The 57671-nt window shown below is 29.5% G+C and carries 51 protein-coding genes, 1 rRNA gene and 2 pseudogenes (1 of these 54 running past the window's edge); 32 read left to right on the top strand and 22 right to left on the bottom strand.

The features are described 5' to 3' along the window. The 4 genes from HMPREF2852_RS08115 to HMPREF2852_RS08130 form a co-directional block, all read right to left on the bottom strand. A 16S ribosomal RNA gene (locus HMPREF2852_RS08115) occupies positions 1-248 on the bottom strand; the annotation flags it as partial. A 400-nt stretch (positions 249-648) separates the two neighbouring features. After that, complete coding sequence (gene pepF, locus HMPREF2852_RS08120; protein ID WP_070607514.1) at positions 649-2433, bottom strand: oligoendopeptidase F; 1785 nt, start codon at positions 2431-2433, stop codon at positions 649-651. A 28-nt stretch (positions 2434-2461) separates the two neighbouring features. Continuing rightward, the gene (locus HMPREF2852_RS08125; RefSeq protein ID WP_070607517.1) at positions 2462-3127 is read right to left on the bottom strand and encodes a rhomboid family intramembrane serine protease; all 666 of its coding nucleotides are present in this window, start codon (positions 3125-3127) and stop codon (positions 2462-2464) included. After that, positions 3109-4260 (bottom strand): glycerate kinase family protein, encoded by a 1152-nt coding sequence (locus tag HMPREF2852_RS08130; protein WP_070607521.1) that lies wholly within the window; start codon positions 4258-4260, stop codon positions 3109-3111. The genes HMPREF2852_RS08125 and HMPREF2852_RS08130 overlap by 19 nt, the downstream gene beginning before the upstream one ends. Positions 4261-4593: 333 nt before the next feature. On the opposite strand from HMPREF2852_RS08130, the gene ahpC reads away from it, so the two are divergent. Together ahpC and ahpF are read left to right on the top strand one after the other, a co-directional pair. Beyond that, positions 4594-5163, top strand: a complete 570-nt coding sequence (ahpC, locus tag HMPREF2852_RS08135) for an alkyl hydroperoxide reductase subunit C (protein WP_019116961.1) — start codon at positions 4594-4596, stop codon at positions 5161-5163. Further along, positions 5163-6689, top strand: a complete 1527-nt coding sequence (ahpF, locus tag HMPREF2852_RS08140; protein WP_070607525.1) for an alkyl hydroperoxide reductase subunit F — start codon at positions 5163-5165, stop codon at positions 6687-6689. The genes ahpC and ahpF overlap by 1 nt, the downstream gene beginning before the upstream one ends. Before the next feature lie 192 nt (positions 6690-6881). On the opposite strand, the gene HMPREF2852_RS08145 is transcribed toward ahpF, so the two are convergent. After that, entirely contained in the window at positions 6882-7382 is a 501-nt protein-coding gene (locus HMPREF2852_RS08145; RefSeq protein WP_070607527.1) for a helix-turn-helix domain-containing protein, read from the bottom strand. A gap of 136 nt (positions 7383-7518) precedes the next feature. Between HMPREF2852_RS08145 and HMPREF2852_RS10190 the strand changes: the two genes are divergently transcribed. After that, positions 7519-8007 carry a TM2 domain-containing protein gene (locus HMPREF2852_RS10190; RefSeq protein WP_070607530.1) on the top strand — a complete coding sequence of 163 codons (489 nt, stop codon included), beginning with the start codon at positions 7519-7521 and terminating at the stop codon, positions 8005-8007. Between the two features lie 103 nt (positions 8008-8110). Here HMPREF2852_RS10190 and HMPREF2852_RS08155 read toward each other — a convergent pair whose 3' ends face one another. The 17 genes and pseudogenes from HMPREF2852_RS08155 to dnaA all read right to left on the bottom strand — a co-directional run bounded on the left by HMPREF2852_RS08155 (position 8111) and on the right by dnaA (position 27528). Beyond that, positions 8111-8500 carry a hypothetical protein gene (locus HMPREF2852_RS08155; protein WP_070607533.1) on the bottom strand — a complete coding sequence of 130 codons (390 nt, stop codon included), beginning with the start codon at positions 8498-8500 and terminating at the stop codon, positions 8111-8113. A 45-nt stretch (positions 8501-8545) separates the two neighbouring features. Continuing rightward, positions 8546-8791 (bottom strand): glutaredoxin family protein, encoded by a 246-nt coding sequence (locus tag HMPREF2852_RS08160; protein ID WP_070607535.1) that lies wholly within the window; start codon positions 8789-8791, stop codon positions 8546-8548. A 68-nt stretch (positions 8792-8859) separates the two neighbouring features. Then, on the bottom strand, positions 8860-9048 hold the full coding sequence (locus HMPREF2852_RS08165; protein WP_070607539.1) for a hypothetical protein: 189 nt from the start codon (positions 9046-9048) through the stop codon (positions 8860-8862). After that, the gene (locus HMPREF2852_RS08170) at positions 9045-10661 is read right to left on the bottom strand and encodes an oligopeptide/dipeptide ABC transporter ATP-binding protein (RefSeq protein WP_070607542.1); all 1617 of its coding nucleotides are present in this window, start codon (positions 10659-10661) and stop codon (positions 9045-9047) included. The genes HMPREF2852_RS08165 and HMPREF2852_RS08170 overlap by 4 nt, the downstream gene beginning before the upstream one ends. Then, a pseudogene (locus tag HMPREF2852_RS08175) lies at positions 10648-11651 on the bottom strand (ABC transporter ATP-binding protein). The gene HMPREF2852_RS08170 and the pseudogene HMPREF2852_RS08175 overlap by 14 nt, the downstream one beginning before the upstream one ends. A gap of 8 nt (positions 11652-11659) precedes the next feature. Next, positions 11660-13561 carry an ABC transporter permease subunit gene (locus HMPREF2852_RS08180; protein ID WP_019118865.1) on the bottom strand — a complete coding sequence of 634 codons (1902 nt, stop codon included), beginning with the start codon at positions 13559-13561 and terminating at the stop codon, positions 11660-11662. A gap of 1 nt (position 13562) precedes the next feature. Further along, positions 13563-14525: an ABC transporter permease gene (locus tag HMPREF2852_RS08185; protein ID WP_019118864.1), complete on the bottom strand. Its 963-nt coding sequence runs from the start codon at positions 14523-14525 to the stop codon at positions 13563-13565. A 713-nt stretch (positions 14526-15238) separates the two neighbouring features. Next, positions 15239-17365 (bottom strand): ABC transporter substrate-binding protein, encoded by a 2127-nt coding sequence (locus HMPREF2852_RS08190; RefSeq protein WP_019118863.1) that lies wholly within the window; start codon positions 17363-17365, stop codon positions 15239-15241. Between the two features lie 365 nt (positions 17366-17730). Further along, positions 17731-18501, bottom strand: coding sequence for a SigB/SigF/SigG family RNA polymerase sigma factor (locus tag HMPREF2852_RS08195; RefSeq protein WP_004839617.1), 771 nt, complete (start codon positions 18499-18501; stop codon positions 17731-17733). Positions 18502-18503: 2 nt separating this feature from the next. Then, the gene (locus tag HMPREF2852_RS08200) at positions 18504-18836 is read right to left on the bottom strand and encodes an ATP-binding protein (RefSeq protein WP_019118861.1); all 333 of its coding nucleotides are present in this window, start codon (positions 18834-18836) and stop codon (positions 18504-18506) included. Continuing rightward, on the bottom strand, positions 18836-19144 hold the full coding sequence (locus HMPREF2852_RS08205; protein ID WP_070607545.1) for an STAS domain-containing protein: 309 nt from the start codon (positions 19142-19144) through the stop codon (positions 18836-18838). The genes HMPREF2852_RS08200 and HMPREF2852_RS08205 overlap by 1 nt, the downstream gene beginning before the upstream one ends. Positions 19145-19146: 2 nt before the next feature. Next, entirely contained in the window at positions 19147-21588 is a 2442-nt protein-coding gene (gene gyrA, locus HMPREF2852_RS08210; protein WP_070607548.1) for a DNA gyrase subunit A, read from the bottom strand. A gap of 8 nt (positions 21589-21596) precedes the next feature. After that, entirely contained in the window at positions 21597-23501 is a 1905-nt protein-coding gene (gene gyrB, locus HMPREF2852_RS08215; protein ID WP_070607551.1) for a DNA topoisomerase (ATP-hydrolyzing) subunit B, read from the bottom strand. A 14-nt stretch (positions 23502-23515) separates the two neighbouring features. Next, positions 23516-24589 carry a DNA replication/repair protein RecF gene (gene recF / locus HMPREF2852_RS08220; protein WP_070607553.1) on the bottom strand — a complete coding sequence of 358 codons (1074 nt, stop codon included), beginning with the start codon at positions 24587-24589 and terminating at the stop codon, positions 23516-23518. Beyond that, positions 24589-24798 carry an RNA-binding S4 domain-containing protein gene (locus HMPREF2852_RS08225; protein WP_070607557.1) on the bottom strand — a complete coding sequence of 70 codons (210 nt, stop codon included), beginning with the start codon at positions 24796-24798 and terminating at the stop codon, positions 24589-24591. The genes recF and HMPREF2852_RS08225 overlap by 1 nt, the downstream gene beginning before the upstream one ends. Positions 24799-24806: 8 nt before the next feature. Beyond that, positions 24807-25919 (bottom strand): DNA polymerase III subunit beta, encoded by a 1113-nt coding sequence (gene dnaN / locus HMPREF2852_RS08230; protein ID WP_070607560.1) that lies wholly within the window; start codon positions 25917-25919, stop codon positions 24807-24809. Between the two features lie 232 nt (positions 25920-26151). Beyond that, entirely contained in the window at positions 26152-27528 is a 1377-nt protein-coding gene (gene dnaA, locus HMPREF2852_RS08235) for a chromosomal replication initiator protein DnaA (RefSeq protein ID WP_070607563.1), read from the bottom strand. Between the two features lie 802 nt (positions 27529-28330). Here dnaA and rpmH point away from each other — a divergent pair. From rpmH to HMPREF2852_RS08380, 29 genes and pseudogenes are all read left to right on the top strand, one after another. Then, positions 28331-28465, top strand: a complete 135-nt coding sequence (gene rpmH / locus HMPREF2852_RS08240) for a 50S ribosomal protein L34 (RefSeq protein WP_004815746.1) — start codon at positions 28331-28333, stop codon at positions 28463-28465. Positions 28466-28522: 57 nt separating this feature from the next. After that, positions 28523-28873, top strand: a complete 351-nt coding sequence (gene rnpA, locus HMPREF2852_RS08245; RefSeq protein WP_004839608.1) for a ribonuclease P protein component — start codon at positions 28523-28525, stop codon at positions 28871-28873. Then, a complete protein-coding gene (gene yidD / locus HMPREF2852_RS08250) occupies positions 28863-29075 on the top strand; it encodes a membrane protein insertion efficiency factor YidD (RefSeq protein WP_004839607.1) in 213 nt (70 codons plus the stop codon). The genes rnpA and yidD overlap by 11 nt, the downstream gene beginning before the upstream one ends. 41 nt (positions 29076-29116) lie before the next feature. Further along, positions 29117-29875 (top strand): YidC/Oxa1 family membrane protein insertase, encoded by a 759-nt coding sequence (locus HMPREF2852_RS08255; protein WP_004839606.1) that lies wholly within the window; start codon positions 29117-29119, stop codon positions 29873-29875. Next, the gene (jag, locus tag HMPREF2852_RS08260) at positions 29841-30710 is read left to right on the top strand and encodes an RNA-binding cell elongation regulator Jag/EloR (protein WP_070607566.1); all 870 of its coding nucleotides are present in this window, start codon (positions 29841-29843) and stop codon (positions 30708-30710) included. The genes HMPREF2852_RS08255 and jag overlap by 35 nt, the downstream gene beginning before the upstream one ends. A 118-nt stretch (positions 30711-30828) precedes the next feature. Next, complete coding sequence (gene mnmE / locus HMPREF2852_RS08265; protein WP_070607569.1) at positions 30829-32193, top strand: tRNA uridine-5-carboxymethylaminomethyl(34) synthesis GTPase MnmE; 1365 nt, start codon at positions 30829-30831, stop codon at positions 32191-32193. After that, on the top strand, positions 32183-34099 hold the full coding sequence (gene mnmG / locus HMPREF2852_RS08270) for a tRNA uridine-5-carboxymethylaminomethyl(34) synthesis enzyme MnmG (protein ID WP_070607572.1): 1917 nt from the start codon (positions 32183-32185) through the stop codon (positions 34097-34099). Before mnmE ends, mnmG begins: the two co-directional genes overlap by 11 nt. Then, a complete protein-coding gene (gene rsmG / locus HMPREF2852_RS08275) occupies positions 34092-34721 on the top strand; it encodes a 16S rRNA (guanine(527)-N(7))-methyltransferase RsmG (protein WP_070607575.1) in 630 nt (209 codons plus the stop codon). The genes mnmG and rsmG overlap by 8 nt, the downstream gene beginning before the upstream one ends. A gap of 87 nt (positions 34722-34808) precedes the next feature. After that, positions 34809-36023 (top strand): CinA family nicotinamide mononucleotide deamidase-related protein, encoded by a 1215-nt coding sequence (locus HMPREF2852_RS08280; RefSeq protein ID WP_070607580.1) that lies wholly within the window; start codon positions 34809-34811, stop codon positions 36021-36023. After that, on the top strand, positions 36001-36999 hold the full coding sequence (locus HMPREF2852_RS08285) for a ParA family protein (protein ID WP_070607583.1): 999 nt from the start codon (positions 36001-36003) through the stop codon (positions 36997-36999). The genes HMPREF2852_RS08280 and HMPREF2852_RS08285 overlap by 23 nt, the downstream gene beginning before the upstream one ends. Positions 37000-37001: 2 nt before the next feature. Further along, positions 37002-37841, top strand: a complete 840-nt coding sequence (locus HMPREF2852_RS08290; RefSeq protein WP_070607586.1) for a ParB/RepB/Spo0J family partition protein — start codon at positions 37002-37004, stop codon at positions 37839-37841. Continuing rightward, a complete protein-coding gene (locus tag HMPREF2852_RS08295; RefSeq protein ID WP_070607589.1) occupies positions 37828-38433 on the top strand; it encodes a cyclodeaminase/cyclohydrolase family protein in 606 nt (201 codons plus the stop codon). The genes HMPREF2852_RS08290 and HMPREF2852_RS08295 overlap by 14 nt, the downstream gene beginning before the upstream one ends. After that, positions 38421-38891: a DUF4446 family protein gene (locus tag HMPREF2852_RS08300; protein ID WP_019118847.1), complete on the top strand. Its 471-nt coding sequence runs from the start codon at positions 38421-38423 to the stop codon at positions 38889-38891. The genes HMPREF2852_RS08295 and HMPREF2852_RS08300 overlap by 13 nt, the downstream gene beginning before the upstream one ends. 65 nt (positions 38892-38956) lie before the next feature. After that, complete coding sequence (gene pta, locus HMPREF2852_RS08305; RefSeq protein WP_019118846.1) at positions 38957-39943, top strand: phosphate acetyltransferase; 987 nt, start codon at positions 38957-38959, stop codon at positions 39941-39943. Positions 39944-40050: 107 nt separating this feature from the next. After that, entirely contained in the window at positions 40051-41442 is a 1392-nt protein-coding gene (locus HMPREF2852_RS08310) for a DUF1538 domain-containing protein (protein ID WP_070607592.1), read from the top strand. Then, the gene (locus tag HMPREF2852_RS08315) at positions 41442-42038 is read left to right on the top strand and encodes a P-II family nitrogen regulator (RefSeq protein WP_070607595.1); all 597 of its coding nucleotides are present in this window, start codon (positions 41442-41444) and stop codon (positions 42036-42038) included. Before HMPREF2852_RS08310 ends, HMPREF2852_RS08315 begins: the two co-directional genes overlap by 1 nt. Before the next feature lie 24 nt (positions 42039-42062). Then, a complete protein-coding gene (locus HMPREF2852_RS08320; RefSeq protein ID WP_004839593.1) occupies positions 42063-42383 on the top strand; it encodes a thioredoxin family protein in 321 nt (106 codons plus the stop codon). Then, complete coding sequence (locus tag HMPREF2852_RS08325; RefSeq protein WP_070607598.1) at positions 42383-43234, top strand: NAD(P)/FAD-dependent oxidoreductase; 852 nt, start codon at positions 42383-42385, stop codon at positions 43232-43234. Before HMPREF2852_RS08320 ends, HMPREF2852_RS08325 begins: the two co-directional genes overlap by 1 nt. A gap of 312 nt (positions 43235-43546) precedes the next feature. After that, a complete protein-coding gene (locus tag HMPREF2852_RS08330; protein WP_004839591.1) occupies positions 43547-44017 on the top strand; it encodes a MarR family winged helix-turn-helix transcriptional regulator in 471 nt (156 codons plus the stop codon). After that, positions 44018-46104 (top strand): annotated as a pseudogene (gene ftsH / locus HMPREF2852_RS08335) (ATP-dependent zinc metalloprotease FtsH). 102 nt (positions 46105-46206) lie between these two features. Beyond that, a complete protein-coding gene (locus HMPREF2852_RS08340) occupies positions 46207-47046 on the top strand; it encodes a MurR/RpiR family transcriptional regulator (protein ID WP_070607602.1) in 840 nt (279 codons plus the stop codon). 92 nt (positions 47047-47138) lie between these two features. Continuing rightward, positions 47139-48137, top strand: a complete 999-nt coding sequence (locus HMPREF2852_RS08345) for a MupG family TIM beta-alpha barrel fold protein (protein WP_070607606.1) — start codon at positions 47139-47141, stop codon at positions 48135-48137. After that, positions 48103-48990: an N-acetylmuramic acid 6-phosphate etherase gene (murQ, locus tag HMPREF2852_RS08350; RefSeq protein ID WP_261668278.1), complete on the top strand. Its 888-nt coding sequence runs from the start codon at positions 48103-48105 to the stop codon at positions 48988-48990. The genes HMPREF2852_RS08345 and murQ overlap by 35 nt, the downstream gene beginning before the upstream one ends. Continuing rightward, a complete protein-coding gene (locus HMPREF2852_RS08355; RefSeq protein ID WP_070607612.1) occupies positions 48987-50426 on the top strand; it encodes a PTS transporter subunit EIIC in 1440 nt (479 codons plus the stop codon). Before murQ ends, HMPREF2852_RS08355 begins: the two co-directional genes overlap by 4 nt. A gap of 363 nt (positions 50427-50789) precedes the next feature. Further along, a complete protein-coding gene (gene sppA / locus HMPREF2852_RS08360) occupies positions 50790-51758 on the top strand; it encodes a signal peptide peptidase SppA (protein ID WP_261668279.1) in 969 nt (322 codons plus the stop codon). Positions 51759-51766: 8 nt separating this feature from the next. Then, complete coding sequence (locus HMPREF2852_RS08365; RefSeq protein WP_070607618.1) at positions 51767-52261, top strand: RDD family protein; 495 nt, start codon at positions 51767-51769, stop codon at positions 52259-52261. A gap of 248 nt (positions 52262-52509) precedes the next feature. After that, a complete protein-coding gene (locus HMPREF2852_RS08370) occupies positions 52510-55038 on the top strand; it encodes a ribonucleoside-diphosphate reductase subunit alpha (RefSeq protein WP_070607621.1) in 2529 nt (842 codons plus the stop codon). Positions 55039-55480: 442 nt separating this feature from the next. Beyond that, the gene (locus tag HMPREF2852_RS08375) at positions 55481-56539 is read left to right on the top strand and encodes a ribonucleotide-diphosphate reductase subunit beta (protein WP_019118830.1); all 1059 of its coding nucleotides are present in this window, start codon (positions 55481-55483) and stop codon (positions 56537-56539) included. Positions 56540-57434: 895 nt separating this feature from the next. After that, positions 57435-57671 carry part of the coding region annotated (locus HMPREF2852_RS08380; RefSeq protein ID WP_148130566.1) for an FMN-binding protein on the top strand (this coding region is incomplete at its 3' end). The annotated region continues 2522 nt past the right edge of the window, so 237 of the 2759 annotated nt are shown.

A 57671-nucleotide genomic window follows, 5' to 3' on the forward strand; every position in this document is an offset into this window, starting at 1 on the left:
AAGTCCATCTTACACCGATAAATCTTTGGTTAGTCTACCATGCGATTGACTAACTTTATAGGGTATTATTCTTCGTTTCCAAAGGCTATCCCCTTGTGTAAGGCAGGTTACTCACGTGTTACTCACCCGTTCGCCACTAATCCACTTAATTTCATTCCGAAGAAATCAGCTAAGTTTCATCGTTCGACTTGCATGTGTTATGCACGCCGCCAGCGTTTATCCTGAGCCAGGATCAAACTCTCAATTATTGTTTGATCTTGACTTTTGTCATTTTTCGTTTTGGTTACTCAAAGTAATTCACTTTACTTTTATTGTAGTTTTCTATATATTTTTTGAGGTTCAATGCCGTTACTTTGTAACGACTATTATATAATACCACGTTCATTTTATCTTGTCAAGTATTTTTTTAATTTTTTTATTAAAATCTTACTTTTTAGATTGTTTGTTTGAAGTGATATTAAATTTATAATACACTATTTAAATTACTTTGTCAATTTTTATTTTTCTTTTTGACTTTGCTCTTTAACAGTGCCTTTATATAATACTAGGATTTTTTATCTTTGTCAAATTTTTTTATTTTTATTTTTTTGCATTTTAAAAGAGCCTTATTTCAAAGTATTTTTACTCTTTTATAAGGCTCTTTTTATTTTATTTTTCTAATGATTTTTTTAATTCTTCTAATTTTTCTTTGCAAGCATCCATTGCTTTTTGGAGTGAATCTTTTTTGGTCATATCTACTCCTGCATCTTTTAATACTTCTATTGGATATTTGCTTTTTCCTGCTTTTAAGAAGTTAAGATATTTTTCTAAATCTTTTTTATCTCCGTGAAGTATTTTTTCTGATAGGCTTACTGCTGATGAGAAGCCTGTTGCGTATTGGAAGACGTAGTAGGACATATAAAAGTGTGGGATTCTTGCCCATTCTGTTGATATATATTTATCTACTTCTATATCTTTGCCAAAATAGTCTACGTTTAGGTCGTGGTAGATTTGGTTTAATTTTTCTGCTGTTACTGGCATTGAATTTTCTACTAATTTGTTTGCCTCTAGCTCAAATTCTGCAAACATTGTTTGTCTAAAGACTGTTGATTTGAATGAATTTACGTAATGGTTTAGTAAATATGCTTTTTCTTTTTCATCTTTGGCATGGTCTATCATATAGTTTAATAATAGAAGTTCGTTGGTTGTTGATGCTATTTCTGCCAAAAATATTGAGTAGTCTCCGTAAATATATGGTTGGGTTTTTCTTGTGTAGTATGAATGCATTGAATGTCCCAACTCGTGAGCTGTTGTGAAAAGTGAGTCAAGGGAGTCGTTGTAGTTTAATAAAATGTATGGTTCTGTATCGTAGGAGCCTGATGAATATCCTCCTGATCTTTTTCCTTCATTTTCCATCACATCAAACCACCTATCGTCAAAGCCTTCTCTTGCTTTTTTGATGTAGTCTTCTCCAAGTGGAGCTAGGGCTTTTAGGATTAATTCTTTCGCTTCATCAAAAGTGTAAGTTTTGTTATAATCTTCTACTAATGGCAAATAAATATCGTGAAATCCTAAATCATCAAGGCCTAAAACTTTTTTTCTCAAACTTGTGTAATCTCTGTGGATTTCTATATTGTCATGGATTACTTCTACTAAGTTATCGTAAACTTTTTCGTCAATGTTGTTTGCAAAAAGGCTCATAGCTCTTGCTGAATCGAATTTTTTTAATTTTGCTATGGTGTTATTTGCTGTCATTTCGCCATCTAGTAGGGAGGCTGCTGTGTTTTCAAATCGCTTGTAAACTGTATAATATTTTTCGTAAACTTCTTTTCTAAACTCACGATTTGAATCTAGTTCTAGGTTTGTGAAATTTGCATCTGTGATTTGGATTTCTTCATCGCCCTTTTTTACTTTTGGAAATTTTAGGTCAGCGTTTGAAAAAATCATATAAGTGTTTTGTGGATTTTGAGATAATTTCGCAAATGATGCTATAATTTTTTCTTCATTTTCGCCCAAGGTGTGGTCTTTATTTCTAAATAAATCTTCAAAATAATGAGCGTAAATTTTTAGCTCTTCTTTTTCTTCTATATATCTTTGTACTTTTTTATAATCTTCTGACAAAATTTCTGGTGTTATAAAAGAAAGTTCTTGAGCAAGATTTGCAAATAAATTATCTGCTATTTTTGACATTTCTTGGTATTTTGCAACTCTTGTATCTTCGTCAGATTTTAATGAGGCATATACGCCAAGTTTTGAAAATTTTCTTTCTAATTTTTCGTTTGTTTTTAAAAAATCGTAAAGACTGTCGGCTGATTGTAAAATCTTTCCTTTGTATGCCTTAGTTTTTTCGATTAGATTTTTTACTTCTTCTACTTCTTTGTAGAAGTCTTCGTCTGTTTTGTAAATTTTTTCTGTGTCCCATTTTAGAGACTTGTCTATATCTTTTCTATCCATTTTTTCTCCTTTTATTTTGTTTAATTTTTTATATAGCTTGTAACATTGATTTATTTCCTATAAATACAAAGCCTATTGCAATTAGCACAAAGGCTAGAAGGGAAATAATTCTTGTGCTTGTTGGCAAAGTCATATTCATTATTGGGAAAAATCCTGCAAGAATAAATCCGCCCAAAAGCCCTCCAATATGTCCTGTAATTCCAATTCCTGGAACCATAAATGAATATATTATATTTATAGCAACAATCCCTATAAAGCTTGAGCCAAATTGTCTTAGAAATTCGTTGTCCCTGTAATTGAACATAATTCCTAAGGCAAGTCCAAATAAGCCGTACAAAGAAGTTGATGCGCCTGCTGATACGCTTGTTACTTCTCCAAAAGCATAAGTAAATAAATTACCCATTATTCCACAAAGTAAATAAATTATCAGAAATTTTGTAGAGCCATAAAGACTTTCAAATACATCTCCAACATTATTTAAAAAATACATATTCATCAAAAGATGTATTATCCCAATATGTATGAAAATCGGGCAAAAAAGCCTCCACCATTCGCCATAATAAACATAGATTTTGCTCATAGCATTAAATTTCAATAGATTTTCAATATTTTCACTTCCACCTGTAACACTCATCAATATAAAAATTAGGATGTTTATTCCCATTAAAATTCTTGTCATTTTTCCCTTAGCCATAACTCCTCTTTCTCAAATTTATTTTCCATCTGTGAAAGATTATCAGAAATAAAAGTCCTAGCAACAGACCTAATTTCTTTCTCATAATCTCCCCTTTCAAGATTAGATTTTATTTTAAATTTATAAATATCATCTATATAAGGATTATCCCTCATATTTGGATAATCTTCATCTTGCAAGAAAATAATTTTTATATTTTCATTATATCTTTTAGCAAATTTAGAAAGATTAATAGAATTTTCCCCATTAAATTCATCAACATTTTCCGTAATAATTAAAAGATCTTTGTCCCTAACCAATTTTTGAAAATCAAGCAAAGACAAAACAAGTTCCATAGAATTAGAAATTTTTGCCCTAAAAAATATATAAAGAGCCCAAGAAACTCCGCCACCAGCACCAAGATAAGGAAAATCTATTTCGCTTACTCCCAAAGCCTCACTAACTTTTTTAGAAAAATGCTTGCAGGCTTTTTCAAGTTCTAAAATTTCATCAGGACTTGCTCCCTTTCTAATAGGTCTTTTTTCCAAAAAAGAATTTCTTTGAAAAAGAGTAAGAGGTTGGCTTGTAGCAATCTCCAAATCAACATCCATTATTCTCCTATCAAGACCTGACATATCAATAGAATCAACCTTAATCATATTTTTAGCAACAGGATTTAAAGAATTAAGATTTTTATCAAAAAACCTAACCCCCAAAGCATAAAGCATACCCATGCCCATATCATTAGTTGCAGTATCTCCAATGCCAATAAAAAATTTCTCACAGCCATTATTTAAACCATCAACAATCATCTCCCCAAGGCCAATTGAAGAAGATTCCATAACATCAAGCTTATCCTTATACAAAAGCCTAAGCCCACAAGCCTGAGCCATCTCCATCACACACAAATTTTCCTTTATAATATATCTAGAAGTTACAGCCTCACTCAAAGGATTATGAACATTAACAAAAGAAAAATCCCCGCCAATAACTTCCTTCATAATTTCAACAGTCCCCATTCCCCCATCCAAAAATGGAAGAATATTAACCTCATTATTCACATTTTCACTTTCCAATTCTTCCTTGAAATAATTTCCAATCTCAATAGAATTTTCAAAATCTTTAATAGAATCCAAAGCTAATAATATATTCATAATTCACCTCAATTAAATTATACCCAAACTATGTGGACAAATTATTAATTATCTTTACCAATTGTAAATTCAATGATATAATTAAATAGAAAGTTTAGAAAATAAACTTTTACTGTTTAACTCATGGAAATCTTTTAAAAAAAGATTTCGCCCATCAAAGAGCCACTTAAATACTTATAAGTGGCTTTTTAAAATTGCCTTTCCATAAATTTTGGAAGGGCATTTTTTATTTTGAAATTTATGATATTGATTTTAGTTTTATAATGAGTATAATTATCATATACTTTGTTTCTTATTTAAAATAAAGTAATTTATTTAAAAATGGAGGATATTATGTCATTAATAGGAAAAAAATTACCTGAATTTAATTTGGATGCTTATGATCCAAAAACAAATGAATTTATCAAAATTAGCGATAAGGACCTTGAAGGTGAATGGAAAGTTTTAATGTTTTATCCAGCAGACTTTACTTTTGTATGTCCTACAGAGCTTGAAGATTTACAAGAAAAATATGGGCAATTAAAAGAAATGGGAGCAGAAGTTTATTCTGTAAGTGTTGATACACATTTTGTACACAAGGCTTGGCATGATGAAAGTGAAGCTATAGGAAAAATCCAATACAAAATGATTGGCGATTCTAACAAAGAACTCACAAAAGCTTTAGATATTTTAACAGAAGATGGGAAAGCTGACAGAGCAACTTTTGTTATAGACCCTGATAATGTTATTCAAGCATTAGAAATAAATGCAGGAGGAATCGGAAGAAAAGCAGAAAATAATATATATAAAGTTAAAGCTGGTCAATATGTAAGAAAACATCCAGACCAAGTATGTCCTGCTAAATGGAATTCTGAAAATGATGATACACTAACACCAGGACTTGACCTTGTTGGAAAAATCTGATGTTAGACAGTAAATTAAAAGATCAGCTAAAGGCTTATCTTAAAATGCTAAAGTCCAATGTAACAATTGGACTTTCGCTAAATGAAGATGAAAATTCAAAAAAACTAAAATCTTTTGTTGAAGATGTTGAGTCTTTATCTGACAAGATAAAAATAAAAGAAGAAAAATTAGATTTTACACCTGCTTTTAGTTTAAACGGAGAATTTGAACACGGAAAAATTGTTTTTGCAGGAATTCCTTTGGGACACGAGTTCGAATCATTTGTTCTTGCACTTTTGCAAGTTGGTGGAATCGAACCAAAAATATCCACTGAAGAAAAAGAAAGAATAAAATCTATAAAGGAAAAAAGAAATTTTGAAACAATAGTTTCACTTTCCTGCCACAACTGCCCAGAGGTTGTACAAGCTTTCAATATTATGGCAGTTTTAAACAAAAATATCTCACACACAATGATTGAAGGTTCAATAAACCAAGATATATGTGAACAAAGAGATGTTATGGCAGTACCAGCAATTTTTGAAAATGGAGAGTTTCTTGACGGGGGCAAAAAAACTATGGCAAGTCTTTTAGACCTTGTTGCAAAAAAAGTCCAAAAAGATTTATCCAATTTCAAAGATTACGATATCTTGATAGTCGGAGCAGGACCAAGTAGTGCTACAGCTGCAATTTATGGAGCAAGAAAAGGCCTAAAAGTTGCAATAGTTGCAGACGAATTTGGTGGACAAGTAAACGAAACTCTCGATATAGAAAATATAACAGGAATCCTAAAAACAGAAGGACCTAAATATATGCTATCAGTCAAAAACCAAGTAGAAAATCTTGGCGTAGACATAATAGATGGAGTAAAAGCTGTCGATTTCGAAAAAAAAGATGATGAATTTAATATAATCCTAGAAGATGGAGCAAAAATAAATAGTAAGAGTCTAATTTTTGCAACAGGAACAAGATGGAGACTTCTTGGAATAGATGGAGAAGAAAAATTCAAAAACAAGGGCGTAGCTTTTTGTACCCACTGCGACGGTCCCCTATTTAAAGGAAAAGACGTGGCAGTTGTAGGAGGAGGAAATTCAGGAATAGAAGCAGCAATAGACCTTGCATCAATAGCAAAAACCGTTACAGTTCTCGAATTTTTACCAGAATTAAAGGCAGATAAAATATTACAAACAAAATTAGAATCCTTTCAAAACGTAAAAGTTATAACATCTGCCCAAACAACAAAACTCCTAGGAGATAAAAAACTAACAGGTCTTGAATATATAGATAGAAATACAAAAGAAGAAAAAACAATAGATCTCGCTGGAGTTTTTATCCAAATCGGTCAAATTCCAAACACAGAATGGCTAGAAGGAAAGATAAAACTCACAGATAGGGGCGAAATCGAAGTAGAAAAAGACGGTTCAACAAATATAGAAGGAATATTTGCAGCAGGTGATGCAATAAATTCCGTTTATAAACAAATAATAATAGCAGCAGGCTCAGGAGCTACAGCAGCCCTATCAGCCTTTAACTATTTAATAAGAAAATAAAAAATATTGGAATGTTGCAAAATAAATAAATCATCCCAATTGTTAGAGGAAATTCTATGAAGATTTTGCCTCAATATAAGAGTGCTATTAAAAATCTTCTAGGAGACCCCTCTAAATATTGAATAATGATTATTCATATTTTTCAACAGCCCCATTATTTTTTCTTAAAATTACATAAACATCATAAAATTATCAGCTTTCATTTTTAAAAATATAATAAAAAACAATAAAGGGAGAAATTATAAAAATTATCGGCAAAACCAATTTCGAAAATGTGAAATAATCTATTTTTTCTAGTTTTTTTCCCATATCTTTTATGGCTTGGGGGAAGGCTATTACTGACAAGGCTAGAAAAATTGTTAATATTAAAAATGGCATTTCTTTTGGGTTTTTGTTTAAGGCTCCTTCTACTATTCCAAAATAATAAATTAGGTAAAAGGCAAAGCCAATTATAGCGTAGAGAAATGACCAAAAAATTTTTCTTATTTTTGATTCTTCTTCTTTTTCATTTTTAAAATATCCTATGTCTACTCCAAAAATTTCTGACAATTTTACCAAATTTTCCATTGATGGCTCGCTTATTTCTTTTTCCCATTTGGATACGGCTTGTCTTGATATATTTAGTTCCTTTGCCAAATATTCTTGGGTAAGGTTCAATTCTTTTCTTTTGTTTTTGATTTTTTGTCCAATCATAAGTCCTCCTTAATATTATTTTAAGTAATGTTTTTCAAAAAAGCTAGCAACTATAGGGCAACTTTGGGGAAATTTTATAATTTTTTTATTTTTTTATACAAATTATGATATAATTATAAAAAATAAGGAGAAATTTATGGGAGAAATTATAAAAATTGAAATTGATGATATAGTTGTAGGTCTTGATGATGGATCTGTTGTAAGGGTTAAACTTTCTGATGTGAATTTTATTCCTCAAATTGGGGACAAGGTCAAAGTTTTTAAGGCAGATGATGGATATTTGGTAAGTAAAATCAAAGAAAAAAATTTTGTTGAAAATCATAGCTTAAATGAAGATTTTGATGAAGATGATTTTAAGGTAAATAGGATTGAAGAAAAAAGTAATGTGACTAATAATTATTATATAAACTCTTACAATAGAAAAGCTGTAAATAAAGTTGCTTATGTGCTTTTGGCGTTTTTTTTGGGAGGAATCGGAGCTCACAAATTTTATTCTGGAAAAATCGGCACAGGAATTGCTTATTTAATTTTTTCATGGACTTTTATCCCATCAATAATAGCCTTTGTGGAATTTATAATAGCTCTTACTAAAACTTCTGATGAATATGGGAATATATATGTTTAAAAGACTTTTGCAAAATTATGATTATTCATAGTTTTGCAAAAGTCCTTTTTTATTTGGATTTTTGTTTTTTTATAAAAATATGTAGATTTCTTAATCTCCATTCTTATTTTTTATTTTCTTCCAATTTTTTTAAGGCAAAAAATATTGCAACACACAAGTTTTCATCTTCATAAATTTCTAGGTTGTTTTTTGTAAAGTCAAAATTTGCCAAAAATTCATCTTCTTTTATCAACGATAAATTTTCTCCATTTTCTATTAATTTCATTTGCCTATTTATAATTTTCGCCTCATTTATTTTTTGGTCGTTCATTTTTTCAATTTTTAAATTTCCTATTACAGCTTGTTTTTTTCCTCTTAGGCTAAATAAGTTTTTTATTTTAAATCTTGCGACCAATTTTCCACTAGGACGCAATACATTGTACTTTCCTTCTAATTTATAGGTCATTCTTTCCTTTTCAAAAATTTTTTCGTCTTTATATTGTAATTTTTTCATTTTTCCCTCACAAAAAAGCCAGCAGGATTTCCCACTGGCTTAATTTTAATAGTTTTCTTTTAGATATTCTATTATATCATCAGATTCGTACATTTTTTTATCGCCAAAAACCATAAATGGAATTTGATCTTTGCCACCAAGCTCTATTAACTCTTTTGTGTTTTCTTCTCCACTTCTTCCATCTTTTACGTTGTAAGATGTGAAATCTACAATTTTATTTTCATGAATAAAGTTTAAAACTTTTAAACAATATGGACATTCTGGTTTAAAATATAAATCAAATTTACTCATAATACTTCCTTTCGTATTCTTTTATCATTTCTCTTTTAATTTTTTACCCTTAAATTTATTTTGTAATCTTAAAAGAAAAATATTAAGGATGTAAAGAGTAGAAGTATTAATAAAACTGGTGGTAGAAAAACTTTCATAGCTGCCAAAAACATAGCGAGTCTATCGTCTTTTTCTAGATTATCTTTTTCTAAAAGCTCTTCTTTTTCATAGATTTCTTCTTTTGTTTTATTTTTGAAGGGATCTACTGGTCTTTTCATAGATTAGCTTCCTCGGCTAATTCATGTTCTTTTTTAAGTCTTTCTTCTTCATTTTTTTCGAAGGCTTTCATTTTTGTTTCTTCTGATACATCCATCAAATGGCAAGCTACAAAGTGGCCTTTTTCTACTTCTTTAAGCTCTGGCTCAAATTGTTTACAAATATCCATGCAATATTTACATCTTGTATGGAAACGACAACCCTTTGGTGGTCTTACTGCTGATGGAATATCTCCTTCGATTGTTTGAAGTTCTTGTCCCTTATCAACATCAGTTCTAGGGATTGCTTGCAAGAGTGCTTTTGTGTAAGGGTGTTGTGGATTTGCAAAAATTCTATCAGAATCTGAAAGCTCAACCATAACTCCCAAATACATTACTCCTATCCTATCAGAAATATATTTTACAACTGAAAGATCGTGGGTTATAAATAAATATGTTAAATTTAAGTCAGTTTTTAAATCTTGCAATAGATTTATAATTTGTGATTGGATTGAAACGTCAAGGGCTGATACTGCCTCATCGCAAACTATAAATTTTGGATTTAGGGCAAGGGCTCTGGCAATTCCAATTCTTTGTCTTTGTCCACCGGAAAATTGGTGAGGATACCTGTGAATGAAATATGGAGCAAGTCCACATTGGTTCATTATATCTTGGATATATTCGTTATAGCCTGCTTCACTTCTTGATTTAAAAAGTCCATGGCCCAAGACACCTTCTCCAATAATATTTCCAACTGTCATTTTTGTATCCAAAGAACCATAAGGATCTTGGAAAATTATTTGAAGATCTTTTCTAAGCTCTCTCATTTCTTCATTTGTAAGTCTTGAAAGGTCTATTCCATCATCTACAAAACTTTCGAATTTTTCAAAAAGCTCTTTTGATTTTAATTCTTCTTTTTTAGCAGATATTTTTTGCTCTTTTTCCAAAACTTCCTTATCAAGTTTTTCTTTTTTATTCAAAAGTTCCTTGTATTTCGGATCGTTTAGAATAGCATCTTTTAATTCTTTTTTATCTCTAATCCTTACTTCGTCTTTTTCTTCGATTTTTTTAATGTCTAGTAAAACTTTTGATCTTTCCTTGATTTTTTTGTAATAATCATCAAGAATAGAAGAAATTTCTGACAAATTGTCGCTTGCAAGAAGTCCTCCTGCTATTCTCATCATATTTTCATAATCTTCTTGGAGAAGTCTTCTTTGATGCATAGCAGCTTCGTTTAATTCAGCTTTTTTTTCTTCATCTTCAGTTTTTTCTAGCTCGTCATAAATTGAATGAAGTTTTTCAACTTCCTTATCATAAGAAGGGAATTTTTTTGGAATTTCTTTAATATCTTTTCCCATATAAGCTGGGGCAAGTCTATCAAGAGTTGTTCCATAATAAAGAGTAGTTCCTTCAGTTTGTTCATAAATTTGAAGGATTGTCCTACCAAAAGTAGATTTTCCACAACCACTTTCTCCAACCAAACCAAAAGTTTCGCCTTCAAATATATCTATAGAAATATTTTCATTTGCATGGACATATTCGTTTGCTCCCCTAGAAAAGATAGATTTTTTCTTGATTGGGAAATATTTTTTGAGATTTCTTATTTTAAATAAGATCTTTTTATTATTTTTCTCCATCTTCTCTCTCCTTTCTATTTGGAAAGTGGCATCTAATCTTTTGATTTTCATTTACTGCCACAAGCTCTGGCATTTCTTTTCTACATTTTTCAGTAGCAAATTTACACCTATCTGCAAATTTACATCCATCAGGAAGGTTTAGTGGATGTGGAACAGAACCTGGAATTATATCGAGTCTTTCATTTCTATCACTTGTAATTGCTGGAATAGAATTTAAAAGAGCAACTGTATATGGGTGGTTGTAATCTGTTATATCGTGTTTAAAAATATAATCAACTGGAGATTGTTCTACTATTTGTCCACAATACATTACAGCAACCTCATCTGCCATTTGATTTATTACTCCCAAATCGTGAGTTATAAATAAAATTGAAGTATTTTGTTTTTCCTTTAATTCGTTCATCAATTTTAGAATTTGAGCTTGGATTGTAACGTCAAGGGCTGTTGTTGGCTCATCTGCAATTAATAATTTTGGCTCACAAGCAAGGGCCATAGCAATCATAACCCTTTGGTTCATACCACCAGAAAGCTCAAATGGATATTGTTTGGCAACAACGTGAGGATTTGGAATCTTTACTTGAGCAAGTAATTCCTCCACTCTTTTTGCTGCTTCTTTTTTATTCATTTTTTGTGAAGGATCAAAACTTCTGAAATTTGTTTTTCTACTGTAAAAACTGGGTTAAGTGAACTCATAGGTTCTTGGAAAATCATAGAAATATCATTTCCTCTTACCTTTTCCATTTGATTTCTATTAAAATCAGAAATCTTTTTACCATCAAAAATAATTTCTCCGCTGTAGATTTTTTGGTTTGGCTCAAAAAGTTGCAAAATACTCATAGCAGTTTGACTTTTTCCAGAACCACTTTCTCCAACCAAACCCAAAGTTTTTCCTTCTTCAATTGTACATGATACTCCATTTACTGCTTTTATAAGACCACGTCTTGTTTCAAAGTAGGTATGAAGTTTTTTTATTTCAAGTAAATTTTTCATTTTTACACCTATCTCTCATTTGATCTTGGGTCTATTGCATCTCTTAGGGCATCTCCAATCAAGTTTACTGAAAATGCTGCCAAAAATACTGCAAGAGCTGGAATTACCCATCTCCACCAATAAATATTAATTACATCTGATGATTGGGCGCTTGTCATCATATTACCCCAAGATGGCATTGGCTCTTGAACACCAAATCCTAAAAATGATAGACCTGCTTCAGTAAGTAGGTTTCCTGCAAATCCAAGAGTTGCATTTACAATTATTATTGATAGGATATTTGGCAAAATATGTCTTACAAGAATCGATGAATTTGTAACACCAAGAGCTTTAGCTGCGATTACATAATCTCTTTCTCTTTCAGCAAGAATTTGTCCACGAACAAGTCTTGCAATTCCTGTCCATCCAATAACACCAAGTAAAACCATTATCATCATAAGTCTTGTATTTTGACTTGTATTTACTGGAAGTAGAGCTGAAAGTGTAATAATTAATGGATAAAATGGGAATGATTGAACAATTTCTGTAATTCTCATCAAAACATTGTCAACACGTCCGCCAGCATAACCTGAAACCATACCAATAATTACACCAAGAACTACTTGGATAAGAACTGATACAAAAGAAATTATTATGGTCATTTTTCCACCGTGAATTAATCTTGTAAAAATGTCACGACCTTGGTCATCTGATCCAAATTTAAATCCTTTAAGTCCCCATGTATCAATTTTAGAATCCTTGCTTACAGCATAATTGTTGAAATAACCAGAAAATACTTTTTCATATTTTCCACTAGGAGCATCTGCTTCGCTATAATTATTATTTCCCCAAGAATATAATTTTCCATCTTCAGCAAGGACAGTAAAATGATTTGTTCCTGCAACTATATCTTTAATTTTTCCCTTAATTTTTGGAACATTATTTCCAGATAAATTAGCTCTTGAAGGTCCCCAAACATAAAGTTTTCCATTTTGATCAAGGGCTGCCGCAGAATTTGAAGTTAAGGCAACCTTAGAAATTTTTACCTTATTATTTTTAATTTCATCTGGTGCTCCAACATCTACCTCAGCTCCTCTTACACCAAGAAGTTTTGTAGAGCCATCTTTTAATACAGCCAAAATATTTGAACCGCTTGTATCAAAATCAACAACTTTTCCTTGAACTTCTTTTGGAATAAGATCAAGTCTTGAGTTCATAGTAGAACCCCAAACATATATATTATTTTTTTCAGTTAAAACTACAGAATATTGAACTCCACCACCAAGTTTTTTGATTCCTTCTTCTTTTATTTGGCTTTCTTGCATTGGTGGAAGTTTTGTTTGTTGGAAGGAATCATTACCCCAACCATAAACTTCATTATCTTCAGTTGCAACAAGAATGTGTCTATCTCCAGCAGCAACATCTTTTATTTTTTTACCATCAAGTTTTTCCTTTATATCATCAGGCATTTTCATAACATTATCTTCGTTATTTTTGCCCCAATAATAGAAATTTTTCTTTTTAGTAAGACCTACACCAAAAGTATTTCCTACAGAAATTCTTTCTACACCTTCTTTCTCCATTTCAGAAGGATATTTCATATATCCAGAACCTGCAGAAACATTTATAAGGTTACCCTCAGATTGGTAAGGATTAAAAGGAATCAATGCAGATCCAACAAAAACTGCTAGAATAATTCCAAGCATCAAAAGAAGACCAATAACTCCCAAAGGATTTCTAAAATAATTTTTTACAGCCATTTTCCCAGGAGAAGTAATGGCATCTTCCTTCAAAGACTCATTTTCATTTTTAGGATTAACATCTCCAAGATTTACATCAGCTTCTTCATTATTTGCCCTAGTTCCAAAAGTAAACAAAGAAAGAACTAATCTACCAAAAGATTTAAATGATTTATTTAATTCATCTTTCATATTAAGCCTCCAATTTTACTCTAGGATCTACAAGAGCATAAGCAATATCCATAATCAAGTTTCCAAGAAGAGTTAAAATTGCATAAAACATAGTTAAAGCAAGAATAACATTATAATCTTGAGCTAAAACAGATTTAATAAGAATATTTCCAATTCCCCTGTATGCAAAAATAGTTTCAGTTATAGCAGAACCCGAAAACATTGATAAAACAGCCCAAGTCATAGCAGTTACAACTGGAATTAGGGCGTTTCTAAAAGCGTGAGAATAAATTACAGTTTTTTCCTTTAAACCCTTAGCCCTTGCAGTTCTAATATAATCCTCATTTAAAGAATCAAGCATAGAATTTCTTACATATCTAGAAATAGATGCCATAGAACCAAAAGTCAAAGTCAAAGTAGGTAGGATTAAATACTTAACCCATTCGCCAAAAGTATTATTTCTAGGCATACCATTAGCAGGGAACCATCCTAGCCTAAAAGCAAATAAGAATATCAAAAATAATCCTATAAAAAATGTAGGCAAAGAAATTCCAACAAGAGTAAACACCTGGAAGAACTTATCAAAAAATCCTCCCTTATGAACAGCCGATCTTATTCCAATAAGCACCGAAAGCACAAAAGAAACTAGAGTCGAACCTATATTTAATAAAATTGTATTTTTAAGTGGCTCAGAAAGATATTCCTTAACAGGTCTTTTAGCTTGAGTAGATTCACCAAAATCTCCCTTCAAACTTCTTCCCATCCACATAAAATATTGCTCTGGCAACGATTTATCATAACCATAACGTTTCTCAAGATTTTTATACATTTGTTCTTGTTGAGCCTTGGTCATTCTTCCATCCTTTGGCATCATAGCTAAAACAGGATCGCCAGGCATTGATTTAGAAAGTACAAAAACCAAAATAGATATAATTATGGCTACAGGAATCAAATTAATGATTCTTTTTACTATGTATTTTAACATATTCATCCCTTCCTTATGTTTTTAAGCTTACCATCTAATATTTTACTCACATTGATTAATTAAAAATCCTTATAATTTTCAACAAAGATTTTGACTAAGAAAATATTACTTATAGAAATTTATAAATAAATATAAAAAAATTAGATAGAGTAAACTTATAATATCATAACCATTATATTAATATAAAAACCCATATTTGTCAATGAAAAATTTGTCATAAACTTATAAAGATTGACATTTATTTTTAAAAATTCATTATTCATGAGCAAAAACTTATCTCAATGCATATTAATTGAAAAATTATTCTACAATACGTTAATACTCTAATGATTTTAATTTATAAAGATGAATTTAGGAATTAATAAAAATAAAAAATATAAATTAATAAAAAATGATATTAAAAAGAAAAATAAATTTGATTAGAAAGCAAAAAAATATTGTGGATTTTCTAGAAATAGATTTCTATTAGCTAAATTTATGAAATGTAAAAAAATCATAGCAAATAAAAAACCCCTTATAAAACAAGTTAATAATTTAAATTAATTACAGTTTTTTTACTATTTATATTTCTAAATTTCAAAAAATTTTGTAATCATATTCCTTTTCTAATTTTTATACTAAGCAAATAAAAAAGAAATTTTATACTCATCAATTAAATCAATTAAAAAGAAGCCAAATTTATGGCTTCTTTTTGTCTTTTATTTAATTAAATCTTATTTAAGACTCATTTGGTTGATTTGGCAAGATACTGCCCATTCTGGTGTTAAACCATCAAATCCTTGAACTCTTGTTGATGCTGATGAGTGGATATTGTTAGAATAAAGTGGAATTTCTGGAAGGTAATCATTGTACCACTCTTGGAATTCTTCCCATTTATCTAGATAAGCTTTTTCATCACCAGGTTTTACTTGTCTTAATTCTTCTGTGATTTTATCAACTTTTGGATCATTTGTCTTTGTTTTGTTGTCATTTCCTTTACTATTGTATTGGTAGTAAGGATCAAATGGTGATCCAAATCCAAGTCCCATGTTGAATGCTGTGTATTCTGCTTTATCTCCTTCTTTTGGATTTTCTCTGTAGTTTAGAAGAGTATTAAAGTCACCTGCTTGAACATTGTATTCAAGTCCTGCTTGTTTAGCATTGTCTGGTAATTGGTTTGAAAGTAGTGTTGTTATTTCTGATTCTTTTGCACCAAATTGATTGATTTGTAATTTCTTTCCATTTTCATCGTATCTGTAGTAATCAAATTTGTCAGCATTATTTTTGTATTCTTCAGCTGCTTTTTTAACATCCCAAGCAGTTTTTCCGTCTTTTTCAAATTTGTATGGAGATTGGTCTAATCTCTTATTAGCTTCATCAACATTTAATGTATATTTTGTAAGTTTAGCCTCTACGTCAGCTCCTCTTTCTTTATACATCCATTGACTTGAACCATACATTCCATTTGTTACTACTGCATATCCACCTGCAAAGTTTTGTACGAAATCATCTCTGTTCATTAAAAATGCTACTGCTTGTCTTACTTCTTTGTATTGAGTTGGTCCCCTATCATCTAAGAATGATAAACATCCATAACCATTTCTGTCGTAAGCTACATATTGCAATTTCTTTTCTTCAGCAGCTTTTCTAATTTGAGAAATTCTTGAACCATTCATTTCATCTTCGAATACATCTATGTCCCCATTTTTAACAAGGTCTACAGATATTTCTGGGTTTATTGCTTGAATGATTACATTTGGAATTGTAGCTTTGTGTCCTTCAAAATCTCCAGCATATTGGTCGTTAAGTTCCATTTTAACCATATTATTTTCAAATGAAACAAATTTATAAGGTCCACAAGTAACTTTTGGTGCTTTTCTGTAGTCATTTGCATCAAAAAGCATAGCTTGTTCAACAAGCATTTCTGTAGGATCTATATCATTTCCGCTTTCAGCAGATTTTTTCTTATCTTCAAGAGTTTTTAATTTCTCTTCGTGTTCTTTTTTGTATTCTGGATCTTCTTCGCCAGCTTCTTTTACTTCTTCATCATAAGAAGATTTTTCTGTTTCAATTTGCTTATCAAGTGATTCAACAAAGGCTTTTTTATCATCGTCTGATAATTTATAACCATCTTTAAGAGCAAATTTAGATCCATCAATTGTTAAGTTTGGAGCTATATAATGAATTGGTCTTGGGTTCATTACCTTTAAAGATTCTTCTTCAAAGTATGGTAAGAATGATGAATCAAGTGTAATTTCAAAAGTATGATCATCAATTTTCTTAACACCTTCAAATTCTTTAGTTTTTCCTTCTCTAAAGTCATTGTAACCCTTTAATGAATCTCCACCTATTTCAGTAGATCCTGTTATTAGAGCATAATCTTGTGGTGAGTGTAAAAGAGCTTTAAATAAATAATCATCAGCTGTTACAGGCTTACCATCAGACCATTTTAAATCTTTTTTAATTTTAAAAGTAAAAGTTTTTGATCCATCTTCATTTTCTTTTTCTTGAGGATCTCCATCAAGAACTGTTTTATTAACTACATATTTTCCGCCCTTATCTTTAACGTAAGTATCATAACCAACAGAACCTTGGATTCCCATAAATTCTCTTGCTCTTACGTCATTTTGGCTGTTATTAAAACCTTGGATGAATTCTCCACCAAGTGAATCAACACCTACTACAAGTGTATCATCATTAGTTTGCTTTTTAAATTCTTCATCCTTAGCTTGTTCGTTACTTGCATTGTTGTCTCCAGCATTTGAGCCGTTGTTGTCTTTGTTTCCGCTACCGCCACAAGCAGTAAGTGTTAAAACTAAGCCAAGCGCAAAAGCTTGTGAGAAAACTTTTTTTACATTCATCCTTCTCTCCTCTTTTCTTTTTTATTTTTGATTTATATGAATACATTATAGTTTATATTTATGTTTTTGTCAAACTCCATTTATTGCTGATAATTCCAATAAATTTAAATAAAAAATTTTTTTTTTAAATTTTATATTTTTATATTTATACAAAATTTTAAGTTTTTTTTGTAGAAAAATCAGAGATTTTTTTTGATTTATTAAGCTAAACTATTGAAATAATAAGTTTTGCTTCATTTGCATATTAATAGACTAAATTGTAATTTATAAAATTTAAAAAATTATATTTTCAAAAAATATTTGAGAAATTTTCTTAAATTTTTAAAAATTTTCAAAAAAATAACTAGCAGATAAACTGCTAGTTATTATTGCATTTTTTGCATTTCTATTGTGAATTTTTGTAGAATTTTTTTCTCTATTCTTGATACTGTCATTTGAGAAATAGAAAGTTTATTTGCTATATCTACTTGAGTTCTTCCTTCGTAGTATCTTAATTCTAAAATTTGTTTTTCTAAGTCGTTTAGTCTTTCGGTTGACTTATCTATCAAATCTTTTAATTCTACTGAATCAAAATTTTTGTCGTCTTCTCCTATCATATCGGATAAATCTACAGAATTTTCTCCTTTTTGGACTTGATATTTCATATCCAAACTTTGTGGAGAATAAACCTTGCTTGCCTCTATTGTTTCAAGAATTGTTTCTTCGTCTTCTCCAAGGTAAGCTGCAATATCTTTTATGGTTGGAGTTCTTTGGAGTTCTTGTGGAAGAATTTTTTTGGCTACATTTATTTTTTTGTAGAGATTTTGAATTCTTCTTGGAACTCTTATTACCCAGCCTTTATCCCTAAAATATCTTTTAAGCTCGCCCATTATTGTTGGGGTTGCAAAGGATGAAAATTCATATCCTTTTGATGGATCGTACCTATCAATGGCATAGATTAGACCAAGAGATGCTACTTGATAAAGGTCATCTTTTTCGATTCCTTTTCCTACGTATTTGTTGGAAAGGATGTCGACTATATACATATGATCTTCTATAAGCTCATTTCTCAGATCCTTGTCCCTTGTTTTATAAAATTGTTCAAATTTTTCTTTGATCTCTTTTTTTCTTTCAAGAGATTCTTTTGTATCTGCCATAATTATTTCTCTTTTGTAAGTATTATCTTATCTTCAACAACTTCTACCTTGTCTGCTAATTGTTCAAGGATAATTTGTTTTATTTTTAGATTTTCCTCTTCAATTTCCCTATCTTTTCCTATAACTTCTACTTTCATTAAATTTTCTTTTGTATAGAAATTTATTTTTATATTTCTATCGCTCATTTTATAATTTATTGCTTCTGATACAACAACTCTTATATCTTCGACTTCTTCTATGTCAAAGCCAATGTCGCTTGCAAGGCTTGCTGCTAAAAGTCTCATTGATTTTAAATAAATGGTTTTTGGTGGAATTGTTAAACTTATGGTATCCATTATTCCTCCATCTCAAATAAATCACTTATGTCTGTTATTTTAAATAATTTTTTGATATTTTCTTTTGGATTAATTATTTTTACACTTTTATCTTTTTCTTTTTGGTCTTTGTATATATTTATAAACATACCAAGGCCTGTTGAATCTATATAATCCAATTTTTCAAGGTCTATTATAAAATCTGTATCAGTATTTTTTAAAGACTCATCGCAAAATTTAGAAAAATCTTCTTTTGAATAAACGTCTAAATCCCCAATAAGTTTTACTAGTAAGTGATCATTTTTTTCTTCAATATTTGCCTTAAACATTTCTAGTCCTCGCTGTTTTCTTCATAATATTTGGTTACAGAAACAATATAGTCCTCAGTATTTTCTAAATTCTTTAATTTTACTCCTAGGGTATTTCTACCTGTTGTTGATATGTCTCTTGCTGATATCCTAATCATATCTCCTTTTAAGGAAACCATCATTATGTCATCATCCAAATTAGCAGGAAGAGTTGCTACCAAATCTCCAGTTTTTTCTGTAATTTTGTGGCATCTTACACCTTTTCCTCCCCTATTTTGATTGTTAAAATTATTGAAGGATGTTTTTTTACCAAAACCATTTGCAGTTACAACTACCAAATAAACTTCATCCTCAACTATATTCATTGACACAACCTTATCATCATCTCCAAGTCTAATTGCCCTTACTCCTTGAGCGTTTCTTCCCATAGATCTGATGTCTGATGAGGCAAATTTTATTGCCATTCCTTTTTGAGTTGTTACAATTATATCACAAGGATGATCTATTTGCCTAATTGAAACAAGTCTATCATCATCTTCAAGTGAAATTGCTATGATTCCATTTCTTTGAATATTTGTAAATAATTGGGCATCAGTTTTTTTGATTTTTCCCTTTTCAGTTTGGAAAACTAATTGGCTGTTGTCACTAAGCTCTGACAATTCCATTATGTCAGTTATTTTTTCATTTGTTGCAAGAGAAATTATATTTATTATAGCTTGACCTCTTGATTGCCTGCTTGCTTCTGGAATTTCGTAGCATTTTAGTGAATAAACTCTTCCAAGATTTGTAAAACAAAGTAGGGATTCGTGAGTGTTTGTTGTAAGAATTTTTTGGATAAAGTCATTTTCCTTTGTATTTCCAGCGGAAATTCCCTTTCCTCCCCTATTTTGTACCTTATAAGTATTTATTGGAAGTCTTTTTATATAACCATCATGAGTTAAAGAAATTAATACGTCTTCTTTTTCAATTAATTCTTCAATATCAAATTCTCCCTCATCTGGAACAATTTTTGTTCTTCTGTCATCAGCAAATTTTTCTTTTATTTCTAAAATTTCTTCTTCAATAACGCCAATTAATTTTTCTTCATCATTTAAAATTGATGTGAAATATTCGATTTTTTCAGCTAATTCCTTATCTTCTGCTTGCAATTTTTCAATTTCAAGACCTGATAGTCTTTTTAATTGCATATCAAGAATTGCTTGAGATTGTAAATCTGTTAAGCCAAATCTTTCATTAAATATTTTTTTGATTTGGTCGTTATCATAAGATGATCTGATTATTTTTATAATTTCATCGATATTATCAATGGCAATAATCAAACCTTCAACTATGTGTTTTCTCTTTTGAGCCTTGTCAAGGTCGAATCTTGTTCTTCTTCTTACTACATTTTTTTGATGTTCAATGTAGTATTTTATAAGTTCTTTTAAGTCAAGAATTTTTGGAACTCCATCAACAAGGGCAAGATTTATAATTCCGAAAGTTGTTTCAAGTTGAGTTTGTTTGTAAAGATTATTTAGGACTATATTTGCATTTGCATCCCTTTTTACTTCAATTACAATTCTCATTCCCTTTCTATCGGATTCATCTCTAATATCTGAAATTCCTTCAAGTTTTTTATCTTTAACATATTCAGCAATTTTTTTGATTAAATTTGCCTTGTTTACTTGGTAAGGAATTTCTGTAACAATTATTCTTTCCCTATTTTTTTTGAAAGGTTCAATTTTTGCAACAGCACGAAGTTTTAATTTTCCACGTCCTGTTTTGTAGGCTTTTTTGATTCCAGATTTTCCAAGAATTTGTGCTCCAGTTGGAAAATCCGGTCCTTTTATAATTTCTGCCAATTCTTTTATAGAAATTTCTGGATTTTTCATATAAGCAATACAAGCATCAATTGAATCTCCCAAATTATGAGGAGCCATATTGGTTGCCATTCCTACTGCTATACCATTTGATCCATTTACCAAAAGATTTGGAAATCTTGATGGAAGAACTGTTGGTTCTTTTTCTTCTTCATCAAAGTTTGGCATAAAATCAACTGTATCTTTGTTTATATCTCTAAGCATTTCCTTGGCAATTTTGCTCATTTTAACTTCTGTATAACGCATTGCTGCCGCGTCATCGCCATCAATTGAACCAAAGTTTCCTTGACCGCTTGCCAAAGGATACCTAGTTGAAAAATCTTGAGCAAGTCTTACAAGGGCATCGTAGATTGCAGAGTCTCCATGAGGGTGGAATTTACCCATAACCTCTCCGACAACTCTGGCTGATTTTCTGGTTGGCTTATTTGGATCAAGTCCAAGTCCTTCCATTCCGTATAAAATTCTTCTATGAACTGGTTTTAATCCATCACGTACATCTGGTAGGGCTCTTGAAACAATTACTGACATGGAATATTCCAAGTAAGCACTTCTCATTTGCTTTTCGAGATCTACCTCTATGATATTTTTATAGCTTTCTTCTGTCATTTATCCTCCTAGACATCTAAGTTTTCAACATATTGGGCGTTTTCTTCTATAAATTCTCTTCTAGGTTCTACCTTTTCACCCATTAGCATTGAAAATGTTGCGTCTGTTGACATTTGTGAATCTTCTTTTTCATAAACTTGAAGTAAGACTCTGTTTTCTGGATCCATAGTTGTTTCCCACAATTGCTCTGCGTTCATCTCTCCAAGACCCTTGTATCTAGAAATTTTGTAATTATCTACTTTCCATTCTTTTACAATTTCATCTAACTCTTTATCTGTATAGCAATATCTTTCTTTTTTTCCACTTGAAATTTTATAAAGTGGTGGTTGGGCAATATAAATATGTCCTCCATCAACAAGTGGTTTCATGTATCTGTAGAAAAATGTCAAAAGTAAGGTTCTAATGTGAGCCCCATCTACATCGGCATCTGTCATAATTATAATTTTTCCATAACGAAGTTTACTTATATCAAATTCCGAACCAATTCCTGTACCAAAAGCTGTAATCATTGATTTTATCTCTTCATAATTTAAAATCCTATCAAGATTTGCCTTTTCTACATTCATTATTTTTCCTCTTAGAGGAAGAATTGCTTGAATTCTATTGTCACGACCGCCTTTTGCAGATCCACCGGCTGAATTACCCTCGACTATAAAGATTTCATTTTCTCCTATATCTTGTGATTGGCAATCAGCAAGTTTTCCTGGAAGAGTTGTTGAATCAAGAATTGATCTTTTTCTTGTTAAATCTCTTGCCTTTCTTGCAGCCTCTCTTGCCCTTCTAGATGCTAGGGCTTTTTGAATTATTGATTTAGCGATTTTTGGATTTTCTTCTAAGAAATTTCCCATGTGCTCTGAGAAAAAGGCATCAACTGCTCCTCTTACTTCGCTATTTCCAAGTTTTCCCTTTGTTTGTCCTTCAAATTGAGGATTTGAAATTTTTACTGAAATAATTGCAGTAATTCCTTCTCTTGCATCATCTCCTTGAAGATTATCTTCATTTTCTTTTAATAAATTATATTTTCTAGCATAATCATTTACACTTCTTGTCAAAGCTGACCTAAATCCTGAAAGATGAGTTCCACCTTCTAGGGTGTAAATATTATTTGCAAATGTTAGGATATTTTCGCTATATCCATCTGTATATTGAAAAGAAATTTCTATTTCTGTAGATTCTTGACGTCCTTCAAAATATGGAACTTCTTTAAAAATTGGAGTTTTATTTCTATTTAAATATTCTACAAATTCTTTGATTCCACCGTCATATTTAAATTCAATTTCTGACTCATCTCTTTTATCTTCAAAAATAAGTCTTACTCCCTTATTTAAAAAGGCCATTTCCCTAAATCTATTTTCTAGGGTTTTTTTATCATAAACAGTTACATCAAAAATTTCTGGATCTGCTTTAAAAGTTATTTTTGTTCCACTTTCTTTTGTATCCCCAATTATTTCAAGATCACTTGTTGGTTTTCCTCTTTCAAAAGTCATTCTATGAATATGACCTTCTCTTTTTACTTCTGCAATCAAATATTCACTTAGAGCATTTACAACTGAAACTCCTACTCCGTGAAGTCCTCCTGAAACCTTGTAAGCCTTATCGTCAAATTTTCCTCCAGCGTGCAAAACTGTAAGAACTGTTTCTAAGGTTGATTTTCCAGTTTGTGGATGCTTTTCAATAGGAATTCCTGAACCATCATCTTCTACTGTTACAATATTATTTTCATCTATACTAATTTTTATGTAGTCACAACGACCTGCAAGAGCCTCATCAACAGAATTGTCTACAACTTCGTAAACTAAGTGATGAAGTCCCCTTTCGCTTGTTGAACCTATATACATTCCAGGTCTTAGTCTTACTGGCTCAAGTCCTTTTAAGACCCTAATGTTCGATGCATTATATTCTGAATTTTCCATAAGATTCCTTTCTATTATTTAATTCGACCATCTTTTATTTTTCTAATTTTACTCCTACTAACCCCATCCAAACTTTTGGTGTTTGTTGCTGTAATTATTGTTTGAAATTCTCCTAAATTTTCCAATAAAAAATTTGATCTTTTTTCATCAAGTTCTGAAAAAACATCGTCAAATAAGATTATCGCCTTATCTTGGCTAGTATTTTCTATTAAATTTACATTGGCAAGTTTAATATTTAAAATAGCAGATCTTTGTTGACCTTGAGATCCAAATTTTTTTGTATCTTTGCCATTTATTATTATATCAATTTCATCTCTTTGACTGCCTGATGTAGTCCTATAATATTTTAAATCATCAGAAATATTTTCCATAAATATTCCACCATATTCTTCCATTGAATTTGCTTTGATGTTTGGCTTATAAATTATGGTTAAATTTTCCTTATTTTCTGTAAGATTCAAATGATTTTTATTGGCATAGGTATTTATTAGGGAAATATATTTTTCCCTAAACCTATAAATTTTATAATTTAGCCTAATTATTTGCTGGTCAAATGCCATAAGCTCAGTTTTAAAATATTTTGACCTTTGATTTTTTAATAATTTATTTCTTTGGCTTAAAATTTTATCAAAATCTTTTTTAACTGCCTTGTAGCTAAAATTAACACTAATTATTATATCATCAATCAAGTCTCTTCTAAAATTTGGCCCATCTTTTATTATATTTAAATCTTCTGGTGTAAATAAAACCAACTTGAAAAGAGATTTTAAATCCTTATTTTTGTCATATTTTATTTCATTTACAAAAATATCTTTTTTATTTTCATTTACATCTATATGAACATTTTTAAAAGATTGATTTTTTCTAATAATTCCATCAAGGGACATTTCTTTTTCATTAAACATTATAAGGTCCTTGTCCCTAAATGATTTAAAACTTTTTGCATTTGCCAAATAATATATACTTTCAAGTAAATTTGTTTTTCCTTGGGCATTATCTCCCAAAAATATATTTATATTTTCATTAAATTCTATATTTTGAGAAAGATAATTTCTAAATTTATTGAGTTTTAAATTTTGAATCCACATTATACAAGACTTATTAAAAATTGATTGTCAAATTCTATTTTATCGCCCTTATAAAGTTTTTTGCCAGCTTGGAAAAATTCTTCGCCATTTACCAAAATTCCATATTCTTTTATAAGATGTTTGGCTTCTCCTCCGCTTTGGGCTATGTCCGTTGCCTTTAAAAGATCTTTTGCTAAAATCTCTTCGCATTCAAATTCTATCTTTTCCATAAAAACTCCTATTCTGCAAGTCTAACTGGAAGTGCAAGATAAGTAAATTCTTCATCATCATATTTTGATTCGTTTGGATAAATTAGGCATGGATTTAAAGATGATTTTAAATGCATTCTTATAGTTTGGGTATCACAAGCCTTAACTCCTTCTATCAAATATCTTGCATTAAAAGCAATTTTTACATCATCGCCTTCTTTTTTAATTTGTAAAACTTCTTTCAAATCTCCAATTTCAGAATTTGATTCGATTAGGCACTTATCATCTTCTATATTTATTTTTATAAGATTTGCTCTTTGGGTATTGTTTAATAATTGAGCTCTTTCCAAAGAATTAATAAGTTCTTGCCTATCAACAACAAGGCTAGTTGTGGAAATATCTGAAATTATATTTGTGTAATCAATATAATTTTTATCAATTACCTTGCAATACATTGTAGTATCTCCAGATTCAAAAATTATATCCTTGTCGTCCTTATAAATTTTTGTAATTTTTTCATCATCAATTATCCTTGTCCATTCAGAAATAGATTTTCTTGGAATAATAAGCCTAGCCTTATCCATTGATGATGGATATGATAATTTTAATTTTTTAAGGGCAACCCTATAACCATCAAGGGCTACAAAATTTAAATATCCATCTTTTAATTCAAATAAAATTCCTGTAAGGGCAAGTTTTGTTTCGTCCAAGCTTGTTGCAAATTCTGTTTGTGAAATTGATCTTTTCAATTTATCATTTTGAATTTCTAAATAATCAACGCTTGGTATAGAGAAATTTTTCTTTTCATAATAATCAAAAGCTAGGATATTAAAGTTTGAACCATTGCATTTGATTTTTATTTTTGAATCTTCTAGCTCAATTTTTATTAGCTCATCTGGAAGTTTTCTTACGATATTTGCAATTATATTTGCATTTATTGCCATTTCGCCTTCTTGTATTACTTTACAATTAGCTTTTGTTACAATAGATATTTCTCCATCTGATGATGTTAGTGTTAAAGTATCATTTTTTGCTTCAAAGTATATTAATTCATGTATTTGTATATTGGTTTTTCTCGAAACAGCTTTCATAGCTATGGAAATTTTATTTGATAAATCTTTTTGTTGAATTTCTATTTTCATGTTTGCTCCTAACATATTATATAAACTTAGTAGTATTAGTATTAGGCAGTGTATATATGTGGATAAGTCTTACAAAGCTTTATTTATAAATTAAAAACTCAAATAATAAGTTTTGGATAAGTTTTTATAAGTCATCCACTTTTCCACACAATCCACAGGCTAAAATAATTTTTTTAGAAAGTTAAGCTTATAAACAAGCTTATCCTCAAACTTATACACAATTTGTGGATAACTAAGCTTTTATTTCTTTAATAATTTCTTCTATTTCTTGCCTAAAATCTTGGTCTTCTTCCATTAAATCTTTAATTTTATCATGACCATGCATAACCGTTGTATGATCTCTATTAAATTCATTGGCAAGACTTACCAAAGAAATTGATAAAAGATCCCTGCAAAGATACATAGCAATTTGTCTTGGCATAACTATTTCTTTTTTCCTAGATTTTCCTCTAAGATCAGCAAGTTTTACATGGTATCTTTCAGCAACTTTTTTTTGAATATCTTCTGCATTTATTTTTTTTCTATCATTATGAACTCTTGAACTTACACCAAGTCTTGCATCCTCAAGGCTTACAAATGATCTATTATTTGATTTTGCACAAGCAATTGAAGTTGCCAAGGCTCCTTCAAGATCCCTAATATTTGTTTCAATATTTTCTGCAATATATTCTAAAATTTTGTAATCAACGACAGCTCCAAGCTCATCTTGTTTTTTTTGTAAAATTGCAACCCTTGTTTCAAAATCAGGTTTTGAAATATCAACTATAATTCCCCAACCAAATCTTGATACAAGCCTATCTTCCAAGTGTTTGATTTCTTTAGGTGGTCTATCTGATGAAATTATAATTTGTTTTCCTTGATTATATAAATCTTCGAAAGTATGAAAAAATTCCTCTTGTGTACCAGTTTTATTGGCAATAAATTGAATATCATCAATCAAAAGCATATCAACAGAACGATATTTTTTCCTAAATTCTTCATTAGTATTATTTCTAACAGCAGAAATCATTTCATTAGTAAATTTCTCACTAGAAAGATACATCACATAGCAATCATCTCTTTTTTCAAGAATTTCATGAGCAATTGCCTGCATCAAGTGAGTCTTGCCAAGACCACTTGCTCCATAAATAAAAAGCGGATTGTAGACTCTTGAAACCTTATAATTAGCCATATTTTCAGCAACAGATTGGCTTGCTGCAAGAGCTAATTGATTTGATTTTCCTTGGACAAAATTTTTAAAAACATTATTTTTTTCAAGAAGAGGTTTAGGATACTTATTTACATTATTAAGTCTTAGTTGCCCATCATCATCAACATTTTTTCCAAGACTTAAAACTTCATCATAATTAGGTCCATCTTTGGCAACAATTTCAATTTTATATGCCGTATTTTCTCTCTTATTTATATCATTTAAAATAGACTGGAGTTGAGGAACCCAAATTTGGTCAAAAATAAACTTAGTATCATTTTTTGGAATTTCTAAATAAATAGTATCTTCATACTTATTTAGTGGTTTTAAAATTCCAATCCAAGTTTCGTATTGTTGAAGATCTGGAACATTCATTTTCATTTTTTCTTTTAATTCATTAGTTATGTATTCTAGATTCATCTTACAGCTCTCTTTCATAAAATATTATCCACACTTAACAAAATAGTAAATTGTAATAAGTTAATTATATTTTTCGACTTATCCCCAAATTTTGGATAAGTTGTGGATAACTTTAATGTGGATAGGATAAATCTTTATTTTTAGAGAAAATTTTTGCTTATTTTTAAAAAAATAAAATAATACAATTAATTTATCCACAAAAAATATAAGCAAATCAATAAAAAATAGACTTATCATCATCTTTTACACAAGAGATTATACACTAATATAGCCATTTTGTAAAGTTATCCACAAATTGTTGATAAGTTTGGGATAAGATAAATAAATTTAAATTTAGAAAAATTAAAACTATGTGGATAATGTGGATATCTTGATAAAATATAAAAATTTGTAAATATTTTTATGAGTAAATCTTTGATTATAGGAATTTATTAAAAAAATATTTCAAGAAATTTAAAAATTATTCAAATAAAGAACAATCAAAATTGTATGTGTATAAAATATAATTAAAAAAACTTATCCACACATAAATAATAATTTAAATTCGATGGATATTTGTATAAAATTTATAAAACTTATATTAGCATTAAAATTTTGAAAAAAATTAGAAATTTACACACAAAAATTTTAAATTCTTAAAAATTTAAAGAATTATTTTTTATTTTCAAATAAAAATATAAACCTATAAAATTTAAGCATTAATTTTTAATTTAAATTTTTGTATTTTTATATTTAAAACCTTGACTTTCTACCATTATTTAAATATAATAAAAGACAGCGTAAAATAATAGGAGGTGATAATATGAAGAGAACTTATCAACCAAATAGAAGAAAAAGAAAAAAAGACCATGGCTTTAGAAAAAGAATGTCAACTCCCGCTGGTAGAAGAGTTTTAAAATCCAGAAGACAAAAGGGAAGAAAGAAATTATCTGCATAATAAAAAAGCTGCGGCTTTTTTATATTGTAGATAAGTTAGAAGTTAGGTTTTATTCTTATGGAAAAACAATTTAGTTTAAGAAAGAATGTAGACTTTGAAAGAGTTTATAAAAAATCTAAGCACTACTACAATAGAGATTTTACCGTTTTTATAAAAAATAACGGTGTAAATAGGCCAAGGTTTGGCTTTTCTATTTCTAAAAAAATAGGCAAGGCAAATCAAAGAAACAAACTTAAAAGAAGACTTAGGGCAATTGTTTATGAAAATTATAGGAATATTAATAATGTAGATATAATTATTATTCCAAAAAAACATACCACAGATTTTACTTACCAAAAACTTAAATCTTCTTTGGGACACGTACTTAGTAAAGCCTTTAAGGACAAGAAAATTAGATATGTTAAATAAACTTTTTCTAATATTAATTAGATTTTATCAATTGTTTATTTCTCCACTATTAGGCTCTGGAAAATGTAAATATTATCCTACTTGTAGCCAATATGCTATTGACTGTTTTAAAAAGTACAATTTTTTTAAGGCCTTTTTTAAGGCTTGTTGGAGAATTCTAAGGTGCAATCCTTTTTCTAAAGGAGGATACGATCCGGCCTAGCAATTGATTTTTTATATTTACACTAGAGATTAGGAGAGATAATGTTAAGTTTTATAGCACAAATATTGGGTAGCTTAATGAAATTTATTTATGATTCTTTAGTAAATAATTTTACTGAACCATCTAATATAAGTTTTTATGCTATTTCAATAATTTTAATGACAGTTTTGGTATCATTAATTACTATACCAATGACTATGAATCAACAAAAACAAGCAGCAAAAAGTGGAGAAATTCAGCCAAAAGTTGAAGAAATTAAGAAAAAATATGCCTACGATCCTCAAATTATGCAACAAAAAATGCAACAATTATATAAGGAAGAAGGCGTAGGACCAGGAATATCTTCATGTTTGGTTATGATTTTCCAATTATTAATACTTTTATCTTTATATAGGGTTATTCAAAATCCAAATAAATTTATATTTGCAGGTGAAATGCACCAAGTTAAAGATAATTTTTTATGGGTACCAACCCTTTCTAAGGCAGATCCTTTATTTTATGGTTTGCCACTTTTAACAAGTATAAGCCAATTAGGTGTTCAACTTTTCACAATGAAAACATCACCTCAAGGTCAAGCTCAAAATACTCCTGGTATGGGTTCTATGAATAATATGCTTTTGGCTATGCCAGTAATTTATTATTTTGTATTTAGAAACCTTCCTGCAGGTTTGCCTTTATATTGGACAACAAGCTCACTTGCAAGACTTTTAATTCTTGGAGGGCAATATTTAGTTGGCCTAAGCAAAAGAGATAAAGAGGAAAAAGATGAAAAGATCAATAGTAAAAACAGCAAAAACTAAAGATGAAGCTATTAATGAAGCTTTGAAAGAAATTAATAAATCAATAAATGAAGTTGATATTGAAGTTATAGAAGAAGAATCTACAGGATTTTTAGGTTTAATTGGACAAAAAGATGCTGTTGTTAAAATTTCTTATGATGAAGATATTAATGAGGGAATTGATTCATTAATGAAAGAAATTGAAGAAGATAGCAAAAAAGAGCTAGAAAAAGAATTTGATTTGGAAGATTTATCAGAAAAAATAGAAGAAGAAAATTCTTTTGAAGATAAATTAGATGAAAAAGAAAATTTGGATGAAATAAATGAATCTTTTGAAGACTTAATAGAAGAAGATTTTGAAGATGAATTAGAAGATTCTGACCAAAAAGAAGACGAAGTAAGTCTTTATTATAAGGCAAAAGATTTGTTAGAAGAAATTTTAATCCAAATGCACTTTGAAGATGTAAAAGTTATTGGAAATTTAGAAGATAACATAATTAAGCTAGATGCAAAAATTGATCCAAAAGATACAGGAATCGTAATTGGAAAAAATGGAAGAACCCTTGATGCAATTGAAACTGTAATAAGAAAAATTATAAAAGCAAGATCAAACAAGGTTAAGCTTAATATAGATATAAACAACTACAAAAAAAGACGCGATGATAAAATTGTATTGCTAGCTGATAAGGCGTGCAAAAAAGTTCTAAAAACAAGAAAAAGTTGGAACTTAAAATATATGAATTCCTATGAAAGAAGACTTGCTCATGAGCAAATTTCAAAATATGATAAGCTTGATTCTCACTCAGAAGGAATTGAACCAAAAAGATACGTTGTAGTTGATTATAAATTAGATTAATATAAAGGATGTTTCACGTGAAACATCTTTTTTAATTGGTAAAATTAATGTATAATATGGAAAGAATGAAAATTTTGTTTATGTCAAAGGTAAACAGTCATTTTAGAAAGGATGAATTATGAGTGAATCTACAATAGCAGCAATTTCTACGCCACAAGGTAGTGGTGGTATATCTATAGTTCGTATGAGTGGCGATAAATCTTTTGACATTATAAAAAAGATTTTTAAGCCAATAAATAACAGGGCTTTAGATAAAGAAAAAGATAATAGGATGATGAGATACGGTCATATAGAAAAAGACGGCCGTATTTTTGATGAAGTTATGGTTAATTTTATGAAAGGACCAAACACCTACACAAGAGAAGATATTTGCGAGATAAATTGCCACGGTTCAATGATTTCTGTAAGAGATATTTTGAATTTATTATTGGATATGGGCTGTGAGCTTGCAGATAGGGGAGAATTTACCAAAAGAGCTTTTCTTAATGGAAGAATAGATTTATCCCAAGCTGAGGCAGTTCTTGATATTATAAATTCAACCAATGAATTATCACAAAAACAAGGCTTAAAGCATTTATCAGGTTTGTTAAGAGAAAAAATTGAAGAAATTAGAAATATAGAACTTGAAGCTTTATCAAGAATAGAATATTCAATTAATTTTACCGAAGATGGAGAGGATTTGCCACTTGATAATATTATTGCATTTATGCAAAAGGCATATGATGAAATAAAAAAACTTCTAGCAACAGCAAATAAGGGAAAACTTGTTAAAGATGGGATTGAAACAACTATAATTGGCAAACCAAATGTAGGAAAATCCTCACTTTTAAATGTTTTATTAAATGAAAACAGGGCAATTGTTACAGATATTCCTGGAACTACAAGAGATTCTATAACTGAGTATATAAATCTTGGGAATTTAACTTTAAAAATTAATGATACGGCAGGAATTAGGGAAACCCACGATGAAGTTGAAAGAATTGGAGTGCAAAGATCAAAAGAATTAGCAGAAGATGCAGATCTTATTATAGCAATATTTGATAGGTCCAGAAAACTAGATCATGAAGATAAGATGATTTTGGATATGTTAAAGGGAAAAAATGCTATTATAATCTTAAACAAAATTGATTTGGATTCAAAAATTTCAAAAAGTGATTTTGATGATTCTTTTAAAATTATCGAAACATCTATGGTTTCACGAGATGGAGTTGATAAATTAGAAGGGGCAATTTTTGATATTTTTGATTCAAAAGAATTAAATAAAGAATCTTTGATGATTACAAATCTTAGACATGAAAGATTATTAAATTCTTCAAGAAAAAAATTGGAATCATCATTAAATGATATAAAAGATTTTGTTCCTATTGATTGTGTAGAAGTTGATTTGAGATCTTCTTATGATGATTTGGGACTTATAATAGGAGAAACTGTTTCAGATGAAATAATGGATAAGGTATTTAGGGAGTTTTGTGTTGGAAAATAATAAGTTAGAAAATAAAAATCATAAATATATAGACGAAGCCTATGATGTAGTTGTTATAGGTGCAGGTCATGCTGGTTGTGAGGCGGGTCTTGCCTCTGCTAGGCTTGGATTTAAAACTTTGGTTCTTACAACAAGTATGGAATCGGTGGCTGATATGCCATGTAATCCTAATATTGGAGGAACTGGAAAGGGACATATAGTAAGAGAAATTGATGCTTTGGGTGGAGAGATGGCAATAAATATTGACAAAACCTTTATCCAATCAAGGATGTTAAATACATCAAAAGGTCCTGCGGTTCATTCATTGAGAGTTCAAGCTGATAAAATCAAATACCATCAAGAGATGAAAAAAACTCTTGAAAATCAAGAAAATCTTGATTTGTTTGAACAAGAAGTAGATAAAATTAATATTGAAGATGGGAAAGTAAAAAGCGTTGAAACAATTCAAGGGGCAATTTTTCCTACAAAAGCTTGTGTGGTTTGTACAGGAACATATTTAAATGGAAAAATTTTGATGGGAGATTTTCAAAAAACATCAGGTCCACACGGTTTATCTGCAGCAACTCATTTATCCGATAGTTTAGAGCAATTAGGTTTTTCATTAAGACGTTTTAAAACTGGAACCCCAGCAAGAGTTGATAAAAAAAGTCTAGATCTAACAAAGACTGAAATTCAAAAAGGAGATGAAAATGTTGTTGCCTTTTCATTTTTAAATGAAGATAAAGATTTTTCAGATAAAAAACAAGAAGCCTGTTATTTGACTTATACAACAGAAAAAACTAAGGAAATTATTATGGAAAATTTGGATAGGTCACCAATGTATGCAGGCCTTGTAAAAGGAATTGGTCCAAGATATTGCCCATCAATTGAAGATAAAATGGTAAGATTTCCAGATAGGGATATTCATCAAGTTTTTATTGAGCCTGAAAGTCTTTCAACAGATGAGATGTATATTCAAGGTGTATCATCAACTTTGCCACAAGAAGTTCAAAAAGAATTTTATAAAACTATAAAGGGCTTGGAAGAATGTAAGATAATTAGACCTGCTTACGGAATTGAATATGACTGCCTTGATTCTACAAATTTAAAAAGAAGTTTAGAGTCAAAAGAGATTGAAAACTTATTTTTTGCAGGACAAATAAATGGTTCAAGTGGATATGAAGAAGCCGCAGGGCAAGGTCTTATTGCAGGAATAAATGCAGCTTTAAAATTAAAGGGAGAAGATGCCTTAATTCTTGATAGGTCTGATGCTTATATTGGAGTTTTGATTGATGATTTAGTAACTAAGGGAACTAATGAACCATATAGGATGATGACTTCAAGGTGCGAATATAGACTTACAATGAGGCAAGATAATGCTGATTTTAGGCTTACAGAAAAAGGACATGAAATAGGACTTGTATCAGATGAACGTTATGAAAAAATGGTGATAAAAAGAGAAAATATTGAAAAAGAAATTTCTAGATTAAAAAATGTAATGATTAGTCCTAACGAAGAAAATAATGAAATTCTAGAAAAAATAGGTTCAAATCCTATAAAAACTGGATATAGTTTGTTTGATCTTATAAAAAGACCAGAATTAACCTATAAAAAATTGGAAGTTTTAGATCCTGATAGACCAGAATTGCCAAAATTCCAACAAATTCAAGTTCAAACAGAAATCAAATATCAAGGCTATATCAAAAAACAAATGGCAGATATAGGAAAATTCAAAAAACTTGAAAACAAAAAACTAGACCATGATATTGATTACAGTAAAATCAATGGATTAAAAAAAGAATCCGCAGAGAAATTAAATAAAATAAAGCCAGATTCAATTGGTCAAGCCTCAAGAATTTCAGGAGTTTCGCCAGCTGATATAAATGTACTTCTTATAAGACTTAAGGCAGGAGATTTAAATGGATAAGTTTAAAATATATGAACAAATGCTCATAGAAACAAATAAAAAATTTAATCTAACAAGCATTGATGATCCAAAAGAAATAAGGATAAAACATTTTGAAGACTCTCTTACTATAAAATCATATATAAATAAAGGAATGAAAGTCTTGGACATCGGATCAGGAGCTGGATTTCCAGGAATACCTCTTAGAATTGAAAAAGATTTTGATTTAACTTTGATTGATTCTGTAAATAAAAAAGTAAATTTTATGAATGAAGTAATTGAAAAATTAAATCTTGAAAATGCGAAAGTTATTCACGTCAGAGCAGAAGATTATGCAAAAGATCATAGAGAAGAATTTGATATGGTTATTTCAAGAGCAGTTGCAAACTTATCAACACTTTCAGAATATGCTCTTCCATTTTTAAAAGTTGGCGGAATATTTATAGCAATGAAAGGCCCCAAAGCAGAAGAAGAATATGAACAAGCACAAAATGCTTTGAAAATTTTGGGAGGAGAATTAATTAATATTGACACAATTGATCTTTACGGAAATACAAGAAAAAATATTTTGATAAAAAAAGTAAGGTCAACGAAAAAAAAATATCCTAGAGGAAAAAATCAACCAAAGAAAAATCCTTTATAAAAATAAAATAAATAAAAGAAAAAATGTTTCACGTGAAACATTTTTTTATTGAAAATATGTTATACTATTATAGAGAAAAGAGGATTTATGAAAGCACAAATTTTTTCTGTAGGAACAGAAATTTTATTAGGAAATATTACAGATACAAATTCGAAATTTATAGGGCAAAAACTTACAGAATATGGAATAGATGTCTATAAGATGGTAACTATTGGAGATAATTTTGATAGATTGTACCAAGCAATGAAAAATGCTTATGGAAAAGTTGATTATATTTTTGTAACAGGAGGGCTTGGACCAACTGAAGATGACATAAGCAAAGAAGTTGCCATAAAAGTTATTGGAAAAGAAGACCAAGTAGAAATTGATAAAAAATCAAAAGAAAGAATTGAAAGTTATTTTTCTAATAACAAAAAAGCTGTTAAGGTAAATTTAAAGCAAGCAAAATTTCCAAAAGGTGCAATCATTTTAGATAACGACAAAGGAACAGCTCCAGGTTGCATAATGGGAGATAAGACTAAGATAATTCTTCTTCCTGGACCACCAAGAGAAATGGAATATATGTTTGAAAATAAACTTTCAAGTTATTTAAAAAAAGATGCTATTATTAAATCAAAGAATTTAAGAATAGGACTTTTGGGAGAATGGGATATGGCAAATAGAATTGATTTGTCATCAACAAACCCTACAATTTCTCCTTATTTTGATAATGAAGGTGGATTTTTAAGAATTACTGCAAAGGCTAAAAGCGAAAAAGAAGCAGATTTTTTATTAAATGAAAAAGAAAAAGAAGTTAAAAATGTTTTTGGAAATTTGTTTATTTCCGATGATGGTTTGAGAAAAGAAGAAACTTTAATAAATTTATTAAAAGAAAGAAATGAAAAAGTTTCTACTTGTGAATCTATAACTGGGGGATTGATTGCTTCATCAATAATAGATATAAGTGGTGCAAGCCATGTAATAGAAGAATCTTATGTAACTTATTCAGATAAAATTAAAGAAAAGATTTTAAATGTTTCACGTGAAACATTAGAAAAATATAGTGCGGTAAGTGTTGAGTGTGCAAACGAAATGGTGGAAGGCTTATACAAAATTACAAATTCAAGTCTTTGTATAGGCTCAACTGGATATGCCCACAATGGAGAGGTAATTCTTGCAATAAAATATAAGAATCAAAAAGTTATAAAAAAATTTCAATTTTCTGCTGATAGGAACAAGGCAAGACTTTTTGCAAAAAATCGAGCCTTGGATCTTGCTATAATTATTATGAGAGGTAAGTATGAAGACAATATCGATATTTAATCAAAAAGGTGGAGTAGGAAAAACTACAAGCGTTGTAAATCTTGCGGTATCCTTGTCAAAACTTAATAAAAAAGTATTGGTTATTGATTTTGATCCACAAGCCAATACAACAACAGGCCTTGGTTTTGATAAAAATGAACTTGAAAAATCAATATATAAGATGTTTTATGATGAAGGGGATAATTACAAGGATTATATTTTAAAAAGTGAGGAAGGTCCTTATCTAATAGCTAGCGAAAATTCCTTATCAGGACTTGAAGTAGAGCTTGTAAGTATTGATGAAGAAGAAAGATTGAAAATGCTTAGCCAAATCATTGAAGAATTAAAAAAAGATTTTGACATTATTTTGATAGATTGCCCGCCATCTTTGGGACTTTTGTCTTTAAATGCTCTTGTAGCTAGTGATTCTATAATTATTCCTATTCAAACAGAATATTATGCTCTTGAGGGAGTGAGCGAACTATTAAAAACTTATCAAACAATAAAAGAATCCATAAAGGAAGATTTAGAAATTGAGGGAGTTTTGCTTTGTATGTTTGATAAGGATACGGATTTATCTTATGAAGTAGTAGAAGAAGTAAAATCATTTTTTAAAGAGAAGGTATTTTCTACTATGATTCCAAGAAATATAAAACTCGCAGAGGCGCCATCATTTGGAAAATCTGTTATATCTTATGATGAAAAATCTAAGGGAGCTAGAGCTTACTTGTCTTTGGCAAAAGAGCTTGTAGAAAATATTTTTGGAAAAAAGGAAAACTTAGATAAAAATTTAAAGATTGAAGAAAAAAATGATAATTTAAATAATGCTGAGATAAAAAATTCAGAAAAAACTAAAGAAATCCGTGATGAAAAATCTAAGGAAGATAAAAACATAGTTAAGAATGATAAAAAAGAAAATTCTGATGAGACAATAGTAAAGAAAAACAAATTTTCTTTTAATCAAAATAAACTAATAAATAATGAAAAGAGGGATTAGCTATGACGAAAAAAACATTGGGCAGAGGACTTGGATCCCTAATACCAGAAAATAACAAAAAAAATAAGGCCATAGTTAGGATTCCTTTGGAAAAAATTTATGCTAGAGATGATCAACCTAGGAAAAATTTTGATGATAAATCACTTGAAGGTCTTAGTCAATCAATAGAAAAATATGGCTTATTAAACCCAATTGTTCTTAAAAAAAATGGGATAAGATATGAAATAATTGCTGGAGAACGTAGATTTAGGGCAAGTAAGCTTTTGGTTTTAAAAGAAATTGATGCAATTATAAAAAATGTAGATACAAAGGATATTGATATTTTATCTATTGTTGAAAATGTTCAAAGGGAAGATTTATCTGGTCTTGAAGAGGCTAATGCTTATAATGAGCTTTCAAAAAACTATGGTATGACTCAAGATGAAATAGCAAAAACTGTTGGTAAATCAAGATCTTACATTGCAAATACCCTAAGACTTTTAAAACTTGATGAAAATTCAAAAAAAGAGCTTGAAGAGGGAAATATTTCTTCATCACAAGCAAGAACACTTCTTTCTATAAAGGATGAAGAATATAGAAAAAAAAGCCTTGATGATTTTAAAAATAAAAAAACAAATATAAGAAAAGTTGAAAAGATTAGTTCTAGAAATAACAAAAAAAATCAAAAGGAAGATAATTTAGATAGGATTTTATTTGAGGATTTTGAGGAAAAATTTATTGACCTACTTAATTCAAAGGTAGAAATTAAAAAAAATAATGAAACTTATAGGGTTACTATTGATTGTTTTTCTATTGAGGAGATAGAAAATTTATATTGGAGATTAAAAAATGGAAAAGAATAAAATGATAGATTTTTCTGTAGACCATCTTATAGAAAATACCAGAAAAAAAACAGCTAATCCAGGAGGAGGGGCTATAACAAGTCTTGTTGGAAACCTAGGTTTAAGCCTTATTTTGATGATGGCAAAAAAAGATTATAAGGATGAAAAATTAAATAAAAAATCCAAAAAAATTGAAGATAAATTCAAAAAATACTCTGAAGAATTAAAAGAACTTATGCAAGAAGATATTGATAAGGTAAATCTTTTAATAAAAGCTTATAAAAATAAGGAAATAAAAAATTACGATGACTATATTATAGAGGCAAACAAGGCTCCAAAAAGAACTATAGAGCTTATGATAATTGTTATGCAAGATTGTGATTTTATTTTAAAATATGGAAATATTGATGCGATTTCTGATGGAGAAATAGGACTTAGACTTGTAAAAGAATCAATCCATTCTTCTTTTATAAACCTTATTTTGAATGAGGAAAATATTACTGATCCAAATCATGAAAAAACAAATTACAAATCTATTATAAATTTCTGTGATAAATTATATAAGGATAATATGAAAATCATCGAAGAAAGGGAAAAGAAATGGGACAAATAATAGCTATAGTAATCTTATTTATTCTTGTTATTTTTGAATATTCTATGATAAAAGCTAATAATAACAAACTAAAAAGACAAAAAAGAAGATACGATCATCTACTTAGGGGCAAAAATCCTGATGTAAATCTTGAAGAATTAATTTTACAATTAAATGACCAAATCGAACAATCAAATAGGGAAATCAAATCTCTTGACCAAAGATCATCAGATACAAAAAATACTACAATGGGAGCTGTTAGCAAAATGGCAGTTGTTCATTATGATGCTTTTGATAGCCAAAGAGGAAGAAATTCGTTTTCATTAACTCTCCTAGATTCATATCATAATGGAATAATTCTTACAAATTTATATTCACAAGATGGCTCAAATACTTACTTAAAAGAGATTACAAATGGAGAGTGTGACATAGAGCTTTCCGAAAGGGAAAAGGAATCTTTAGAAAAAGCAAAATTATAGAAGATAATTAAAATTATTGGGGTATAATATTAATGCTAAAATCGATTTATGATTAGGAGGTAATTATGGCAAACGATGGAGTTATGGAACTTGCTACTGAAAATATTAGGGGCAAAAATCGCAAAATAGTATTTCCAGAAGGCAATGACTCAAGAGTATTAAGAGCAGCTATTAGACATCAAAATGATGGTCTTATAGTACCAATACTTTTAGGAGATAAAGAAGAAATTCAAAAAGTAGCAGAAGAAGAAGGGGTAAAATTAGGAGATATTCAAATAATAAACCCTAGAGAAAGCGAACTACTTGATGAATTAGTAGATAAATACGTTGAACTTAGAAAAGGCAAAAACACCAGAGAAGATGGTGAATATATACTAAAGAAAGATAACAATTACTTTGGTACAATGCTAGTTCAAACTGGAAAAGCTGACGGAATGGTTTCAGGAGCATCAAATCCAACTGGAGATACTGTAAGACCAGCCCTACAACTTATCAAAACTAGAAAAGGTGTAAATAGGGTATCCGGTGTTATGATTATGCTTGGACCTAATGGAGAAAAATTATTATTTGCAGATACAGCAATAAATATTACTCTTCAATCAAACGAACTTGCAGAAGTTGCAGTTGAAGCAGCAAAAACAGCAGAAGAATTTGGAATTGAACCAATAGTTGCTATGCTATCATTTTCAACAAAAGGATCTGCAAAACACGAACTTGCAAGAAAAGTAGAAGAAGCTACAAAACTTGCAAAAGAAATGGATCCAAATCTTAAAGTTGATGGAGAGATGCAATTTGATGCAGCAATTTCACCACAAGTTGCAAGAAAGAAAATTCCTAATTCAGATGTGGCAGGAAAAGCAAAAGTATTTATTTTCCCAGACCTACAAGCTGCAAATATTGGATATAAAATTGGACAAAGACTTGGTGGATACGAAGCTTTAGGACCAATACTTCAAGGATTAAACAAACCAGTTAACGACCTTTCAAGAGGATGTAACGAAGAAGACGTATATAAATTAACAATACTAACAGCAAATCAAGTTAGAGATTAATAAATTTATAAATTAAAATAAGCAAAAGAGACAGTCAATTGATTGCCTCTTTTGTTATACAAAAAATTAATATATAAAATATAAAAATAATAAAACAAAAAGAGGTGATGATAATATTTAGAGAAGAAATAAAACAAAATTCTAAAGCTGTTGTTACTATAGCAGTTTTAGTTTTAATTTTAAATTTATTTAGACCAGTAGAAAACAAAATTATTATAAAATTTTTAATAGGATGTATTGGGATAATTTTTGGTCTTTCTATTTTTCTTACTGGAGTTAATCTATCAATTTCAAAAATTGGAACATATATGGGAGATTTTATTGCAAAATCTGAAAAAATAATTAAAGTTATTATTTTTGGAATTTTTATAGGATTTATAATTTCAATTGCAGAACCAGATCTTTTAATTTTAGCAAATCAAGTAAGAAGTGCTATTGGTCTTTCTTCCTTATTAATAGTAGCCATAATTTCGATTGGGGTTGGCTTTATGATTTCTCTTGGTCTTTTTAGGATATTTAAAGAAATAAAACTTTCAACACTTATGTTTATAATTTATGGTGTGATTTTTATTTTAATGTTTATAGTAAATGATTTGGGTCATGCTATAGCTTTTGATGCATCGGGAGCAACTACGGGCGCAATGACAACTCCCTTTATTATTGCTCTAGGTCTTGGAGTAAGTAAATTAAAGGGAGAAAAAAAGGGAGAAGAAAATTCCTTTGGCCTTGTAGGAATCGCATCAACAGGACCAATTCTTGCGGGACTTTTGATGACTATGTCTATAAATTCAAAAAATATTTTGCTAGAAGAACAAGCTCATCAACTAGCTTTGATTTCAGGATTTAAATCGGCAAGTTTTGCAATTTTGCCAATAACTTTGGTGTTTTTCATAATGGATAAGCTAGTTTTTAAAATTAAAAATAAAAAATCAATAAATCTTGGTTTGATTTACACTTACCTAGGACTGATAATATTTTTGGCAAGTGTAGAAGGTGGATTTATGGAACTTGCAAGACTTATGGGTGAGAATTACTCTGATTTTAGATTTGTACCTATCATTGGATTTGTTTTGGGTCTTTTGGTAGTTTTGGCAGAGCCTGCTGTTTTTGTTTTGGCAGAACAAGTCGAAGAAGTTACAGGAGGTTCGATCCACAAATCTTCAATAATGAAAGCTCTTTCTGTTGGAGTTGCTTTTGCAGTTATGCTTGCTATGCTTAGAATAAAAATAGAAGGCTTTAAATTATGGATGATAATTGTTCCAGGATTTTTAATAGCTCTAATTTTATCAAGAAATGTATCCCAACTTTTTGTAGGAATTGCTTTTGATTCGGGAGGAGTTGCATCAGGGCCAATGACTGCGACTTTTATATTAGGTTTTTGTCAAGGAGTTGCAGGAAATATTGATGGTGGATTTGGAGTGATTGCCTTTGTAGCTTTAATGCCAGTGATTACAATTATGATAATGGGATCTTTTTATAAGGAGGCCATAGAAGGATAATGAAATATTTAAGAATAATAACACCAAGATCAAAAGGGTCAAAAATCATGAATCAATTAAAAGAAAAAGGTGCTAAGTCAATATCTTGCCTTTTGGCAGAAGGATCTGCCAATGCACATATTCTTGAAATTTTAGAAATTGATAAGGAAAAAAAAGAAATAGTTTCAGCACTTGTAAATGATGATTTGGTAAATGATTTATTAGACCAAATAAAAGATAAATTTGATAAGAAAAACACATCTATAATGTTTACGACACCAGTAGATTACAAAGGAGAAATAGATATGGAATATGAAGCTTTGTATGTGATAGTTAATAAAGAAAATGCAGATAAGGTTATAGAAATATCCCAAAAAGAAGGAGCAAAAGGCGCAACTGTTGTTCATGGCAGAGGATCTGGAATTCAAAAAAAATCTGTGTTTTTAAATATGACTATAGAGCCTGAAAAAGATATTGTCATAATGCTTATAAAAAAGGAAATTTCAGAGAAAGTAAAATCATCAATTTATGATGCAATGAATTTGGATGAAAATTCAAAAGGGATTTTATTTTCACTTCCTGTCACAGATGTGCGCGGGCTTGTTGAGCAAAATTAAGACGGTATAATTTAAAGAGAAAAAATGGAGGATATTATGAAAGAAATAAATACAAGTGAATTTGATACACACGTTTTAGAAAACGAAGGAATAGTTTTAGTGGATTTTTCAGCAACTTGGTGTGGACCTTGCAAAATGCAAAAACCAGTTCTTGAAGAAATGGAAGGCGAAGTTGATTTTGAAATATATTCAGTAGACGTAGATGAAAATCCAGACCTTGCAGGAAGATATAATGTAAATGCAGTTCCATCAATGATGTTATTTAAAGGTGGAGTTTTAAAAAACACTCTAGTAGGTTTTCAAGCTAAAGAAGTAATTCTTGAAGAAATAGAAAAACTTAAATAATGGATTATGATTTAATAATAATAGGATTTGGGCCTGCAGGAATTTCTGCAGGTCTAAATGCTAGTATAAGAGGAAAAAAAGTTCTAATTATTGGAAAAAAATCAAAAGCCTTGGAAAAAAGTCCCTCAATAAAAAATTATTTGGGATTTAGTGATATAAAAGGTTTGGACTTATACAATAATTTTATACACCATATAAAAAACTATCCTGTTAAGATATTGGATAGGAAAATAAAGGCAGTTTATGCCATGGGAGAATATTTTTCAATAGATTTGGGCGAAAAAATGCTTACATCAAAAGCTTGTATAATTGCAACAGGAATTGATATGGGAAAAAGCATTGAAGGAGAAGATGAATTTTTTGCCAAAGGAATTTCTTATTGTGCAACTTGTGATGCCAGCCTATATAAAGGAAAAAAAGTAGTCTTGGTTGGATATAATGAAGAAGCTATTGAAGAAGCAAATTTTATAAATAAAATGGCAAGCCAAACAATTTTTGTAAATCCTAGTAAAAAACCTATAGAACTTGACGATGGAATTAAAATTATAAACAAAAAGCCAAAAAAATTTCTAGGAGCTTTGAAGGCCGAAAGTCTTATATTAGAAGATGGGGAAGAATTGAAGGCTGATGGATTTTTTGTAATAAAAAATTCTTCAAAACCAAAAAGTCTTGTACCATCAGTGAAAATTGAAAATAGCCATATAAAAGTAGACTTAGATATGAAAACAAACATAAAAGGTCTATTTGCCTGTGGAGATATAGTTGGCACACCTTATCAAATAAATAAGGCGGTAGGTCAAGGACAAATTGCTGGATTAAATGCGGCAACTTATATAAGTAAAAATAAATAAAATGTTTCACGTGAAACAATTAATGTCATGCAATGAAGTGTGGCATTATTTTTTTGCTTAAATTTATTTTTAAAAAAATCCATTTATATTTATTTTTTATGCTTGGAGATTTTTTTTGATTTCAAAAAAATTTATCATAATGTTAGCTCTAATAATATAAAAATTGTAAAAAACATAATTAATACATAATTAAAATTAATTATCAAAAATATTCTTTCTTTTTACTTGAAAATTGTCGTATTATATGTAGAATAATATTTAAGTAGATTATTCTATTCTAGATTACAGTCTATAAATTGTAAGGAGGTTTATATGACAAGAAAACACATAGAATTTTTTGAATTTAATAACTCTATATTTTCAATGATTAGGGAAATATCACATAAGATAGATTTGCTTTTACAAGAAACAGCTCAAGAAATGGGCGTTACAACTCTTCAACTTAAAATGATTATGACTCTATCAGCATCTGATGAATCAGTTTCTATAGGAAATCTTGGTAAATCAATTGGAGTAAATGGCGGAAATATTTCTAATATTTGCAAAAAATTGGAAAAACAAGGATTTGTTGATAGAAATAGATCTGATGAAGATGAAAGAGTTGTTAATGTGAAATTAACACAAAAGGGTTTTGATGCTGCTGAAAAGGTAAGCAAATATTTTGATAAAATTAGACCTAAAGAAGACGAAAAAAGAATAAATTCTAATTTAAAAACAATAATTAATGAATTAGATTCACTAGATAATTTATTAGACGATTACATTGTTAGGAGTGGTTTATAGATGCCATCATTTAAAAAGGGCAAAAGGCCTCTAGTCTATTATTGGATTATTGCCATTGTGGCCTTTTTGGTTATTCAACAAATTTTGCAACCAATTAGGGCTGAGGGAAAACCAAAAGAGATAACTTATTCTCAATTTGTATCAATGATTGATAATGGACAAGTTAGAGAAGTTACAAAGGATGATTATAATTACACTTTCACAGCGGTAGTTGATGGAGATAAGCAAAAATTTATCACAGGCTTGTGGCCTGATACTGACCTTACTGAAAGACTTCTTGAGGCTAGCAAAAAACACAAAAACTTGACCTTTACCAAGGAAGTTGAAACAAAGATGAGCCCATGGCTTACCTTGTTTGTTACAAGTATTTTGCCATTGTTGTTTTTACTTTTAATATTTTATATGGCAAATAGGTCTTTATCAAAGACTATGGGAGGCCGTGGCGGCGGAGACTTTATGAATTTTGGTAAATCAAACGCCAAAATTTATATGGAAAACAAAACTGGCAAGACTTTTGCAGATGTAGCAGGTCAAGAAGAAGCGAAAGATAGCTTAAATGAAGTAGTAGATTTCTTGCATGGACCACAAAAATACAAGGAAATCGGTGCAGTTTTACCAAAAGGAGTACTTCTTGTAGGCCCTCCAGGAACAGGTAAGACTCTTCTTGCAAAAGCTGTTGCAGGAGAGGCAAATGTTCCATTTTTCTCAATTTCAGGTTCTGAATTTGTAGAGATGTTTGTAGGAATGGGTGCTAGCAAGGTTCGTGATCTTTTCAAACAAGCAAAAGAAAAAGCACCTTGTATAGTATTTATCGACGAGATAGATGCCATTGGTAAAAAACGTGATGTTTCAGGATATTCAGGAAATGACGAACGTGAGCAAACACTTAACCAATTGCTAAACGAAATGGACGGATTTGATGCGACTGAGGGAGTAGTTTTATTATCTGCAACCAACAGACCAGAAATTCTAGACCCAGCTCTAACAAGACCAGGACGTTTTGATAGAAGGGTTCAAGTAGAACTTCCAGATTTAAAAGGTCGTGAAGATATATTAAAAGTTCATGCAAAAAAATTAAGCGTGAAGATGAAATTGATTATGAAGAAATAGCAAAAAGAACTGCAGGAACAAGCGGTGCTGACCTTGCAAATATTGTAAACGAAGGAGCTTTGAGAGCTGTTAGGGAAGGACGTAAAAAACTAACTCAAACAGACCTTGAAGAATCAATCGAAACAGTTATAGCTGGTGCTCAAAAGAAAAATGCAGTTATTTCAGACGATCAAAAGAAAATTATCGCTTACCACGAAGTAGGACATGCTCTTGTTGCAGCAATTCAAACACAAAAAACCCCAGTAACTAAAATTACAATTGTGCCAAGAACTGGTGGAGCTTTGGGTTATACAATGACTGTCGACAAAGATGAGAAATTTATAATGACAAAACAAGAGCTATTTGATGAAATAGTAACCTTGGCAGGTGGAAGAAGTGCAGAAGAATTAATATTTAATGCAAAAACAACTGGAGCAAGCAACGACATAGAAAAAGCCACAGCCATAGCAAGAAATATGGTAACAATTTATGGTATGGATGATGACTTTGACTTTATGCAACTTGAACAAATCCAAGGAAGATACCTTGGCGGTCAAAGATCAATGATAGTTTCAAATGGAACTGGAGATAAGATTGACCAAAAGGTTGGAAAAATAATTGCTCAAGCTCACATGAGAGCTATAGAAATTTTAAAAGATAATTTAGAAAAACTTCATGAAATTTCAGATTTCCTTTTAAAAGAAGAAACAATTACAGGCGAACAATTTATGGAAATATTAAATAAAAAACCTGTAGAAAATAAAGAAAATCCTAAAGAAGGACCTTCAAATGAAAATAAATTAGAAGAAAAAGCAATTGAAGATGAAATAAAAACATCAGATGACAAAAAAGAAAATTCTAGCGAAATTTCAAATGAAGATTTGAAAAAGGAATTGGAAGAAACTTTGAATGAAAATGAAGAAAAATCTTCAGATAAAGATTTAGATGATACAATAGCCCTAGGCTCAAGTGAACAATCAAATCAAGAAGATGAATAATAAAAAGAGCCTAATTGGCTCTTTTTGTTTTAAGGAAAAAAGATTAAAAATAGAAAATAAAAATTAACTTCAAATTAAATGTTTTGGGGTTTTGAGGTTTATATGGAATATATAATTAGAATTGAAGATAAAAAAGATAGTTTTACTCAGACAGATAAAAATATTGCATCTTATATATTAAACAACAAGGACTTGATAATAAAACAATCGAGCATTGACCTTGCAAAAAATACAAAATCATCTCAGGCTGCTGTTACAAGATTTGTAAAAAAAATCGGCTATAATTCCTTTGTGGATATGAAAATATCAATTGCAAAAGCCTTTGAAGAAGAAAGTGATTTTATAGAAGATGAAATAAAAAAATCTGACAAAACAAAGGATATAATAAATAAGTCTAAAGCAAATATACAAAAAACAATAGAAAAAACTTATGCATTAATTGATGAAGAAAAAATTGAAAAGGCGTGCCAAATTTTAAATAAGGCTAAAAAAATTTATCTTTCAGGAGTGGCAGGTTCTGGACTTATATGCGAAGATTTTTATTATAAATTATTAAGGGCAGGGGTAGATGTGTATTATGAGAAAGACGCCCATACAAATCTTTCAAGAATTTCTCATATAGGAAAAAAAGATCTTTTAATTGCAATAACTTATGGGGCAAAAACAAAAGAAGTCTTGGAATCATTTAATTATGCGAAAATTAAGGGAGCATCTCTTATAAGCATAAGCAAAAATGAAAATTCAAAACTTGCAAAAGATTCCGATGTTTTTATAAAAATTCCATCAAGTGAAAAAGAAATTAGGTATGGAGCAATTGCGTCGAGATTTTCATCCCTAATCATAACGGATATTTTATATTTTTCTTATATAGGATTAAATTATGATTATGTAGTGGATAATTTAAAAGTTACCAAAGAATTTACAGATAAACTTAAAATTTAATTTTAAAAATATAAAGAAACGCTTGAAATTTTATTTCAAGTGTTTTATAATGTAAATGTGAAAAGCTTTTCTAGGAGAAAAAGGAAGTATTTATGTTAGGTTTTAGTTTGTATCTTAATCAAAATAAAGAAGAAATTATAAAAAAGCTAGAAGAATTTAAAAATTATGATTTTTTGTTTACATCTATGCACTATCCTCTAAAAGACGAGAATATGGATAAATTATTGTGGCTTTTAGATATGTTAAAAAATTCAAAAACGAAAGTTTGTGTAGATTTAAATGGAGAAGTTTTGGAAAAATTTCCTAAACTTTTAGATTTAAACATAATAATAAGGCTAGATTTTGGATTTAATAATGAACTTATAGCAAAATTATCTAAAAAAAATAAATTAGCTATAAATGCATCGACCATAGATTATAATAATCTAATGGATTTGAAAGAAAAAAATTCGAATTTTTCAAATATTAGTGCTTGGCATAATTATTATCCTCTTTCATATTCAGGACTTGGAAGTGATGAATTTATTAAAAAAAATAAAATGTTAAAAGCATTTGGCATTGATATTTTTGCTTTTTTTCAAGGAGATAATAATTTTAGGGGACCAATGTTTGAAAGTCTTCCAACTTTGGAAGAAGATAGGTGGGAAAATCCTTATTATTCTTATTTGAAACTTAAAAGAAAGTATAAAATAAAAAATCTCTTGTTATCTGAAGGAATCTCACAAAAAAATAAAAAATATATAGAAGATTATGAGAAAAATAAGCTAATAAATTTAGATGTTTTTTTGGAAGATGATTATAAAGATTTGAAAAAAATTGAAGTTAGAGAGGATATAAGCGATTATTTGATAAGAAATAAAAGGTCTTATAAATTGATTGAAAAAATCGATAATAGAAAAATAAAAAAGGGCGATTTAGTAATTTTAAATAAAAATGCCAAAAGATATTCTGGAGAGCTTGAAATAATTAGAAAAGATATAGGAGAAGATAAGATGAGAAATATCATTGGACATGTAGATAAGTCTCATCTTGGAATATTAGATTTGATAGGAGGAAGTGATAGACTTGTCATCAACAGAATCAAGAAATAACAAGAGCAAGGGTTTGGACACCAAGTCAACTCTAGAAATTTTAAAAATAATTAATAATGAAGACATGACAATAGCTAAAAAAGTTGGTGAAAAAATTCCAGATATTGAAAAATTAACAGATGCTATTGTTGATGTATTTAAAAAGGGCGGTCATTTATATTATATTGGCGCAGGAACTAGCGGAAGGCTTGGAGTTTTGGATGCGTCTGAAGCATTTCCAACTTTTTCCGTAGATAAAAATATGATAAAAGGAATTATTGCAGGAGGAGATAAGGCACTAAGAAATCCAATTGAAAACGCAGAAGATGATGAAAATTTGGCAAAAAAAGATTTGCTAGACCATGGATTTACAAAAGATGATTTGCTTGTAGGAATAGCAAGCAGTGGAAGAACGCCTTATGTTATTGGGGCATTAAAATATGCAAAAAAACTTGGAGCAAAAACAGGTTCCATAACTTGTAACATAGGTTCTGAAATTTCAAAATTTGCAGATTATCCAATAGAAATAGATACAGGAAGCGAAGTTTTGACAGGTTCTACTAGAATGAAAGCAGGAACTGCAACAAAAATGGTTTTGAATATGATTTCAACAACTTCAATGGTAAGAATTGGAAAAGTTTACGATAATCTTATGGTTGATCTTAGAGTATCAAATGAGAAATTAAAAAATAGGGCTTTAAAAATGATTGAAGATATTTGCAATATTGATAAAAATCATGCAGAAAAATTACTAGATGATGCAGATGGCAGGGTAAAATGTGCAATTTTAATGGAAAAAAAATCAATTAGCAAAAAAGAAGCACTTGAATTGTTGGAAGAAAACGAAGGATTTTTAAGAAAGGGAATACAATGAAACAAGATAACAAAAAAATCGCCACAGACCTTATAGAAAATTTTGGTGGAAAAGATAATATAACAGAAGTTATAAATTGTATGACAAGAGTAAGGGTAAAAGTTGTAGATGAAAGCAAGGTAAATTTCAAAGAAATTGAAAAAATTGATGGAGTTTTGGGAGTTTTAAAAGGCGAACAAATTCAAATAGTAACAGGCCCTGGCAAAAGTGAAAAAATAGCAAAAGAAATGTCAAATATGGCAAATGCAAAATTTTCTGAAGAAATGGAAAGTGATATAGAAAAAAGAACTAGAGAAAATAAAGCAAAAGTAAAAGAAAAACAAAATAAATCAAAATTTAAATCATTTTCAGCAACAATAGCATCAATTTTCGTTCCATTAATACCAGCTTTTGTAGGAGCAGGATTAATAGGTGGAATAGCCTCAGTTATGCAAAATATGATAACAGCAGGTTCACTTTCACAAGAAAATTTTGGAGCAGTACTTCAAGTTTTAAATATAATAAAAACCGGACTTTATGGATATTTGAATATATTTATAGGAATAAATGCAGCAAGAGTCTTTAAAGGAAACGAAGGTTTGGGTGGAGTTATAGGAGGAATGGTATATCTTTCAGCAATGAATCCAGACGAGCCATTAAAAAATATGTTTTTAGATTCAGCCCTACTACCAGGACAAGGTGGAGTAATTGGAGTAATTCTTGCAGTATTTATACTTGTAAAAATTGAAAATGCCCTTCACAATATAATTCCAGATTCACTAGATATAATTATTGTTCCAACAATATCCTTATTAGTTACAGGAATTTTGACAATATTTATAATAATGCCAATAGCAGGATTAATATCAAATGGACTTATCGGAATAATTAATTCTGTAATAGAATTAGGCGGAGCAGTTGCAGGATTTATTCTTGGTGCAGTATTTTTACCAATGGTAATGCTAGGACTACATCAAATTTTAACACCAATCCACATTGCAATGATTGAACAACAAGGTGCAACATATTTATTGCCAATTCTTGCCATGGCAGGAGCAGGACAAGTAGGAGCTGCAATAGCAATACTTGTAAAATGTAGAAAAAATAAAAGATTAACAGAAATAGCAAAAGGTGGATTGCCAGTAGGGATTTTAGGAATTGGAGAACCATTAATTTATGCCCTAACCCTACCAATGGGAAAAGCATTTATAACAGCATGTCTTGGCGGAGGAGTTGGAGGAGCAATAATTGGTGCAATAGGATCAATTGGAGCAACAGCTGTTGGCCCAAGTGGACTTGCACTAATTCCACTAATTTATAATGGAAAAGCCCTAGGATATATATTTGGACTTATCGGTGGATATGTTGGAGGATTTATACTAACATATTTATTTGGAATAGATAAAAAATATATAGACGGAGGAGACTTAGTAGATAGTATAGATTTTAAATTTTAATTAAATAAAAAAATAATCTTGCCTTAGGGCAGGGTTTTTTTTGCAAAAATTTCTTTGAAATAAAAATTATTTTAAAGAAAAAATTAATAAGTTTTAAAAACATACAAAAAAATGGACTTTTACCTCTTAAATTTTGGTAAAAATCCTTTATGTAAATAGTCTCAATTAAGAGACTATACAAAAACAATTTCTCTTAGTGTCAACGATAATTGTCTTGCCTTTTCATTGTACTCAATTGTTAAAAAAAATCAAAACTTATTTTCTTATCCTTGATTCTTTAAATTTAGAATAATATAGTGTTATTATAAAATATAAAATTAAAGGAGTTAATATGAAAAAAACAATGGCAAAAGATGGATAGCTGTGGCTATTGCTCTACTTTTGTTTGTAGCGTCTTCTATTGTATCAAATAGGAGCGATAAAATATCTGAAAAACAGGCAGATAAATTGAAAAATGAATATTTAAATCAATTTAATCCTTTTTCAGCTACTGCAAATAAAAATATTGTAGAAGATGGGGATAAGAAAAATAAAATTGCTCTTATTTCTTATGAGGGAGCAATTGGAGATGGAGAAGTTTATGATTCTTTTATGGAGCAACTTGATGATATATACAAGGATGATTCTGTTAAAGGCGTAATTATGCAAGTAAATTCTCCAGGTGGAGCTGTTTATAATTCTGAACAAATTGCAAATAAGATAAAAGAAATTCAAACTGACAAAAAAATCCCTGTATTTACAGTTATGAAGACAATGGCTGCAAGTGGTGGTTATTATATTTCTGCCCCAACTGATAAAATTTATGCTTCAAATGAAACCTTAACTGGTTCTATTGGTGTAATTATGTCATCAAGATCTTTCCAAGGTTTGTTTGAAAAATATGGAATTAAAGAACAAAATATTACAACAGGAAAGATGAAAGATGCAGGCTCTCTTGGAAAAGATATGACAGATGAGCAAAAAAAATATTTCCAAGACCTTATAAATTCGTCATTTGATAGGTTTATAAAAATTGTTTCTCAAGGGAGATCTATGAAAGAAGATCAAGTTAGAAAACTTGCAGACGGCAGGGTTTATGATGGTGCTCAAGCTAAAAATAATGGTCTTGTAGATAAAATTGGAAATCTTGATGATGCAATTGAAGATATGAAAAAAGATTATAAATTAAATAATCCAGAAGTTTTTGAATATGAAGGAAGTGATTATTCATTAAAAAAATTATTTTCAAAAGCTCAAAATTTAGTAGAAAAAAATTCTTCATCTGATCTTAGTGTTTTGAAAGAATTAATGGAAAAAGAATCTCCGCTACCAATGTATTATTATGGGAAATAGGTGAAATTATGGAAAATATGGAAACAATAGAAAACAACTCTTTGAATGTACAAAAGACAATATCCATACCTCAATTTGCCTATGCTGGTTTTTTCCTTAGACTTGTGGCTTTTACAATAGACTCTATAGTTGCCTATTCTTTTTCAAATATTATTATGAAAATTTTTCAAATAAAAACGGATTTAACAATTATGAATATAGAAATAAATCCTTTAATTGAAACAGGAATTTGTTTGTTATATTTTTTCATCTTAACTTATTTGAACAACGGCCAAACTTTAGGAAAAATGGCAATGGGAATTAGGGTTATTTCTTTAAATGATGAAAAACTTAGTTTTTTTGATTGTTTGGTAAGAGAAGTTTTCGCAAGATATATTCAAAATTTTATAAAAATTTTGTACCTAATTATAGGATTTAGCCCAAACAAACAATCTTTGGCAGATATGTTAGTTGATACTGTAGTTATAAAAGATGATGTGGTAGATTATCTTTTTGAAAATTAAATAAAGATTTTAAGATATATTTTGAATTTCAAGATATATCTTTTTTGTGGGAAATTTTAAATTTAAATTATTTAATAATTATAATTAGAAATTATTTATTTTGTAAGTATTTTTAAATTTTCAAAAATTATAAGTACTTTATACTTTTTAAAATTCCTATCTTGTGATATGATTGTTAGGTAGAAATTTCGGAATTACCACTATATATAGTGGATTAAATATAAAAATAACAATATTTAGGGGTGGATATGGAAGTTAAAAAAAGAGATGGTCAAGTTGTTGACTTTGAAAGGGAGAAGATTAATCGTGCAATCTTTAAATCTTTTAGGTCTGTTGATTCTGTTATTAGCGATGAAAATTTGGATAGAATTTCTCTTAATATAGAAAAAACAATCAAGGAAAGATACCCAAAAGACCATGTAGTTACTGTTGAAGAAATTCAAGATTTGGTTGAGCTTGAGCTTATTGAAAATAATTACTATAAGGAAGTTAAATCCTACATTCTTTATAGGGCAAAACACAATATGGACAGGAAAGTCCTAACCGATTTTGAAGCTTTTATTGATGATGAATATACTCTTTCTATAATCAAAGATATTAATGATGAGTATGACAATCAAAGATATCCAATCGAGTCTTTGTATTTAAAATTTGAATCCTTTACCAAGAAAAATATGACTAAGGAAGCCTTGTTAAACGCCCTTATCAAGGCTGCAAGTGAGCTTACAAGTAAGGAAGCTCCTGATTGGGAATTTATTGCTGCAAGGTTTATGATTCATTTGATTAATCTAAAAATTAGCCTTAGCGAAGAAAAATATGGAATTGTTGATTTTAGGTCAAAAGTTCAATACCTAACTTCAGCTGGTCTTTATGGATCATATATTTTAGAATCTTACACCAATAAGGACTTGGAAGAGTTGGGAGCATATTTAAAAGAAGATAGGAATAAATTATTTACCTATTCTGGTTTGGACTTAGTTGTAAAAAGATATTTGATTAAAACTTTTGAAGGCGAATATATTGAAAGCGTTCAAGAAATGTTTATGGGAATTTCTATGCACCTTGCCATTGGCGAAAAAGATCAAGTTTCTTTTGCCAAAAAATTATATGATATTTTATCACAATTAAAGGCAACTATGGCAACTCCAACAATGACCAATGCAAGAAAGCCCTTTAACCAACTTTCTTCATGTTTTATAGATACAGTTCCAGATACTTTAAAAGGAATCTACCGCTCAATTACAAACTTCGCCCAAGTTTCAAAACACGGTGGTGGAATGGGACTTTATTTTGGAAAAGTTAGAGCCCAAGGTTCTGATATTAGAGGAATTAGAAATGTGGCAGGTGGAGTTATAAGATGGATAAAACTTGCCAATGATACTGCGGTTGCCGTTGACCAACTTGGAGTAAGACAAGGTGCAGTTGCTTGTTATTTGGATATTTGGCACAAGGATATACCAGAATTTTTATCTTTAAAAACAAATAATGGCGATGATAGGATGAAGGCTCACGATATTTTCCCAGCAGTTTGTGTACCAGATCTTTTCTGGAAAGAATGTAGGGATAATATTGGTGGAGATTGGTATATGTTTGATCCTCACGAAGTTTTTGTAAAATATGGCAAATCAATCGAAGATACCTACGGGGAAGAATTTGAAGAATTTTATCATAAGCTTGTAAATGACAAGGAAATTTCAAAAAGAGTAATTGCCATAAAAGATTTGATTAGGCTTTTGATAAAATCATGGACAGAAACAGGAACACCTTTTGTTTTCAATAGAGATGCAGTAAACAGAGCAAATCCAAACAAACACAAGGGAATCATATATTCATCAAATCTTTGTACAGAAATCGCCCAAAATATGAGCCCATCAGAGACAGTCAGCGAAGAGATTAAAACTGTTGATGGGGAAACAGTAATTGTAAATACAACCAAACCTGGAGATTTTGTAGAATGTAATTTAGCAAGTCTTACCCTTGGAAATATTGATGTAAATGACAAAGAAGAATTAGAAGAAGTTGTTTCAACAATAGTTAGAGCTTTGGATAATGTAATAGATTTAAATTATTACCCAACTCCTTATGCAAAAGTAACCAACAAAAAATACAGGGCAATCGGCCTTGGAACAAGTGGTTACCACCACATGCTTGTAAAAAATGATATAAAATGGTCAGAAGAAGAAGCCCATCTTGATTTTGTAGACAAGGTTTATGAAGATATAAACTATTTTGCAATCAAAGCATCAAATGAAATTGCCAAGGAAAAGGGATCATATTCTTGCTTTGAAGGAAGTGATTGGGATAATGGAGATTATTTCAAACAAAGAGGATATGAAAGCGAAAGATGGGAAAATTTAAAGAAAGACGTTCACGAAAATGGACTTAGAAATGGATATTTATTGGCAGTAGCTCCAACAGGATCAACCTCAATAATTTCAGGAACATCTGCAGGAGTGGATCCAATAATGAACAAATATTTCCTAGAAGAAAAAAAGGGAGCAATAGTACCAAGAGTTGCCCCAGGACTAAATACAAAAACCTTCTGGCTATATGAAAATGCCTACAACATTGACCAAAATATTTCAATGAGAGCTTGTGGAGTAAGACAAAGACACATCGACCAAGCCCAATCAGTAAATGTTTATATAACAACAGAATACACAATGAGACAAATTTTAAATATCTACCTAACAGCATGGGAAGCAGGAGTAAAATCCCTCTATTATGTAAGAGGAAAATCCCTTGAAGTAGAAGATTGTGATTCATGTGCGTCATAATTTTATTTTAAATTTAAAAATAGATATAAAATTAATTACTACGGATTTGGGGAGGATTTTCAAGTTAAAATCAAATTAAATTTTTCCGTATCATATTCTTTGCATGAGGATTTATCATTCTTATAAAAATTTTGAAAGAAGCGAAGCTTCTTACAAATTTAGCCCGCGCAGCGGTCGTTTGCAGTGGGGTAAAAAAGTGGGGGTTGTTAGGGGGAGGAAAAAGGGGGAGAATTCGAAACTCCCCCATTTCCTCCGCCCTAACTTAACGAAGTATTGTATTAATTTAAATAAAATATTTGGCTAAGAAAAATAATTTTAATAGTTTTTAAATTTTTTATAATTATTTAAAAGTAAAAATATAAGTTCGATTTTGAAAATGGGGTATAAAATTAAAAATATTAGTTTATAAATAATTATTTCCCATAAGATAGGAGGCAAAAACATGGAAAAAAAATATAAGGAAGAAGTTTCTAAAAGAGGAATTTTTAATGAGGATGGGGATATTGACCTTTCTAAAAGAAGAATTATCAATGGAAATACAACCAATCTTAATGATTTTAATAATGTAAAATATACATGGACAAGTGATTGGTATCGTCAAGCTATGAACAATTTTTGGATTCCTGAAGAAATTAATTTAAACCAAGATATAAAAGATTATAGGAATTTATCCAAGGCTGAAAAAAAGGCTTATGATAGAATTTTGTCATTTTTGACCTATCTTGATTCAATTCAAACTGCAAATTTGCCAAATCTTCAAACCTATATAACAGCAAACGAGATAAATCTTTGCCTTGCTATTCAAACCTACCAAGAGGCAATCCACTCCCAATCTTATTCCTACATACTTGATACAATTTGCTCTCCTGATGAGAGAACAAGAATTTTGTATTTGTGGAAGGAAGATGATCATCTTTTAAAAAGAAATAAATTTATTGGTGACCAATACAATGAATTTATTAAAGATGATAGCGAATTTAATTTGATGAGAGTTTTGATTGCAAATTATATACTTGAAGGAATTTATTTCTATTCAGGCTTTTCATTTTTCTACAATCTTGGAAGAAATGGCAAAATGCCAGGAACTGTCCAAGAAATTAGATATATTAATAGGGATGAAAACACCCACTTGTGGCTATTTAGATCAATGATAAATGACTTAAAAGAAGAAAGACCAGACTTATTTACTGACGAATTAAAAGAATTCTACTTATCACTATTAAAAGAGGGAGTAGAACAAGAAATTGCCTGGGGAAAATATGCCATTGGAGATGAAATCCAAGGATTAAATTCACAAATGATTGAAGATTATATAAAATATTTGGGAAATCTAAGAGCAAAAGGACTTGGACTTGGAACAATCTATGAAGGATATGAAGACGAACCTCAATCAATGAAATGGGTAAGCGAATATTCAGATCCAAACCAAGTAAAAACAGATTTCTTTGAAGGAAAAGTTTCAGCTTATTCTAAATCTTCAGTTATTGAAGATGATTTATAAAATAATTTTATAAACTGTTGTAGAATAGATATTTCTATTTTACAGCAGTTTTTTATTTGCAAAAAATCTAAGAAAATCAGATTTTTGTATTATAAAAATTTTTTGTAAAAATAGAAGATATTTAAAAATAATCCAAAGTTTCAATTAATTTAAAGGAAATGGCGTTTGATTTGAAATCTTTGAATTTTTTTGACATAAATTTAATATATTATACTTAGCCTTATTTAATTTATAGTAAAAATATTTTAAAAACTTGGAATTTGTTGGTTTTTTAGTTTTTTTAAAATTTTTTATATTTAACAAAAAAATAATTTGAAATATTGTGTTTTTTTCTACAATTTTGTATAATAGAACAGATAGTGATTATCACTATTAGAACTAACGGGTTTTTAAATAAAAAAACTTGTAAGAATTTATAAATTTTTAGAAAGGGGGAAAAGTGAAAAAATAAAAATTGATATTGAAAAAATATAGCTAGATTATAAAGCGAATAAAGTAATCATATAAAGGTTTTAATTATAAAAATTTATAAGGATTTAGATTTGTATTTATTCGGCAAATTATTTGATTAGATAAAAATATTATGAAAAACTTTACTAAGAATATCAAATAAAAATTAGTTATTTTAAAAAATACTATAAAAATGAGAAAAGCAAAGTTATTTTTACCAATATCAAGACTTATAAACCGAATATTTTAGATAGAAATTAAAATTGATTTAAAAATTTTGAAAAATATCTAAAAATTCATCCTTGCACAATAGATTATTTAATTTATTTGCAATTTGGAGTTTATACTCCACAACTCAATAATTTTTTAAGATTTTTATGTAAATGAAAATCAAAAAGGTTTAGGTTACCTTTAATAACCTAAATATATTTTGTAAAGAGGAAAGATGAAAAATACATTTTTAAAGAAAGTATTGACCTTTATTATTGTAGGATTAGCGTCTATGGCTATGATAAAATCGTCTATGTTTGTCTTAGAAAAAAATAAGCTTGCTGCTGAAAAAAAAGACAAAATAGTAAGCGATAGCGCTCGTCTTGCAACAGATTTAAAAGATGGTCAATACGAAGCAAGTTCTGAAGGTTATGGTGGTTTGTTGACTGTTAGAATAACTATAAAAAATGGA

Origin of the sequence: Anaerococcus sp. HMSC065G05, assembly GCF_001812365.1 — a bacterium.
Classification (GTDB): Bacteria; Bacillota; Clostridia; order Tissierellales; family Peptoniphilaceae; genus Anaerococcus; species Anaerococcus vaginalis.

Coding starts and splice junctions, on each gene's coding strand:
- pepF (WP_070607514.1), bottom strand. CDS start 2,433: ATGGATAGAAAAGATATAGACAAGTCTCTAAAATGGGACACAGAAAAA.
- HMPREF2852_RS08125 (WP_070607517.1), bottom strand. CDS start 3,127: ATGGCTAAGGGAAAAATGACAAGAATTTTAATGGGAATAAACATCCTA.
- HMPREF2852_RS08130 (WP_070607521.1), bottom strand. CDS start 4,260: ATGAATATATTATTAGCTTTGGATTCTATTAAAGATTTTGAAAATTCT.
- ahpC (WP_019116961.1), top strand. CDS start 4,594: ATGTCATTAATAGGAAAAAAATTACCTGAATTTAATTTGGATGCTTAT.
- ahpF (WP_070607525.1), top strand. CDS start 5,163: ATGTTAGACAGTAAATTAAAAGATCAGCTAAAGGCTTATCTTAAAATG.
- HMPREF2852_RS08145 (WP_070607527.1), bottom strand. CDS start 7,382: ATGATTGGACAAAAAATCAAAAACAAAAGAAAAGAATTGAACCTTACC.
- HMPREF2852_RS10190 (WP_070607530.1), top strand. CDS start 7,519: ATGGGAGAAATTATAAAAATTGAAATTGATGATATAGTTGTAGGTCTT.
- HMPREF2852_RS08155 (WP_070607533.1), bottom strand. CDS start 8,500: ATGAAAAAATTACAATATAAAGACGAAAAAATTTTTGAAAAGGAAAGA.
- HMPREF2852_RS08160 (WP_070607535.1), bottom strand. CDS start 8,791: ATGAGTAAATTTGATTTATATTTTAAACCAGAATGTCCATATTGTTTA.
- HMPREF2852_RS08165 (WP_070607539.1), bottom strand. CDS start 9,048: ATGAAAAGACCAGTAGATCCCTTCAAAAATAAAACAAAAGAAGAAATC.
- HMPREF2852_RS08170 (WP_070607542.1), bottom strand. CDS start 10,661: ATGGAGAAAAATAATAAAAAGATCTTATTTAAAATAAGAAATCTCAAA.
- HMPREF2852_RS08180 (WP_019118865.1), bottom strand. CDS start 13,561: ATGAAAGATGAATTAAATAAATCATTTAAATCTTTTGGTAGATTAGTT.
- HMPREF2852_RS08185 (WP_019118864.1), bottom strand. CDS start 14,525: ATGTTAAAATACATAGTAAAAAGAATCATTAATTTGATTCCTGTAGCC.
- HMPREF2852_RS08190 (WP_019118863.1), bottom strand. CDS start 17,365: ATGAATGTAAAAAAAGTTTTCTCACAAGCTTTTGCGCTTGGCTTAGTT.
- HMPREF2852_RS08195 (WP_004839617.1), bottom strand. CDS start 18,501: ATGGCAGATACAAAAGAATCTCTTGAAAGAAAAAAAGAGATCAAAGAA.
- HMPREF2852_RS08200 (WP_019118861.1), bottom strand. CDS start 18,836: ATGGATACCATAAGTTTAACAATTCCACCAAAAACCATTTATTTAAAA.
- HMPREF2852_RS08205 (WP_070607545.1), bottom strand. CDS start 19,144: ATGTTTAAGGCAAATATTGAAGAAAAAAATGATCACTTACTAGTAAAA.
- gyrA (WP_070607548.1), bottom strand. CDS start 21,588: ATGACAGAAGAAAGCTATAAAAATATCATAGAGGTAGATCTCGAAAAG.
- gyrB (WP_070607551.1), bottom strand. CDS start 23,501: ATGGAAAATTCAGAATATAATGCATCGAACATTAGGGTCTTAAAAGGA.
- recF (WP_070607553.1), bottom strand. CDS start 24,589: ATGTGGATTCAAAATTTAAAACTCAATAAATTTAGAAATTATCTTTCT.
- HMPREF2852_RS08225 (WP_070607557.1), bottom strand. CDS start 24,798: ATGGAAAAGATAGAATTTGAATGCGAAGAGATTTTAGCAAAAGATCTT.
- dnaN (WP_070607560.1), bottom strand. CDS start 25,919: ATGAAAATAGAAATTCAACAAAAAGATTTATCAAATAAAATTTCCATA.
- dnaA (WP_070607563.1), bottom strand. CDS start 27,528: ATGAATCTAGAATACATAACTAATGAATTAAAAGAAAAAATGAAAATG.
- rpmH (WP_004815746.1), top strand. CDS start 28,331: ATGAAGAGAACTTATCAACCAAATAGAAGAAAAAGAAAAAAAGACCAT.
- rnpA (WP_004839608.1), top strand. CDS start 28,523: ATGGAAAAACAATTTAGTTTAAGAAAGAATGTAGACTTTGAAAGAGTT.
- yidD (WP_004839607.1), top strand. CDS start 28,863: ATGTTAAATAAACTTTTTCTAATATTAATTAGATTTTATCAATTGTTT.
- HMPREF2852_RS08255 (WP_004839606.1), top strand. CDS start 29,117: ATGTTAAGTTTTATAGCACAAATATTGGGTAGCTTAATGAAATTTATT.
- jag (WP_070607566.1), top strand. CDS start 29,841: ATGAAAAGATCAATAGTAAAAACAGCAAAAACTAAAGATGAAGCTATT.
- mnmE (WP_070607569.1), top strand. CDS start 30,829: ATGAGTGAATCTACAATAGCAGCAATTTCTACGCCACAAGGTAGTGGT.
- rsmG (WP_070607575.1), top strand. CDS start 34,092: ATGGATAAGTTTAAAATATATGAACAAATGCTCATAGAAACAAATAAA.
- HMPREF2852_RS08280 (WP_070607580.1), top strand. CDS start 34,809: ATGAAAGCACAAATTTTTTCTGTAGGAACAGAAATTTTATTAGGAAAT.
- HMPREF2852_RS08285 (WP_070607583.1), top strand. CDS start 36,001: ATGAAGACAATATCGATATTTAATCAAAAAGGTGGAGTAGGAAAAACT.
- HMPREF2852_RS08290 (WP_070607586.1), top strand. CDS start 37,002: ATGACGAAAAAAACATTGGGCAGAGGACTTGGATCCCTAATACCAGAA.
- HMPREF2852_RS08295 (WP_070607589.1), top strand. CDS start 37,828: ATGGAAAAGAATAAAATGATAGATTTTTCTGTAGACCATCTTATAGAA.
- HMPREF2852_RS08300 (WP_019118847.1), top strand. CDS start 38,421: ATGGGACAAATAATAGCTATAGTAATCTTATTTATTCTTGTTATTTTT.
- pta (WP_019118846.1), top strand. CDS start 38,957: ATGGCAAACGATGGAGTTATGGAACTTGCTACTGAAAATATTAGGGGC.
- HMPREF2852_RS08310 (WP_070607592.1), top strand. CDS start 40,051: ATGATAATATTTAGAGAAGAAATAAAACAAAATTCTAAAGCTGTTGTT.
- HMPREF2852_RS08315 (WP_070607595.1), top strand. CDS start 41,442: ATGAAATATTTAAGAATAATAACACCAAGATCAAAAGGGTCAAAAATC.
- HMPREF2852_RS08320 (WP_004839593.1), top strand. CDS start 42,063: ATGGAGGATATTATGAAAGAAATAAATACAAGTGAATTTGATACACAC.
- HMPREF2852_RS08325 (WP_070607598.1), top strand. CDS start 42,383: ATGGATTATGATTTAATAATAATAGGATTTGGGCCTGCAGGAATTTCT.
- HMPREF2852_RS08330 (WP_004839591.1), top strand. CDS start 43,547: ATGACAAGAAAACACATAGAATTTTTTGAATTTAATAACTCTATATTT.
- HMPREF2852_RS08340 (WP_070607602.1), top strand. CDS start 46,207: ATGGAATATATAATTAGAATTGAAGATAAAAAAGATAGTTTTACTCAG.
- HMPREF2852_RS08345 (WP_070607606.1), top strand. CDS start 47,139: ATGTTAGGTTTTAGTTTGTATCTTAATCAAAATAAAGAAGAAATTATA.
- HMPREF2852_RS08355 (WP_070607612.1), top strand. CDS start 48,987: ATGAAACAAGATAACAAAAAAATCGCCACAGACCTTATAGAAAATTTT.
- HMPREF2852_RS08365 (WP_070607618.1), top strand. CDS start 51,767: ATGGAAAATATGGAAACAATAGAAAACAACTCTTTGAATGTACAAAAG.
- HMPREF2852_RS08370 (WP_070607621.1), top strand. CDS start 52,510: ATGGAAGTTAAAAAAAGAGATGGTCAAGTTGTTGACTTTGAAAGGGAG.
- HMPREF2852_RS08375 (WP_019118830.1), top strand. CDS start 55,481: ATGGAAAAAAAATATAAGGAAGAAGTTTCTAAAAGAGGAATTTTTAAT.